Here is a 56,910-nt window from a genome sequence, read left to right on the forward strand (position 1 = left end):
TGGCCAGCCGTTGGGCCCTGGTGCGAGACGAACAGGGGCGACCGATCGCGACCCTCGAAACGGGCACCGACATCACCGAGCGCAAGCGGGTCGAAGAGGCGCTGCAACAGGTGTCTCGTTTGACGTCGATCGGCGAATTGGGCGCGTCGGTGGCCCACGAAATCGCCCAGCCTCTCGCAGCGGTCGCCACCCATGGTGCCGCGTGCCTGCGATGGATTGACCGGGACGTACCCGACCTTGAAAAAGTGCGAGCCTCCGTGCAACGCATACTTACTGATGTACAACGCGCGACCGAGATCGTCAGGCGCGTCCGCATGCTCGCAAAGCGGATTGCCCCTGAGATGACGCGACTGGAAATCAACGAGCTGATCAGTGACGTCATGGTACTGCTCCAGCGCGAGGTCTTGAAGTACAACATCACGTTGCGGACGATGCTTGTTCCGGGACTGCCGGCGGTGCTTGGCGATCGGATCCAACTGGCACAAGTCGTTACGAATCTGATTACAAACGGTATCCAGGCAATGAGCACGATCGAAGACCGGCCGCACGAACTGACGATCAAGTCGTGGCGCAGCGACGACGGCTATGTGATCGTCTCGGTGCAAGATTCCGGGACAGGAATTGACCTGCAGCACGCCGATCGGCTATTCGATCCGTTCTTCACTACGAAGCCCGAAGGTATGGGTGTGGGGCTTTCTATTTGCCGTTCGATTATCGATGCGCATGGTGGGCGGGTGTGGGCAGAGAACAATGCCGGATACGGCGCGACTTTTCAGTTCACTATTCCCGTGATCGGCGATAGCGGATCGGGGGAATAAAGCGACCTGCTGCCGCCGCACGCTGCCCGATCGGCAACCGACCGCTATGTCCGATGATGGGTCCAACAAAATGTTGGACGAAACGTCCCTTAACTGAGCGAAGCGGATCTTCGAATGTCCGCCCGGATCGCTGAGCGAACGACAGTTAAGGGGCCGAAAGCCGCCCCAAAAGAAATATCGGCAAGTCAACCCTTCTTTCGTCTTTCGATTTCTTGTTTCACACGTTCGATTTCAAGCCGTTTAGCTTCCTTTGTTCCCCATCGTGGCGCTCTGTTCTGGGTGGCTTCGGCGGCTGCACGAATGCGTGCTTTGGCAGCAAGTTGATTGGCTCTGCGTTCGTCCAGCTCCCTCATTTGGGCCGCTTGCCGTTCGGCGAAGCGTTCAGCCGCGATGGGTGTGCTTCGTTCAGGCAGTCCAGCAAGGACCACAAGCTTGTCGATATTGTCCCAGGTGCTGATCCAGCCGTCGTTGTAGGCAAACTCGCTGATCAACGGGAGGTTGAGTGCCGTGTAGATCGGGACCCAGTTTTCTTCTTCGCCCTGGCGGCGACGCACAGCGAGTTTGGGATTGAACTGGTACCGCCCGGTGGATACGCGCAGGAACAGGGATCTATTGTAGGCATAGTCTCTGTCGATTTCGTTCCTCGCCAGCACGCCAGAAAGATGCTGGCGCTTGTTGCGCTCTGGCCGCGCGATGTTAGCGGGTAAGTGTTGCCAGGCATCGAGGATGATTTGGGTCTGGAACGCGCTGTCTGTATTGCCTCGTATCTTGCTGAATCGTGCCTTGAACAATACCCACAGGGTCTGGAACAGAAAGTATTCAGACAGATGCCGGTCGATGCGGACCAAGCGATCGCCCGCTCTGACATCAATGCAGGGCGGAGCCAGGCATTCATAGATTGCCGCCAGCGGGCCAGCAGCGAACTTTGCATCGCCAAATGCCTGACGCAAAGCCCAGTGCAGGGCATTGTGACCATAGTGATCGACGGCATCGCGGTCGGCGCCGCGCTCCAGCAGGGCTTCCACCAGCGCCACATTTCCTGCAGCAGCTGCGGCCATCAGCGGCGTCTGGTTCATTGGCAGACGATGATCGACGCCATGCTGGTCACACTGCCTGAGGATGTCCTTGAAGCGGTTGGCGAAGAAAGGGACGTAGCTCTTGCGGGCGAACACCGCGCGCTGCTGATCAAAGGTTCGTGCCTGCTCGAATTTCGCCTCGACTGCCAGCCACTCGGCGAGCTGCGGTTCATCGAAGCAGGTGGCATAGTCAAAGAGTTGCTGCTTGCCCTTGTTGCCCGGAGACTGCTCGCGGAAGACCTTGATCAGCAGTTCCCTGACCTTGGCCTCATCGAACACCGGCCACGGCACCGGGACCTGCTTCAAGATGGTGCGGCGGATGGCCTCCGCCTGCTCCTGCTTGCCCTGCAGTTCAAGTTTGCGTGCTTCCTTCTGCCAGTCTTCGAGCGTGGATTGCCTGGCCTCGATCCTGGTCTGGCCGACGATCAGATCCAGCAACCCGAACAGATCATGCCCTGTGTCCGACTCGATCATGTAGATGTTCTTGATGGCGCGCGTCAGCGCTACATACAGGGCATTGACGAAGAATTTATAGACTTCGAGCGACTTGTCACTCTTGTCTTTAGCGCGTTTGTAATCCAGTGTCTCGACCGCCAGATCGGTCTTGGCGATGCCCTCGACAATGTCGTTGAACTCGCCCCGGTGATCCGAGATGAAACGGTAGAGCACGATGTTCTCGTATTCGAGACCCTTGGCTTCGTGGATCGAGAACAACAGCGGCGTGGCAAAGTGCTTGCGGGCGTCGGCCTTGTCCTCATCGCGCATTACCAGGACGGCGAACTGGGCGGATTGGCGAATCTTCTGGTCCAGTTCGCGCTTGGTGGCGTCCTTGTCGGGTATCAGCGTAACCTGGCCGGTCTCGCCGCCGACGGCCTGGACCAGGAAGTTGCTCTCCCGGTCGATGGAGCCGAAGCGCCGCTGCTTGATCTTGAGCAACTGATTGGCGACGCGAGTGGCCTCCAGGCCGTTGCGAAAGTTGGCCATTAGCACGCGTAATTCCTGCCGCTCGGCCAGTTTCGGGTCTTTCCAGAACAGGCTCTTGACTTGGCTCCAGGAAAAGAAATTGGGATGGACAATCTGGTTGGAATCCCCGCAGAGCATGAAATGGCCAGGCTTCTTGATGGTTTTCAGCACGAGCGCGAGTTGCACGGTGGTGATGTCCTGCACCTCGTCAATAACCACGAAGTCGTAGCGCGGCGCAGCCAGCGCTTGCCAGTCCTGGGCGACCAGATTCAGGTCGTAGAGCTTTGCCTCGGCCAGCCAGGCGCGATACTTCTCAAACAGATTGTAGAGTTGGTCGCGCCGTTCTACGGGAAAGATCGATTGACGCACCCCCAGTGCTTGATACTCGTCGCGCGACAGGACACCGCCCGACCCGGCGGCAATCACGCCGCGAATCTCCTCGAAAGCCTGGTGGGCATCGACATCCTTGAAGTTCTGCCGTATACGCGAGTACCAGCCCGCAAAGTCGCGCCAGCTAGCCTCGCGTCCTGCCGGAACACGGATCGACTCGACAAACTCCCGGTAGGACAGAAATACGGCATCCTGAGCGCCATGCTCGAAACCGTTGGCGTAATAAAGGTCGCGGGCGCTCTGCGCCAGGAAGGCGGAGTGAGTGACGTAGAGGACCTCACCTTCGGCATGCTTGAGCTTTTCAAGCGTCAGTGCGGTCTTGCCGCTGCCAGCGCTGCCGACGACAACCAAGGGAGGTGGCTGTCGGTAAATGGTCTCCTGCGTGTCATCAAACGAGATCGGTTTGTCGAGCAGGTGAATGCCGGTACGCTCGGGATGAAGGTAGCGTAGAGCTTGCGCCTCCCTGATGGCGTCATCAGCGCTGATGTCTGGAATTTTGCTCTCGTCAATCGCCGCGCCGCGCAGGAAACGTGACTTATCGTAGGCGTGATTGACGATCACTTCCAGCATCAGTGCGCAGACTTCATCCCCGTGGCGCACCAGCGAGAACAACAGCCGGTCGGCATCATCCAGCTTCGCCCGGTAGAACTTGCCGTGGCTCAGATTGGCGAGCTTCTTGACTTGGGCAGCCCGGAAGTCGTGGCGAGCGATGGCCGCGGACACCTTGTCGTAGCTGGCCTTGACGCGTGAGGTGTCGAGGCCTGTGTATTCGAGAATCTTCATGAGGCGATGAGGACAGGTGCAAGAACAAGAATTCTCTCATGGCCGCCGGGCCTGCCAACCTCTATAGCAAGTTTTCCGGTCATTCCTGAATGGCAGTTATCCGACCTGGACCGGACGCCCTACGGCAGGGTATTTCCTCATGCTGAATGACTGGTTCGGGCCGTCTACTGCCCGATACGCTTTGGCTCATGTCGACCCACAAGGGCCAGTCCCCTTTCTCCATAACGGTCGTCCAAGCTATGTGCGGAACTGTTTAGCAGGTACGCGACCAGCTTTCAGATATCGCGACGACCTGGCAACAAATTCGCATTCGGCCATGGGCTTGCCTGGCGCCAGCCGCAGTGGCGTCACAGGAAGGAGCAAGGCGGACGCATCTCGCAGAGCCATCCCCGGAATGCACCAAGCTTCCCGCCGCACGACCGCTCAGACAGGCGTGTAGATCGCCAACTTTAGTGCAGGGTCATCGTTCGCCTGAAACGTCGTGTATTCGTAGCGCTGCGTGCCTCGCTGCGGGTGCGCGAGCACTTTCTGGCCGGCCACGCTGCTGCGGATGTCATGCGCGTCCCACCACCGCGCGAACTCCCGGCTACGGGAACGCACGCGCTCGACCAGTTCAATAAACGCCGGATCGTCGGCATGGAGATCGTGGGTCGCGCGAAAGAGCGCAATCATTCGACGGGCTTCATCGGACCAGGTGGCCCCGAAGATCCGCCGCGATTCCGGCTCGATAAACATGAAGACCAGGATGTTGCGGTCCGCTTCGGCGAAACGGTCGAAACCCAGGAGGTCCGCAGCGGCGGTGTTCCACGTCAGGATGTCCCAGCGCCTGCCGGTTACGTACGCCGGCACATCAAGGCGCGCGATCAGACGTTCGATCGCCGGAGGGACGCTCTCGCGCGTGAACGCGACCCGATCGCCGTTGCCCGCGAGCGCCCGCAAATGTGCTGTTTCGACCTTGCCGAGGCGCAGGGCGCGAGCGAGCGCGTCGAGGGTGGTATCGGACGGCCTGACGGTTCGGCCCTGCTCGAGCCGCACATACCAGTCCACGCCGATGCCCGCCAGTTCCGCCACTTCCTCCCGTCGCAGGCCCGGTGTGCGGCGGCGCCGATCGTCGTTGAGTCCGACCGCGTCCGGACTCAGTTTTTCCCTGCGTGAGCGCAGGAAATCGCCAAATTCGTTTCGACTCGATGTCGTCATGATTGTCGTTTTCGCCTTGGGAGGCACGCTGAAGTCCTAGGATAGTGCCAGGCCTTGTTACGAATGCTACGCCTGCCAGAATGGTCTCGTCCAATCACCCTGACCGGAGACCGACAATGAAAGCTGCGATTCTGAAGACGCTCGGCATGCCACTCGAGATCGAACACATGCCGGCCCCCTTGATCGGCACAGGCGAGGTCATTGTCGATGTCGCCGCCGCCCCCGTGCTGCCCTACGCGAACGAAGTCTTCAGCGGCGAACGCCGATACCCAATTGACCTGCCGATGGTTCCCGGCTGCGGTGCGATTGGTCGCGTGCGTGCTATTGGCCCGGACGCCACGCACCTGAAGCCGGGTGACTGGGTGTTCTGCGATCCGACCGTGCGCTCGCGCGACGACGCCCTGATCCCCGACATCGCACTACAGGGCTGGAGCGCGCGCGGGGACGGCGGCAAACGTCTGCAACGGCATTTTCACGATGGCCCCTTCGCCGAACAGGTACGAGTGCCGACGGAAAACGCCGTTCGCATCGGGGAGATCGATCCGGCCGATGTCGCCCGGTGGTGTGCGCTCAATGTCATGCTGGTGCCCTACGGCGGACTGCTCGCAGCTGGTTTGCAGGCAGGTGAGACGTTGCTCGTGAGCGGCGCGACAGGCAACTTCGGCAGCGCGTGCGTCGCCGTCGCCCTCGCGATGGGCGCGCGCTGCGTGGTCGCGCCGGGACGCAACGAACAGGCCCTCGCGGATCTGGAACGCCGCTTCGGCGAGCGCATCCGGACCGTGAAGCTTTCGGGTCGTGAAGAAGAGGACCGCGAACGGATGCGGCTGGCGGCGCCCTGTCCGATCGATTGCGTGATTGATCTGATGCCGCCGTCGGTTAGCACGACCACGGTGCGCGCGGCGGTCACGACCGTCCGCGCTTATGGACGAGTCGTGCTGATGGGTGGCGTCGGCATGCTCGGCGGCGAAGGGCTTGACCTGCCTTATGCGTGGATCATGCGCAACGACATCACGATACGCGGAAAATGGATGTATCCGCCCGCAGCAGTGACGCGCATGACGGGCTTGATCCGTGCCGGGCTGCTGGATCTCGGCCACTTTGACGTCACAACCTTCTCCCTTGATGACGCTAACGACGCGGTGGCTCACGCAGCTGCGCACGGCGGCCCATACAGGATGACGGTGATCCGTCCTTAGACGGCGGACTCGCGCCTCACGCCTCACGCCGGACATACTTTGTCGACGATTCAGCCTCCAATGTCGAGTGACCGGTCATGGCCGGAGGACGTTGCTTCATCGGCGTAGGCCGACCGCATCGGGCGGTAGATGGCCCAAGAGCGGTCGGTCGACATCGACGTCCGGATCGTTGGCAATCAATGCGCACCCGTATTCGGGTGGAGCGTTCCCATTCGAATTCTCGTTGCTGTCCTGCTCTCGCTGGTCAGCGAGCTTTGCTGTTACTGCCTACGATGTACATATCGTTCTTAAAGCGTTTTGGGCCGAAGAGTCGCCGCCCCAATTCATCTTGGCAGAGCGACCTTGGCGGTGGCAACGAGGTCCACCTCGTCCAACGCGACGACGATTAGGGCAATCGTTTGGAGACAGCCATGCATTTCGACTACCAACAATTCCACATCGACGCGTCACCTCTTGATGAAGGCGGCCGCTATTACGCTCGCGCAAAGATCTACCGGCGCGCCTCGGCGAGTGGCGATGCCGTCGAGGTAAAGTATTCGGGCGACCTCGGCGATTATCCCTCCGACGCGGATGCTATTGAGGCGGCGCAGCGTTGGGCGATTCAGTGGTGCGACGAGAACTCCGCTTAGGCTTCACTATCCAGGTCCAGGCTGTTCCGGAGTATTCGCCGCACCCACCAGACATCCAGTTCAGGGGCACGCGTCAGGCGAGAGCGATACGTGCAGCAAGGGCTGACAACGGCCCTCACGACCGGTCCTGCTGATCCCCGGCAAAAGAAGCGGCGCATAATGCACACATCCCTTTGTCAGGACGATGGAGGTAGATGTGACAACTTTTGCTATCGACGCCGTTCGCATCAACCCGACGAACGACAGGTTTACCCATGTGCGTTGGGCTCCCGTCGATCCGTCGACGCGTGAATGGCTGTCCCCCCCTGCGATTGTGGAGGTGGCCGAAGTCGTCGCCGCGATCCGTCGGGGCGATGTTGTTTGGTCCCTTTTTACGCTTGGTGGCACACGGTATCTCGGGCCAAAAATTGTGTCTGTCTCTCACACCGACGGACACGCCGGGATCGACACGGATGTCCCTGGCGATCATGTCGAAAAATGCATTGACGATTTGCCGCACCTTTGACGGCATACCTTTGAGGCCGTCGGCGATCGGACTGTGAAAGGTCTGGATCGGGTCGGTAAGACTCGTTGATGGACAGAGAGAGCTGACATTCGCCGACGCCAGTTTGTAAAAGTCAGCAAAGCGATACGCAACAGCCGCACCAATTTGATCGGCGAACGTCGGCTCAGGCCGATGACCCACCAGTAGCCTTTCCGCGACGAAAGTCCGCTTCACTCTTCAAAGAGCCATTGATGCTTCGACATGCCGGAAGTCGGCTCTGGGTCGGCAAGACTCATCCATCCATGACTTAGCTGACATTCACCGGCACCGGGTTGCGAAGGTCAGCAAAGCGACCTGCCGCCGCCGCACGCTGCCCGATCGGCAACCGACCGCTATGGCCGAAGTGTACGCGACGGTTATCAGGCAGGTCTTCTGGAGAACCAGCCATACGGATGACGGCTTTGAGGATAAGGGGTCCGGATTCGCCCGATGAGAGGTGCGCCAAAAAGCGGGCGCACGAGCCGGGACGTAGCATTGTTTCGCACGGCTAGCGTCGGTCGCGCTCGATTTCAGTCTGTTCTGGGCTGCTTCGTACGGACCAACCCCGCGCCTGGTCGCGTCGCTCGGAAAATATCGAGGGTACAAGGCAGGGAGATACTCTCCGTACCATAACTTAGACGCCCCCATCCTGACGACACGCCTGAATATGAGCGGTGGCGACCGCGCGCTAAACTGGGTGTGTGCTATCGAAAAGTTCGGTGGGTCGAGCGCAAGACGATGAAATTCACCCGAATGATGGTCGGCCTCGCCGTCGCGTACATGATTGTGTTAGCCGGAGTCGCCATCTTGCAGGATCGTTTTCTCTACTTCCCTCAGAAAGCCGCAATCGAGGAGCTCACCTCCGGCGGACTGCGCGCCTGGCCGACACCTGAGGCGTTCAGGGGCCTCGTTGCGGAGCCGGCCGGGTCCGCGCGCGCCACGGTCATCGTCTTTCATGGCAACGCGGGGCATGCCGGACACCGCTCATTCTATGCCGCGGCGCTCACCCGGCTCGGGCTGCGCGTGATTCTCGCCGAATATCCAGGCTACGGGCCGCGCACCGGTGCATTAGGCGAAGCGAGCCTGGTCGACGATGCTCAACAAACCATCGCGCTCGCACATCGCCTCTATGGAGCGCCGCTGCTGCTCATCGGCGAATCGCTTGGGGCCGGCGTGGTCGCTGCGGCCGGCTCGCGTGAACGCGACAAGATCGCAGGCATGATGCTCATCACGCCATGGGATCGGCTCGAGCACGTCGCCGCTTACCACTATCCGTGGCTGCCCGTGAAGTGGCTGCTGCGCGACCAATACGACAGCGTGACCCATCTGGCGTCGTTCGACCGCCCGGTTCTCGTCGTGGTTGCGGAACGCGACAGCATCGTCCCTACGCGCTACGGCGAGGCGCTTTACAACTCGCTGTCCGCACCGAGAAAACTCGTGGTGGTGAAGGCGGCTGACCATAACGACTGGATTGGCCACGTCGACGAAACCTGGTGGCGGGAGGCGACCGACTTCCTTCTCACGCCTTTGCATTGAAATATGAAGACGCCACCGGTCCCGTCCAGCTCGGAGCGCATCTATGTTCTCGATGCGAAGAACAGGCCTGTCGAGGTGTTCGACCACGGCGCGTGGTCGCGCTGGATGACGGAAAACGAACTGATCTTCCGCCGCACACTGCTGGACGACTACGGTGTAACGGTCACGACCCGCTTCCGTGGTGTGTCCAAACCGAAAACCGGGGAGGCTTTGCTGTTCGTGACGCGCGTCGCCGGAATGCAGGCGCAAGACAACAGGAGCTACGGAGCAAGTACGCTCGATGAGGCGCTGGAGCAGCATGAGCGCATCGTGCAGAAAATCCTCCGGATAATGACAGGGCGGTGACCATCACAGCACGACGATTCTGCGGAGCCGTAACCCCAGGGAGTCGTCCATACGTGGTGCAAACGGCGCAAGCGAATCGGTTAGAGTGTCCTGCTGAACGAATAGAGAGCCGTCGTGGCGTGTCGATGAAACGTAGCTGAAGATCCGCGGCAGGTGGGTGTAGCTCTGCCGGGCGGTGAATCGGGCCGGCCAGACAGTTGACTTCATGCTACGTGCAAAGCGCGACGTGAAGGCGGCCAAAGCCTGTTTCAGGAAAGCTCTCAAACATCAGGGCAAGCCGCCGAAGACCATCTCACTGGATGGCTATGCCGCCTCACACGCGCGCGAATGGACGAACGGCCCAGCTGAGCCGCATACTGAGAACGAGAGCCGGTCGACAGCGCACCTCAATCCCACCGCTCGTCACGCACCTGGACGACGCCCGCCTCGATCCGCACCGGAAACGCCACCACATCCTCATATGCCGGCGGCGCCAGCACCTTTCCGGTCCTGATGCAAAATCGTGCACCGTGGCGCGGACAGACGACCACGTCGCCTTCCACCACACCGCCAGTCAGGATGCCGCCGTCGTGCGGGCAGACATCCTCGATTGCGTAACAGGTGCCGTCGACGTTGAACACAGCAACCTGAGCGCCATCGACCTCGACGCTGCGAACAGACCCGGCCGGAAAATCCCCGATCGCAGCGACATCGACCCAGTCGGACATGTCAAAGCATCCCCAATTGCAGGCGCGCCGCATCCGACATCCGGTCTCTCGACCACGGCGGATCCCACACCAGTTCAACGTGCACGTCGTTCACTCCGCTCGCCGAGAACACCGCATCCTCCACCGTCGCCGGGAAGGTCTGCGCGACCGGGCAGCCGGGCGCGGTCAGCGTCATGCGGATCCCAACGCGGCCTTCGGCTTCGTCCACGTCAAGACCATAAACAAGCCCCAAATCGTAGATGTTGACCGGAATCTCCGGATCGAACACGGTGCGCAGTGCATCGATCACGCGTTCTTCAAGACCTTCTGTTGTCGTGCCACTCCCGGGTTGTGCGGCCTCAGCGCGCTTCAGCCAGTCGAATGTGCTCATCGTCTGCCTCACTCTGTCGAAACGGGGCGATCCTCGTCGTGCAGCGCGGCGTTCAGCGTATGCCAGGCCAGCGTCGCGCACTTCACACGCTCGGGAAATTCACGTACACCGGACAGCACCGCCAGCTTGCCCATCTCCGGCGCGGCTGTCGCCTGCCCTGCAGCGGGTGTTGTCACCATGTCGTGAAAGCGCCCGAACAGCGCTTCGGCCTCTGCTTCCGTTTTGCCTTTCAGCGCCTCGGTCATCAGCGACGCTGATGCTGTCGCAATTGCACAGCCCGCGCCTTCGAAACTCGCTTCTTTGACGATGCCGTCCTCGATTCGCAGATAAAGCGTAATCCGGTCGCCGCACAGCGGGTTATAGCCCTCAGCCGTGTGATTGGCGCCGGACAGTCCATGACAGTTACGCGGCCGCCGGTAGTGGTCGAAGATGACTTCCTGATACAGGTCGCGCAGATCGCTCATTTTCCGAATATCTCCCTGACCTTTCCGAGACCTTCGATCAGCGCGTCGATATCCTGGTGGGTGTTGTAGAGGGCGAGCGACGCGCGCACGGTCGCCGGTACGCCGAAACGCTGCATCACCGGCATCGCGCAATGATGGCCCGCACGCACCGCGATGCCGTGATGATCGAGAATCGTGCCGACATCATGGGCATGCACGCCGTCGAGCACGAACGACAGAATGCCTGCCCTGTCGCGTGCGCTACCGATAAAACGCAAGCCCGGTATCACCCGCAGGGCGGCCGTCGCATAGGCGAGCAGTTCGTTCTCGTGCGCGGCGATGACTTCCATGCCGATGCTGTCGACATAGTCGAGCGCCGCGCCCAGCGCAATCGCGCCGGCAATGTTCGGCGTACCTGCTTCGAACTTCCACGGAATCGCGTTGTATTCCGTTTTCTCGAACGTTACCGATCGGATCATGTCGCCGCCGCCCTGCCATGGCGGCATCGCTTCAAGCAGTGCGGCCTTGGCGTATAGCACGCCAATGCCGGTCGGTCCGTACACCTTATGCCCGGACAACGCGTAGAAATCGCAATCTATCGCGCGGACGTCGACCGGCAGATGCGCGATTGCCTGTGCGCCATCCAGCAGCACCGGCACGCCCCGCGCGTGTGCCGCTGCAACGATGCGCTCCACCGGATTGATGCTGCCGAGCGCGTTGGCCAGATGAGTCATCGCGACCAACCGCGTACGTTCACTCAACAAACGCTCGTACGCGTCGGCATCGAGCGCGCCCATATCGTCGATCGGCACGACTTTCAGCGCCGCGCCCGTCTGCTCGCAGACGAGCTGCCACGGCACAATGTTCGAATGGTGCTCCATCGCGCTAATCAGGATTTCGTCGCCGGGCTTGATCTGCGGGCGAGCATAACTCTGGGCGACGAGATTGATCGCTTCGGTCGTGCCACGCACGAACACGATCTCCTCCGGACGCTGCGCATTGATGAAGCGTGCAATCTTCGCGCGTGCGGCCTCGAATGAATCGGTCGCGCGCTGCGACAGCAGATGCACGCCGCGGTGCACATTGGCGTTGCTATGCCGGTAGTAAGCGTTTTCCGCGTAGATGACCGAGGCAGGCTTTTGCGTCGTGGCGCCATTGTCGAGATAGACCAATGGCCGGCCATGCACGCGCTCGCCCAGAATCGGAAAATCGGCTCGCCAGTGCTCGACATTGCGCGGATCGGGCGTCTGCATCTGTTCGATCGGCTTCATAGCAGCTCCCTGATGCGCTCGCCTTCCGGGGTGCGCGCGAACAGCAGGTTTTCGAGCCGGCCACGCAGCGAATCGATGCGCACACCTTCGACTATGTCGCGCGCAAATGCGTATGTCAGTAGCGCCCGCGCCATGCGCTCTTCGACACCTCGTGCACGTAAATAGAACAGCTGGTTGTCGTCCAGTTGACCGACCGTCGCGCCGTGTGTGCATTTCACGTCGTCGGCGTAGATCTCGAGTTGCGGCTTCGTGTCGATTTCCGCATCGCGTGACAGCAGCAGGTTGTGATTCGCCTGATGCGTGTCCGTTTGCTGTGCATCGCGATGCACGATGACGCGCCCGTTGAACACGCCGCGCGCTGCGCCGTCGAGCACCCCGCGGTAATGTTCGCGACTCGTGCCATGCGGCTCTGTGTGATCGATGCGCGTGTGGTGATCGACGTGCTGCCGGCCCCCGACGAAATAGAGACCGTTCAACGTCGCTTGCGCGTTCGCGGCGTTCAGGCTTGTGCCGATACCAGTGCGCGACAATGCGGCGCCGAACGCGAACGCATGTGAGGTAAAACAGCTGCCCCGTTGCTGCGCAGCGGCGACCGACGCGATATGAAAAGCCTTCGGGCCCTCTTGCTGCAACCGGTAGTGCTGCACGTCCGCCTGCTCGTCTGCGACGATGCGGGTAACCGCATTGGTCCAGTACGCGTCGCCGCTCAGCCCTACAAAATGCTCGACGATCGTGCAGCCCGAGCGTGCTCCTGCAAGCACGACATTGAACGGCTGCACCGCAAGACCCGCTTCGTCGGTCAGGAACAGGATCTGCAGCGGTTGATCGATGACCTCGCCAGGGGGCAGCACGATGGCAAACCCATCCGTCATGAACGCCGTATTTAGCGCGGCAAAGCCATCTGAATACGCCTGCGAGGCGAATGCCGATTCCAGTTGTTGTGGCATTTCTCTCAACGCCCGGGTGAGCGAGCCCACAAATACCCCGTGTGGCAAACCATTCAGTTTCGACGGCCGCGGCACATGCCGACCGTTGACAAAGACCAGTCGATGCGCGGCAGGGTCCAGCTTGAGTTCATCGATGATGTGCCGCACGTCGCTATCGTCCGTGCGTTGTGCCTTGAAATGCCAGGGACGCTTGCCAATCGCCGACACGTTCGTGTATTTCCAGTCCTCGTGCCGCGTGGTCGGCAAACCCAGCGCGTCGAACTGGTCGAACGCGCTTCGGCGCGCGGCACGCAGCCATGGAAACTCAGCGCCGGGCAACGTCTTCGCGAGTTGCCCAAACTGATGGAAATAGTCGAGGGATTCGTTTTTCATGGATGCCCCGCACTTTCCTGGCTTGCTCTATTTTCTGGTTGCACCGCTTCATCGTCGATCCAACCATAGCCTTTACGCTCCAGCTCCAGCGCCAGTTCACGGGACCCCGACTTCACGATCCGGCCATTCGCCAGCACATGCACGCGATCCGGCACCACGTAGTCCAATAGCCGCTGATAGTGCGTCACGAGCACGATCGCCCGTTCTGGACTGCGCATGCTGTTGACGCCCTGCGCGACAATCTGCAATGCGTCGATGTCGAGTCCGGAATCCGTTTCGTCGAGAATGGCGAGCCGGGGCTCCAGCACGACCATCTGCAGAATCTCGTTGCGTTTCTTCTCTCCGCCGGAAAACCCTTCGTTCACGGCGCGATACAGCAGACTCTCGTCCATCCGCATCAGCGTCATCCTCTCCTTGACCCGTTGCAGAAACTCCATCGCATCGAACTCCGGCTCGCCACGATACCGCCGCTGCGCATTCAGCGCCGCCTTCAGCAGATAAACGTTGCTCACGCCGGGTATCTCGACGGGATACTGGAACGCGAGAAACAGTCCTTGGTGTGCGCGCTCCTCGGGTGCGAGTGCCAGCAGGTCGCGGCCGAGATACGAGACCTCGCCGCCCGTGACAGCAAAGTCCTCGCGCCCGGCCAGCACCTGGGCAAGCGTGCTCTTGCCCGAGCCGTTCGGACCCATGATCGCGTGCACCTCGCCGGCCCTTACACCCAGATCGATGCCACGCAGAATTTTCTTGCCGTCGACTTCGACCTGCAGATTGCTGATTTCAAGCATGGTCCGAATCCCTCGCGAATCGCTGTGGGTTATCCCACGGCGCCTTCCAGGCTGACGCCGAGCAGCTTTTGTGCCTCGACTGCAAACTCCATCGGCAGCTCCTTGAAGACCTCCTTGCAGAAGCCGTTCACGATCATCGACACCGCGTCTTCCGGCGACAACCCACGCTGCCGGCAATAGAACAACTGGTCTTCGCCGATGCGTGATGTCGATGCTTCGTGTTCGACCTTCGCGGTCGGGTTCTTGACCTCGATGTAGGGGAATGTGTGAGCGCTGCAACGGTTTCCGAGCAAAAGCGAATCGCACTGCGTGTAGTTGCGCGCGCCTTCCGCCGCACGGCCGACCTTCACGAGGCCGCGATACGCGTTCTTTCCGCGGCCCGCCGAAATGCCTTTCGACAGAATCGTGCTGCGCGTATTGCGGCCGACGTGAACCATCTTCGTCCCGGTATCGGCCTGTTGATAGTGGTTGGTCAGTGCCACCGAATAGAATTCACCGACCGAGTTATCGCCCTGCAGGATCACGCTCGGATACTTCCACGTAATCGCCGAACCGGTTTCCACCTGAGTCCATGAAATCTTCGAACTGGCCTCGCGGCAGTCGCCACGTTTGGTCACGAAGTTGTAGATGCCGCCCTTGCCCGACGCATCGCCCGGATACCAGTTCTGCACGGTCGAATAGCGGATCTGTGCACCTTCCAGCGCGACCAGTTCGACCACAGCGGCATGCAGCTGGTTTTCGTCGCGCATCGGCGCGGTGCAGCCTTCCAGATAGCTCACGTACGCGCCTTTGTCCGCGACGATCAGCGTGCGCTCGAACTGCCCGGTGTTCTGGGCGTTGATACGAAAGTAGGTCGACAGTTCCATCGGGCAGCGCACGCCCGGCGGGATGTAGCAGAACGAGCCATCGCTGAACACGGCGGAATTGAGCGCAGCAAAGAAATTGTCGGTGTGCGGCACGACCGAGCCGAGATACTTTCGCACCAGTTCGGGATGATGCTGTACGGCATCCGAGAACGAACAGAACACAATGCCGAGTTCCGCCAGCTTTTCGCGGAACGTAGTCGCTACCGACACGCTGTCGAATACCGCATCCACCGCTACGCCCGCCAGCAGTTCGCGCTCCCTCAGCGGCACACCCAGCTTTTCGTAGGTACGCAGCAGTTCCGGATCGACTTCATCGAGACTCTTCGGACGATTCTTCTGCGTCATCGGCGCGGAATAATAGATTATGTTCTGGTAATCGATCGCCGGGTGTTCGACCGTCGCCCAATGCGGCTCGGTCATCGTGAGCCAGTGGCGATAGGCCGCGAGTCGCCATTCGAGCATGAACGCCGGCTCGTCTTTCTTCACCGAAATGAGCCGGACCACATCCTCGCTCAGCCCGCGCGGAAGCGCATCGGCCTGCAGATCAGTCACGAAACCGTGCTGGTATTCGCGTCTGATCAGTTCATCGAAACTGGTTGCGGATGCGCTCATGTGTGGCCTCGGTCAATCGACTTGCGCGCAGGCGTCGCGCCCGCGCGATGGGTGGAGATACTTCGCGCGCGGATCGCGCTGATATCGACTGCGCGCAAGGTGGGGCCCGCCATGTCCGCCAGCGTGACCTGCTGCAACGCTTCGTAAATCAGGCGATTGACCTTTTGCCAGTTGGCGCGCACCGCGCACGCCGCCTCCTGGATACACAGGCCTGGCGTAGTGCTGCATTCGGTCATCCCGATCGGGCCGTCGACGATGGCGATCACCTCCGCCAGCGTGATCCGCGCTGGCGGCCGCGGCAGCAGGTAGCCGCCGTTTGTGCCGCGCAGCGACTCCACGACACCACCGCGCGTCAGGACTTTCAGCACCTTTGACACCGTAGGCCCTGCGACGCCGGTCGCCGCAGCAATGCTGCTTGCGCTGTGGACGGCATCGGGATCGCGCGCCATCGCGGTCATGATCACCGTGCCGTAATCGGCAAGTTTGCTCATGCGCAACATCGGAACATCTCCCGTTTTAATCAGGACCCTTTCGGTCCAGATTACATCGAAACAAAAACCGCACGTTTAACGCCGATTCCATTCTAGACCTGTATATATAACCTTGTCAGTGTATTGGTCTTCGTGACGGACCGCTCTGGCGAGCCACGCTCCATCGACTGCAAATACCCACTCCCCCGACGAGACATCAATTGTTTGATATCCAGAATATCGAAAACTGATTTAAAAGCCGGAATCCGCGTGAAGGATGCGCGATGTGCATCGCCTATCTCGGGAGAGGCCCGCCGCATAGTACTTTGGGCTGTTGTGGATCCGGACCCAGTGGGCTACTGCCCGATCTTTCTGGTGATTGTGGTCGTGTGGAGTGTTGAGCAGGTGCGCGGACTGAATGTCGAACGCGCCCATTGCCCTCGGCCTACGTGTTCAGCGCATACATGAAAGCCCGGAATCCACGGTCACCGTTGCCAGTTGTCGCTGTCGGATGAATGATCCCCCGTCAAGATTCGGACGTTTACGTGCGCTAACGATGACGGCTCCGTTCGTCCGTGCCTGCATAAGATTGCCCTTCAAGGCGTACAGGCAATTAACAATTTTGCGCCGATTAATTCTGATTATTTCATTTTCAGAAAAAGTATTTTACAAAGTAGGTGTTTACCCTAACTCACTACCTCATTACACTTTCATTACGGATTGAAAGCATGCGCAAACTTATAGCGCCCAACCGACAAACCAAGGAGGTAGTAACCATGAAACCCTTCGTTAAACTCGCCGCCTTTGTGGCTGCCATCGCCTTCGCTGCGCCGATTACGGTTTTTGCCGCCGCAAACGTCGCAGCAAACCATCCACTGACCCGCGCGGAAGTCCGTGAGCAGTTGGTCGAGATCGAAGCGGCGGGCTACAACCCGGCCCGTGCGAACCCGCGCGAATATCCGGCGGACATACAGGCTGCTGAAGCCAAGGTTGCTGCCCACCACGGGAGCCCGCCTGGAGTAAGCGGCAGTCACCCGGTGACCGTCGTGGCAGTCAGTGAAGAAGTGATTGAGATCGATAGCGCTGGCAACACTTCCGGAGTGGGTGGCGTCCTAAGCGGCTCGTCCGCAGCGGGCGGCCATGCCTACAAGAGCGAAGCAGCTCGCACCGGCCCGGGCTCGGTCTACTTCGGTCACTGACCGGCTGGCAGGCGACTGACCCACCGTTCGCCTGTCTTTCCATAGAAGTGTGCAGAAACACTGCGCAACCCACATCTACACCAACTGGCTCGGGAAACATAGTCGCCGTCAAACGCGACTGTTTCATTTCAATCACTTCTTCTGTCAAAGCAGCCATGAAATCAAAATTACTCGCGCACTTCATGATCGCCGCCCTCCTTGGTGCGTCGATCCCCGCTTTCGCCCAGCCTCACGACAATCAGCACCACAATGACTGGTCGGCGCACGGCCCGCAACAACACGACATGCGTCCGCCGCGCGGTCACGATCATGGTCCCATGCCGCACGAGGCCTATAGCGGCCGGCCGGGCGGCCCGATGCCGCATGCCGACTGGCGCCAGGGCGATCGGCTTCCGCCTGAATACCGCGATCACAACTACGTCGTCGACGACTGGCGCGGCCACGGACTGCAACCGCCGCCGCGAGGCTATCACTGGGTTGGGGTGAACGGAGATTACGTGCTCGCCGCTATCGCAACTGGCATCATTGCCGACGTCCTGTTCTCCGGCCACTAACACCGGCGGCAACAATATCAACGGGTTCGATTCATCCGCGCAGGCAGCGGCCGCGCACTATTTCGACGAGCAGCCGCGATTCACGCCGTTCAATCGGGTTCGCTCTGCTACGCGCCACGCTGTATGATTACCCCAATATGCGCTACGCGGCGGGTTCTGTCGCGATAACGATTACAGCTTGAACAAAGCGTGATATCAGTAGGACTACTTGCGCTGCCAACGGATAGAATTGCTCGGCTGGAGTTTTGATGTCGCGCTCGTCCTGCATCTGCCCTTTGCGAATCATGTGCATCAGCTCGATGACGGACAGAATAATGCGCGCGCGCACCGGAAAGCCTTGAAACCCATCAACGGCGTGACAATGCGTTTGACGTCTCGATGGTCCTGCTCGATGACGTTGTTCAGGTACTGGTTCTGCCGGATCTTGATTGGCGTTGGCCGGTCTGCGTTGAGCGCTTCGAGCGCGGCCAGACTGGCACCACTCTTGTCCACGGTGACAGTCTCGGGTTCACCATTCTGGGCAATCGCCTTCTCGAAATACCGGTGCGCATCGGCCTTGTCACGATGGGCGCACAACAGGAAATCGACCGTGTTGCACTCCCTGTCGACGGCCCGGTACAAGTATTTCCAGTGGCCATTGACCTTGATATACGAGTGAGCAGACCCAGGGAATTGCGCCCCGAGTCTCTCGCAGAACCGTGCGTAGACCTCTCGATTTACACAGCTCCCGTTATCCAACCTGTCCCCCCTGATACTGCCAGTGCGCGAACTCTCGCGGGTACGCCTTCTTCATCTTGCGCAACCACTCTTCACTGCACCGTTTGTGCCGTCGCAGTGTTTTGTACTTGCGCCGAACCCAGCGCACGAGCTTTCGGTCGAGATACCGACTCAACTCATGCATGGCTGTCCGATAGAAAGCCCCATAGTAGTTCCACCAGCCACATATCGTGGGATTACATCGCTGGGCGCGTTCGAACAGTGATTTCGACGTTTGGCGCTGCAACCGCCATCCCCGCGCCACCTGTCTCATCCGTTTCAGGGCGTCAGGACTGACGCCAGGTACAAAGCTGGTCGAGACCTGCCCGTGCCTGGTCAGCACCCTTCGCGGACGAAACTGAAAGCCCAGAAATGTGAAGGTCACATTCGGGTAGGTTTGGGTGCGACTTCTGTCCTTGCAATACACGATCTTTGACTTTTCAGGATGCAACGTCAGCCCACACTCCGTCAGCGAGAGCCGCTCGATCGTTAGCGGCTCCTGCAAATGCGCACGGATGTATTCCTCCACCCGTCGTACATAAAACGGCGCAAGCGGTCTGCGCTCGCGCGTCACGCCGCTTGCTAAGCTGTTCGGTTGACCGTAGATAAGCGCGTTCAGTAGTGTCGACTCGAACTGCTCAAATGCGAGTGGATTGCGCAGCGGATGCGCCTCCGTACTCATGATTTCCGCGAGCATCGGCAGCAACTGCATCAGGCACACCCCTGTGCCGACGTCAGTGCGAATCCTGGCTCGAATTCGATTGCCCCACCCGCCGCGTCGCCGAAATGACGCTGTGCATGACGCTCGAGCACATCGCGCTCGATACGCAGGATGGCCTGCGGGCAAGCTTCGCCCCACCGCATGCGCAGCGCCAGCGTGGGCGACACCAGCGAGCCGGCGAGCGTCCATATTGAAGTGGACCTGCGCGTAGGCGAGCTCGTACAGTTTGCGCTGCTCGTCGGAAGGGCGGCCGTCACCGATCAACGCTCGGCTCGCATCCATCCCGCTGCATAGGGTATCTACCGAACATTTCATGCTTGCGTTGTCAGGATACCTGATATCAAATACGGAACTATCGCGACGGACAGGCGCGTCTTCCAGGACGCGTTTTATTTTGTTCTTTATATCAGCCTGCCTGATATTTCATCAACGGTGATCGGCGCCAGCATCCCCGTCACGCTCATCGCTGCAATCGCCTGAAACCGAAGATCCTCAACCGCAGTTCAACAAAAAAACATACAACTGGTCTGGAGACATCACCATGCAATTGAAGTCGACTCACGTTCTCATGTTCGGTGCGCTATGCGCGCTGAGCACTGGAGCCTTTGCGCAATCAAGCATCACGTTGTATGGCATCGTGGACACGGGGATCGAGTACGTCTCGCACGCGAACGCGAAGGGCGACAGCGTCTTTCGCATGCCATCCGTTACCGGAGAGTTCCCATCACGCTGGGGGCTGCGCGGCAACGAAGATCTAGGCGGCGGCTACAGCGCTGTCTTCACGCTCGAAAGCGGCTTTAACGTGCGCGACGGCAGTTCTGGACAGGGCGGGAGGCTGTTTGGACGCCAGGCATTCGTCGGCATGAAAAGCCCGTATGGAACGCTCGCGTTCGGCCGTCAGTACACGATGACCTATCTTGCGGTTCAGGGCGCCGACATCATCGGTCCGGACATTTACGGCATGGGCTCCCTGGATGCCTATGTGCCCAACGCACGCGCCGACAACTCCATCACCTATCTTGGCTCGTACAAGGGCTTTACGCTGGGCGCGGGCTATTCATTCGGACGGGACGCGGCGGGTACCGGCAACTCGCCGGGACAAGGAACCTGTACCGGCTCGGTTCCAGGCCACGCCACGGAATGCCGCGACTGGTCCGCAATGCTCAAGTACGACTCTCAATATTTCGGCGCGGCTGCGTCGTACGAGGAGCAACGCGGCGGCGCGACCGCAGCCGCCAACTTCTTCGACGGAATTGCGCCGACACCCCTCATCAACGCCGCGGACAAGGACGCCCGTACCCAACTGAGCGCCTATGCGCAGTACGCAGGCGCGAAGATCGGCGCAGGTTGGATTGGACGCCGCGTAGTGACCCAGTCGCCGACAGTACCGAATATCCGTTCGGATCTGTTCTTCCTCGGCGCTTCGTACATGGTCACGCCTGCGTTCCTCCTCGATGGCGAAGTGTTTCGGATCATCAATAGCGACCACGATACCCGCGCCACGATGGGAACGTTACGCACCACCTATCTTCTGAGCAAGCGTTCGTCGGTCTATGCGCAGGCTGCGTATCTCGCGAACAGCGCGAAGGCGCGCTATTCGGTCAGCGGTGGCGGCGGTGGGACCACGCCAGGCGCGGGCATGGGTCAAACGGGCGTGATGGTCGGTATTAAACACATGTTCTGATTGGGGGAGAGAATGAAACGAACTTCAATTGCTATGTGCGTATCGGCAGTGTCCGCGATGCTGGCGGCCTGCGGCGGCGGTTCCGACTCGCTCTCCACCAGTGCGACACAATTGCCTCAGCTTTCCGCAGCACAACCCGCGACGCTGTCAGGAAACTGCAACGCGCTCGCCGCCAGGTTGACGTTTGCGGCCACGACGTTCACGTCCGTTACCGACGTGCCGGCCGGAACGCTCACGGTGGCAGGAAAGTCCGTGCCCGAACATTGCGTGATCGAAGGGAAAATGAATCAACGCACGAGCGCCGTTGACGGCCAAACTTATGCGATTGGTTTTGAAATGCGGCTACCTATCGCGTGGAATGGTCGCTTTTTCTATCAGGCCAACGGTGGTCTCGACGGTAACGTGACACCGGCGACGGGGGTGCTCAGTGGCGGGGGCCCACTGAACAACGCGCTAAACATGGGCTTCGCCGTGATCAGTTCGGATGCAGGTCATTCCGGGTCGCAAAACCCGCTGTTTGGTCTCGATCCCCAAGCGCGCCTCGATTATGGCTATAACGCCGTTGCTACGCTCACGCCAATGGCCAGGCAGGTGATCAAGTTGGCCTATGGCAAGGGCCCCGACCGCAGCTACTTCGAAGGTTGCTCGAACGGCGGCCGTCATGCGATGGTGGCGGCAGCCAGGTCTTTCGCGGATTACGACGGCATCATTGCCGGCGACCCCGGCTTTCATTTGCCAAAGGCGGCGATCGGGCAGATGTGGAGCGCACAACAGCTAGCTACCGTCGCGACCGCCAAAACGTCGGCCGGAATTGCCGATATCACCACCGGCTTGACGACTGCTGAAAGGCAGCTCATCGCGTCGAAGGTCATCGCGAAGTGCGATTCGCTGGATGGTGTAGCGGACGGGATGGTGCAAGACATCAAAGCGTGCCAGGCGAACTTCGACCTGGCCACGGACGTACCGACATGTTCGAGCAATGGGCGCGACGGCACCTGTCTAACGGCGGCTCAAAAGCAAGCCGTTGGAAATATTTTTTCTGGGGCGAAAAATAGCGCTGGCACTGCGCTCTATGCGAGCTTTCCGTATGACGTCGGTGTCAACGGATCAGGCTGGGCCGCGTGGAAGCAAGGCAATTCGATCAGCCTTGACCCGGCCGCGGCGGCCTTCGTATTTACGTCGCCGCCGCAGAGCGCTTCGCTGCTCAGTTCCATCGGCGCCTACGCTCTGAACTTCAACATGGACAGTGACGCGCCGAAGATCTTCGCAACGAGCGGTGTCTATTCCGAGACTTCGTGGTCATTCATGACCCCGCCGAACGAGACTGATTTGAGCGGTCTGAGGAGCCGGGGCGCGAAGTTGATCGTCTATCACGGGACGAGCGATCCAGTGTTCTCGTCGAACGATACGACCGACTGGTATCAGCGCTTGTCCACGGCTAGTGGCGGTGACGCGAGCAATTTCGCCCGGCTCTTCACGGTAGCGGGGATGAACCACTGCAGCGGCGGTCCGACGGCCGATCAGTTCGACATGCTGACGCCTATGGTGGCATGGGTCGAGCAAGGGCAAGCGCCGAACCGGGTCATCGCAACGGCTCGCGACACGACCAACGCGATACCGAATAGCGAGGTGCCGACTAGCTGGGGTGCCGGGCGCACGCGTCCGCTCTGCGCGTATCCGAAGGTGGCCCGCTATACCAGCGGAGACGTGAACTCGGCAAGCAGTTTCACTTGCAGCTAAGCCACTGACCGTGCGAGGGGGGCGAAGATGTGAACGCTCCCCCACTACGCCGAGGAAACGTTAGGCTCCCTCACCGCCCGCGATCGCTTTGAGCCGGCGATAAAGCGTGCGCTCGCTCAATCCCAGCTGCGCGGCGAGCTCACTGCGTTTTCCGCGGAATTGCGCCGCTGCGCGCGCGAGTTCCGCATCGGTCAGCTTGCGCGACAAGCCCACGCCCACCGCCAGCGAATCCTGACCACCGCCGGAAGCCCTACCGCGGACCGCCTGCGGCAAGTGTTCGGCGCGGATCACGCCACCGTCGGCGAGCAGGTTGGCGCGCTCGAGTGCGTTGCGCAATTCGCGGATGTTGCCGGGCCACGCATAGGCGCGCAACTGCGCCATCGCATCCGTGGAAATCGACGCTTTATGCGACGATCCGGCGCGCGCCGACGCAATGCGCCGCAGGATCGAATCCGCTAACAGCGCGATGTCGTCGACACGCTCGCGCACCGCGGGCAAATGAATCGGAAACGCACTGATCCGGAAATACAGATCGGCACGGAACTGGCCGTCCGCGACCATCCGCTCGAGCGGCTTGTGCGTGGCCGCGACGAGCCGGAAGTCGGCGCGCAGCATATCGGTACTGCCCACGCGCCTGAAGGTGCCCGTTTCGATCAGCCGCAGCAGCTTCACCTGAATGGACAGCGGCACGTCGCCAATTTCATCGAGAAACAGCGTGCCGCCCTGCGCGGTCTCGACGAGGCCCTGCTTACGGCTCGTCGCGCCGGTGAACGCGCCCTTCTCGAAGCCGAACAACTCGCTTTCGAACAGCGTCTCGGTGATGCCCGAGCAATCCACCACGACCAACGGCCCCTGGGCGCGGCTGCTCGCCTCGTGCAGCGCATGCGCGAACAGCTCCTTGCCGGTGCCCGATTCGCCGAGCAGCAGCACGGGCAGCATCGAAGGCGCGACGCGCTGCAAAGCGGAAATCGCCTGGTTGAATGCCGGCGCGCGCCCGACCAGACCTTCGGAGCTGGGCCGCGCGGACGCGCTCCTGACCGTGGCGAGACGCTCGACATAGGCGACGATTCGCGCGTGCCCGTCGAAGATCGGCCGCAATTCGACGTCGACGTGCTCCGGGCCTCTCGGTGTGTGATGGACATGCAGCACGCGATCCGCACCGCGAATTTCGGCCGCGCGCTTCATCGGGCAGTGCTCGCCCGCCTGATCGCAGGGCACGTCGTAGTGATGTGAAACCTGATAGCAGCGGCGGCCGATGTGCGCCTGACCTTCGACGCCGAACTGGCGCTGATATGCGCGGTTCGCGGCCAGAATCTGATAGTGCGGATCGAGCACGATCGCCGGTTGCGGATCGTGTTCCAGATACGACACCAGCGCGCTTACGTCGGGTACCACTGCGGGCACGTCGTCAGCCGCGCCTGGCGGGCGCGGCAGAAGCTCGGGTAAAGCGGCGGGCGGAAGGTTGGGCAGGATCATCGTCGTTACTCCGGGAGTGCCGCACTATACGCCGGAACTGCCATTTCTGCCACGACTGCCAAATGGCAGCGACTCTATGCCACGTGTCATGCCAATCGTCACGCGGGCGCATCTTCGATCCGCCATATCGCGCGTCACAAACCGCTAAAAATCAGTGCGTTACAGGCGAGCCTTGCGATGCTACGACTAGATGGCACGACTCCTGCGGTAGTGGGCGCCCGGACTGGCTTAGTCCGCTATCGTAAGGAACCCACCGAAATGGCAACCGGCAAGCTCGCCGTCGAGGGCTTCTTCGATCCTGCAACATCGACCGTCAGCTATCTGCTGATGGACGCAGGCACGAAGAATTGCGCATTGATCGACACCGTGCTCGACTACGACCCGAAGTCGGGACGCACCTGCACCGCCACCGCGGATCGCCTTGCCGCGCGCGTGCAGTCCCTCGGCGCGCGCGTGCAATGGATACTCGAAACCCACGTCCACGCCGACCACCTGTCCGCCGCGCCATATCTGAAAGCGAGGCTCGGCGGTCAGATCGCAATCGGCGCGCTGGTTACGCGCGTGCAAGCCGTGTTCGGCAAGCTGTTCAACGCGGGTCCCGAGTTTTGCACCGACGGCTCGCAGTTCGACCGCCTGTTCGCCAACGACGAGACGTTCACCGTCGGCGACCTGTCAGTGCGCGTGATGCATACGCCAGGCCACACGCCTGCCTGCGTGACCTATGTCGCGAGCGACGACAGCGAAAAAGCCGCGTTCGTCGGCGACACGCTTTTCACGCCCGACTACGGCACGGCGCGCTGCGATTTTCCGGGCGGCGATGCGGCGGCGCTGTACCGCTCGATCCAGCGCATCCTCGGTCTCGCGCCGCAAACCCGCTTGTATCTGTGCCACGACTACCAGCCTGGCGGCCGTCCGCTGCTCTTCGAAACGACGGTGGCCGAGCAGCGCGAACGGAACATCCACCTCCACGACGGCGTCGACGAAGCATCGTTCATCGCGATGCGCACGGCCCGCGACGCCACGCTCGCGATGCCCGTGCTGATCCTGCCTTCGGTGCAGGTCAACATGCGGGCGGGCCACCTGCCGCCGCCCGAAAGCGATGGCGTGTCGTACATCAAGGTACCGGTCGATGCGCTGTGAGCGCGGCGGCCTGGAGCAAACAGGAGGACCAGACATGCGGAACACGAAACTCACAGCCCCTTCGAAGCCGGGTGCCGATGCGCCTGCCGTTGCAGCGCAACCGATGCGGCTGGCGCACCAGCACGACGTGGTGATCGTCGGCGCGGGCGCGGCCGGCATCGCGACGGCATCGAGCCTGCTCGCGCGCAGCCCCGATCTCGACATCGCGGTCATCGATCCGGCCGACACGCACTATTACCAGCCGGGCTGGACGATGGTCGGCGCCGGCGTGTTCCAACCGGAAACGACCGCACGTCCGATGGCAAGCGTGCTGCCCACGAACGTGACGCGGATCAAGACCGCCGTCACGCGCTTCGAGCCGGCGGAAAACCTCGTGATTCTCGACGGATCGCGCCCCGTCAAATACCGCCAGCTGGTGGTGTGCCCCGGCCTCAAACTCGACTGGAACGCGATCGACGGCCTCGCCGACACGCTCGGTCGCAACGGCGTCACGTCCAATTACCGGTATGACCTCGCGCCGTACACGTGGAAGCTGACGCAGCAGCTCGAAAGGGGCCGGGCGCTTTTCACGCAGCCGCCGATGCCGGTCAAATGCGCCGGCGCGCCGCAGAAAGCGATGTATCTCGCGTGTGATCACTGGCGCCGCAGCGGGCGGCTACAACATATCGGCGTCGAGTTCCGCAATGCCGGCGCGGCGCTGTTCGGCGTCGCCGACTACGTGCCCGCGTTGATGCAATACGTGGAGCGTTACGGCATCGCGCTGAACTTCGGCTCCACGCTGAGTGCGGTCGATGGCGACGCGAAAATGGCGAGATTCACGCAGACGTTCGCCGACGGCAGCAAGGAAACGTTCGAGACCGGCTTCGACATGCTGCACGCCGTGCCGCCGCAGAAGGCGCCCGACTTCATCCGCGACAGCGCGCTCGCCGATGCGGCCGGCTGGCTCGACGTCGATCAGACCACGTTGAGGCACAAGCGCCACGAGAACATCTTCGGACTCGGCGACGCGACCAGCACCTCCAACGCGAAGACCGCCGCCGCGGCGCGCAAGCAGGCGCCGGTCGTCGCGCACAACGTGCTCGCCGCGCTGGGCGCGGCGAGCGGCCTTGCGACCTACGACGGCTACGGCTCATGCCCGCTCACCGTCGAGCGCGGGAAGATCGTGCTCGCCGAGTTTCTGTACGGCGGCAAGGTCGCGCCGACGTTTCCCGCGTGGCTCATCGACGGCAAAAAGCCATCGCGGCTCGCGTGGCTACTGAAAGAGCGAATCCTGCCGCCGCTCTACTGGCGCGGCATGCTGAGGGGACGCGAATGGCTCGCGAACCCGCAACTGGCGGACTGAGCGCTTGCACGCACTGCTCACGGGGTCATCGATGCTGCTGTCTCTTCTTCTCGGCGCGCTGGTCGGCGCGATTCTCGGGCTGACCGGCGCGGGCGGCGGCATTCTTGCCGTGCCTGCGCTCGTGTTCGGCATGGGCTGGCCGCTGCAGCAGGCCACGCCGGTCGCGCTCGTCGCGGTGGCCGGCAGCGCAGCGGTGGGCGCGCTCGAGGCGTTCCACAAGCGGCTCGTCCGTTATCGCGCCGCGCTGCTGATGGCCGCCGCGGGGGTGCCCGCGACCGCCGCCGGCGCGCGTCTCGCACACGCGTTGCCGCAACGCGTGCTGCTCGCGCTGTTTGCCGCGGTCATGCTGGTGGTCGCGCTCCGGCTGTTGCGTCAGACGCTCGCGCGCCGCGCGTCGCGCGAGGCACAATCGTCAATCTGCGTCGCGCATGTCGACCCGGCGACCGGCCGCTTTCGCTGGACCTGGCCGACCGCAGCCGCGCTCGCGGCCACCGGTTCGCTGACGGGATTGATGACGGGGATGCTCGGTGTCGGCGGCGGCTTCATCATCGTGCCCATGATGCGCAAGCTGACGGACGTGTCGATGCACGGTATCGTCGCGACTTCGCTGATGGTGATCGCACTCGTCGGCAGTGGCGGCGTTCTCGCGACGGCCACGCACGGCGCAACGCTTCCACTCGAAGTCGCGTTGTGGTTCACTGGCGCCACCGCCGCCGGTATGCTCAGCGGACGGCTTGCATCGCATCACATCGCCGCGCGTCAGGTGCAACTGGGCTTTGCGAGCATCCTCGTCTGCGTGGCGCTCGGCCTGCTGGTCAAAGCGGCGCTGATGTAAGCGCTGCCGCTTCCCTCCAACCCATACAACAGTCAACCTGAACGATGATCGATCTCGACCATTTCACCCCGATCGCCTCCCTGTGCGGAGGCCTGCTGATCGGCGCCGTGGCTGCGGCGATGGTGCTTTTGCTGGGCCGCATCGCCGGAATCAGCGGGATAGTCGGCGGCCTGCTGCGCTGGACCAGGCGAGACGGCGCATGGCGCGTCGCCTTCGTTGCCGGGCTGGTCGCTGCCGCGGTAATCGCGCGCGCGGTCGGTGCGCCCGTCGCGATCACCGTCGACGCGTCGTGGCCGGCCGTGATCGCGGCCGGCTTTCTGGTCGGCATCGGCACCCGCTATGGCAGCGGTTGCACGAGCGGACACGGCGTGTGCGGCATTTCACGCGGCGCCACGCGCTCGCTCGTCGCGACGGCGACGTTCATGGCGGCCGGCTTCGTCACCGTCTATATCATGCGACATCTTCTCGGAGCCTAGGATGGCAACAGTTGTTTCATTCGTATGCGGGCTGCTGTTCGGCTTCGGCCTGCTGTTGTCGGGCATGGCCAACCCCGCCAAAGTGCTGGGCTTCCTCGATTTCGCAGGACACTGGGACCCGTCGCTCGCGTTCGTGATGATCGGCGCGGTGGCTGTCGCAGCAATCGGCTTCGCGATCGCGAAGCGCCGCGGCAAGTCGCTGCTCGGATTGCCGATGCAGATTCCCGCGTCAACGCACGTCACGCGAAGGCTGATGGTGGGCAGCCTCGCGTTCGGCGTCGGTTGGGGAATTGCAGGGTTCTGTCCCGGCCCGGCGCTCGTTGCGCTCGGACTCGGGTCGGTGAAAGCGTGGGTGTTCGTGGCGGCGATGATCGCGGGAATGGCCGTCTTCGAGTGGTTGGAACGGCGCAGACAGGCGGCCTTGGCGACTGCCCCTTAACCTGGCCTTAAGGCGCGGTCGTGTACGATCTGTTCCGACTGAATCCAACTCACAGGCTCCCCTATGCAAGTCTCCCCTGAACACCGCTATGACATCGTCGCACGTTTGCTCCATTGGCTCGTCGTCGGGCTGGTTGCCGCGCAGTTCGTGATCGGCTGGACGATGCCGGACGTGCACCGCGATACGGTGCCGGACGGCGAAATCGCCTGGCACCTTGGCGTCGGCACCGCACTGCTCGCAGCGATGGTGTTGCGGGTGCTGTGGCGCGTGACTCATCGGTCGCCGCCGGACAACCTGCCGCCGCTGTTTCGCGCCGCTTCGAAGCTCACGCACCTCGCGCTGTATTTGCTTCTCGTGCTGGTGCCGCTGCTCGGCTGGATCAACGCTTCGTCGCGCACGTGGACGGTCCGCCTCGCCGGACTTGCTTCGTTGCCCTCACTGTCGGCACCGGGTTCGTCATTCGGACATGCGATGGGCGATGTTCACGGCGTCCTCGCTTGGGTTCTATTCGGCGTGATCTGCCTGCATATCGCAGCGGCGATGTTTCATCAGTTCGTCGCCGGCGACCGCGTTCTGCAGCGCATGAAGATCTAGCGGTAGTTCGAGCGCTGCCTATATTTGCCCGTCAAACAGGGCAAAGCTGCGTGGCATGTCACGCGGGCGGACAGTTTCCCGAACTGATGCCGTACGCTCGAATGTTCAAGCTGAACGGATATACCTTCGGCGAACGTACGATTCCAGTGGCCGTGATGGCGATGCTCGACGTGACCAGGACGAGGCTCAACCATGATGCCAGCGGCAATATCGTCTCTCCCAAAGACGGTCAGCCGATTTTCGATTCAGCCAGCATCGTCCTCGCCGGCAAGATCACCCACAGGATCGGTGGGTTTACGCAATTTAGCTACTCGAACTACGACCATCAGTACGTGCTCGTCCCGCCGGAAACCAGCGTGGAAGCATCGCGATCAGGACGTCGTCTCTAAGGAAGGCATGATGAAAAATAGCCGCGAATGCGTGCAACCCCGCAAGCCACATAATTGCGTCGCCGAGCCACGCGTGCAGCGATGCGAGGGCTGAGCCCGCTTCATGCGAACTACTGAGTAAAGGCGGAATATCGTAACCGCCGATCAGCGTCAGCGGATGCCCTTCGAGCCACGCGCCCGAGATGGCGGTAAGCGGTAGCGCGAGGAGAAGCAGATACAGCATCCATCGAACGGTTGTTGCCATCACAGCCATCCAGCGAGAAACTGGAGGTGTCTCGGGACGCGCGTCGTATGCTCGCCACAGCAGGCGGATGAGGGTGAGCGCGAACACGCACAAACCCAAAGTCTCGTGCAGTCGCCGGTCGAACTCGTGCACCGAAGAGTAGACGCGCTGTTCAGATCCGCCGGGCCCATACATGAACGTCACGAGCACGACAATTGCCGTGCACCAGTGGAGGAATTGGGCAATCGAACCGTAGCGTGTGGCAGAGCTTTTCACTATAGCGCTCCCGATGTGTGCCCATCGACGCACGGTAGGCACGACCGCGACACGGCAAGCCAGTGGATAACACACGCAATGCATCGTATCGTGACGTGGCATGCATGGCTGGCCGGACGCTGGCGTATTGGATTCGTGAATGGATTCTACGCGCAAACTCCTGGCGAAATCTCAAGCTGTTGGCGGCTCACGTTTCAAATCTTCTCCGTCCAGCCAGGCGGCGCGGTGTGCAGCCGGTCGCGTGGCGAGCGCCCGCAGATCGCAGATCATTCCGCGCGGCCGGAAACACCTGGATTGTGGAAACAGATCAGTACCGCTATTGCCGAGAAACGCGAGGCAACCACGCTGACGAAAAGCCGGCGCGCGAACGGAACAGAGTTCTGGTATCAGCTGTACGCGGCACCGGTGAGCGACGAGGCGGAAAAGGTTACGCATCACATCAGCGTGGTGAGCGACCTGACGGAACTCATTGAGTCGCGCGATCTACTGGTCAGGCAGGCACGTCGCGATGCGCTGACGGATTTGCCGAACCGCGTGACGCTGCGTGAGCTGATTGACACGACGATTCTCGATGGTCACGAATTCGCGCTGCTGTTCATCGACCTCGATCATTTCAAGGACATCAACGACAGCCTGGGCCACGGCGCAGGCGATCGCCTGTTGCAGGAAGTTGCGCGGCGGTTGTCGACATCGGTCGGAACGGATGGCGTGGTGACGCGATATGGCGGCGACGAGTTCGTGACGATGTTGAAGGGTTCAACCGACGATGACGAACTCTCCGCGCTGTTGACGCGCGTGACGCAAGCGCTGGACAAGCCAGTGCAAATCGACGACATGCAACTGCGGGTCCGGATGAGCATCGGGGTCAGCTGCTATCCGCAAGACGGCACGGACTGCGACACTCTGCTGAAACACGCAGACCTTGCGATGTATCGCGTCAAGGCAGGCGGGCGTAACGGCGTCGAGCGATTTGCCCCTTCGCTCGCGCATGCGGCGACTCAGCGCATCGCGCTATCGCACAAGCTACGCAACGCCGTCGAGCAGAACGGCTTTGAGCTGGCGTACCAGCCGCAAGTGGACATACGCAGCTACCGGCTGACTGGAGTCGAGGCGCTCATCCGATGGCACGACGCGGACTTCGGCACGGTCAGCCCAACGACGTTTATACCCCTGGCCGAAGACATCGGTTTGATTGCGTCAATCGGAGAATGGGTGCTGCAAACTGCCTGTGCACAGGCAAAGCGCTGGGAGGAAGTGCTGCCGGAGCTGCGCATGTCGGTCAACGTGTCGCCCAGCCAGCTTACTTCGAGTGATTTCGGCGCCGTCGTGCGTCGTGCTCTTGCCGCGTCACAATTGGCCGCGGACCGGCTCGAACTGGAGATTACCGAAGGAGGCCTGGTTGCACCGGGCGCCCTGCCCACCCTGCGCGCCCTGCACGACATTGGCGTGTCCATAGCGATCGACGACTTTGGCGCCGGTTACTCGAGCCTGGCTTACCTGCGCAGCTTTCACGCGGACCGTCTGAAGATCGACATGTCGTTCATCCGCGGCATTGGCAGCAGTCTTGCGGATGAGACGATAATCGGTGCGATCATCGCACTCGCCCGCAATCTGCGTTTCGAAGTCGTCGCGGAAGGCGTCGAACGAGCGGAACAATTGGCTTTCCTTGCCAAGGCCGGCTGCGAGATCGTTCAGGGATACTACTTCGCCGCGCCACAGCCAGCGGCGAATATTCCGGCCTACGCGGCGAGCCTGATGAGCGAGCTGCAAAGTGGCTCGTCTTGAGAGCCCCCGGCGCGACGACTTCACTTGAGCTGTGCGACGCCAAAGAGCGGCGCCTCGCCGCTCTTTGGTGCGTCGTATTTAACGCGGATCCGACAGCGTCTGATTGATCGTCTGCCCAGCGATGATCACGTTCTGCAACGAAATGTCGTGCACGTTGTAGAGGTAGATCGGACCCGGCGTGCTGGCGCTCGCGGGGCCTGCGGCCACAGGCGTGCCGAAGTCGCAGTTGGAAATCGTCACTCCCGTGATTGCCGGTACGGTCGGCGCAGGCGCCGGACCGTTGTAATCGAACGCAACTGGACCTTGTGCAACGATGGCCTGGAAACAGGAGCCGGTTGTACTGCCCAATGTCACGTTCGAAGCATTGACGTTCGTGATGTTGACGTTGTCAATGAGCGCGGGGCGTGTGCGAATCGCATCGGCGGCAGGCTGGTAATCGCAATCGAACGTGATCAGGCCGCCTTGAGACGCGGACGGGTTGGCGGCTGTTGCGGTGGCCACACCGATGGGCACGGTGCCGTTGATCGGACTGCCCGTCAGCATCTTGCTGCCGTAGCCTCCACCCGTCAGGCTCACGCCGTGCGGAAGCGTGACGCCATTCACGTAGAAGTTCTTGACGTAGCCTCCACGGTTCATGTTCGTCTTGATACGGATCGCGATGTTCAGCGAATTCGTTGCCCAGAACTGATTGAGCATGGTCAGATTGCGCGCGTAGATGTTCTGCACGCCGCCACCCATCTCGCTGCCGAGGGTAATGCCGCCGTGACCACTATTCATCATGCAGTTCTGGATCACATGGTTCTGCGCGGGTCCGTACTCCGTGTCGAGATCCTTGCCTGACTTGATCGCGATGCAGTCGTCGCCGGTGTTGAACGTTACGCTGTCGCACAGCACCGTGTTGCAGGCGTCGGGGTCGAAGCCGTCGTTGTTCGGTCCGATACTGTCGGCTGTCACGCCACGGATCACGACGTTCGTGCAGTCCGTCGGATGATGCTGCCAGAACGGCGTGTTGTTGGTTCGGTAGTTTTCCATCAGCACGTTCGTGCAACCGATGAACTCAACCATACACGGCCGCAGATAGTGGCCGAGACCAAAGATTCGCTGCGCGACCGGCACGCCCGCTTCGGAGAGCGCCGGCAGGTAGTTCTGGTCTTGCTGCCACGGCGTAGCCGGATTGGTCAATAGCGTGTAGAGCGAGGCCGAAATGGTAGGGGCGACCACCATCAGATCGACGTTGTTCGGATTCGTATAGGCCTGGGACGGCGTGGTCGACCCCGCGCAGCCGTATGCGCCGCTGGAACCCTTGTAGGTCCACCAGCAAGTGCTGGTGTTTCCGCTTCCGGCGAACGGCGTCATCGCCTGACCGTTCAGCACCGAGGTCGGGCCTTCGCCAGTCACCGCGATGTTGTTCGCATTTCGCGCGTACACGGGCGAGCCGAAGTTCAGGCAGTCGTTCGCCTGCCAGCGGCTGTAGTAAAGGTTGCCGTTGGCGCCGCAGTTGACCGGACCGTCCTTCGCATAGTCGGCGGGATTCGGGCTGAAATAGATCGTGCAGTTCGCGCTCAGATGGAAGTTGACGTTGCTCTGCAGCACGATGGGACCCGCGCAATACCACGTGCCCGCCGGCACCACGACCCGGCCGCCACCGGCTGCACTGCAGGCCGCGATTGCCGCGAGGAAAGCGGGACGTGAATCGAACGATCCCGGTGCGTTGGTCGCGCCGGCCCCCGTACTCAGGGGCGATGAACTGCCGGTGTAGGGGTTGGCCTGGGCAATGACCGCGCACGGTTGCGCACCGTACTGTTCGACCTGGAAATCGACGGCCGGGAACGCGCTCTGCGTGATTTTCTGCAGCGCATTAATGATGTTCGTCGCTGAGCCGTTGGGACCCCAGATCGGGTCGGCCGCAGCCGTTGACGGGGTGCTTCCCGTCGCTGGCGTGGAATTACTGCTTCCGCCTGCCGCGGCAGCGGAAACTCCGCTGCCGCCGCCGCAAGCCTGCAGGAGTGCGCTGCCGGCGAGCGCGCCTCCGAGGCCAATGAAGCCACGGCGCGAAATGCGCAAGGTGTCGCCCGTTGCGGGCGCATTTTTATCAAGATCGCACGGCAGCTTGGACATAGAGTCCCCTCCGGACAAATAGTTGTAGGCGCACGAGAGAATCGTCATCGCGCATGTTGTATGACAAGTCTAGAAGAGTAAAGACAAGACGCGGGTCAGTACACATGGAGGAAACCCTTACCAAATGTTTCCTCCATACCATTCGCGAGGCGTGAACTTGGTTCGAGTTGCTTTGGAAAACTCGCGCAGGCGCTTCGACTAGAATAATTTCGACGTGCGGCTCCGCATTTGATGCACCACACCCGTTAATAGGTATCGCCATGAACGACGGAAGGCTCGTATTGCATGCGCGACATCGGGTTGAGGGCGGCGGCCTGATGATCGCAACGTGCATTGCGGGCATCATGCAGACCTCACCAGTAGCGGCACAGGCATGGCGCGACCTCGCGCCGCAACCCGCACCGCAGGCGCCGCGAAGCGCGTCGTCACCCTCCTCCCCGGAAGCGCAGGCCGAGTCCGCACGGATCGCTGTCGAGCGGCTTGCCGGGCTCATCTTCGAACCGGCCGGCGCGTCCGCGGCGGCATCGCCGGGGCAGCAAGGTCGTATCGTCGCGCAAGGATTGCCCGTACTCGACGCCGCCTTCCTGCAGAGCTTCGCCACGGACCTCGACAAGCCGCTGACCTTCGGCCGCCTCGCCGAGATACGCCGCGCCGTGGTCGCGCGTTATCGGGCGGCGGGAAAGCCGCTCGTCGACGTCTACGTGCCGGAACAGGACGTGAGCTCGGGTGTCGTGCGTATCGCCATTGCCGAATTCAAACTGGGTCGAGTTCATGCCAGCGGCAACACCTACTTTTCGAGCAGGCTTCTCGAACGTGAAATGCCGCTCGAGCCCGGCGGACCGGTCCTGCAATCGGCGGTCTCGAAGGGACTTGCGGTGCTCAACGCGAATCCTTATCGACGGGTCGATGCTGTTTTTGCGCCCGGTGAGGCCGCCGACACGACCGACGTCGTGTTGCAAACCGAAGACCGGCTACCGCTTCGCGTAAGCGCGGGTTACGACAATGAAGGCGTGCCGGAGCTCGGCCGTGATCGGTTCTTTGCAGGCATAGGCTACGGCAACCTGCTTGGTCTCGATCAGCAGATCGCCTATCAATTCACGGCCAGCAACGATTTTTTCAGCGGCAATCCGAATATCGAAGGCCGCCCGAACCGCGCCCGCTTCACCGCGCACGCGCTGAACTACACGGCGCCGCTGCCTTGGCTCGACAGTATCGAGTTGTTCGGCGTCTACGCGCAGAGCACGCCACGGTTGCCCGACACCTATGGGCAAACGGGCATTTCTGCGCAGTTCAGCTTTCGCTACGACTTGCGTCTGCCGACCATCACGGACACGACACAGTTGATCCAGATCGGATACGACTTCAAGCGCAGCAACAACGATCTGGAATTTGGCGGCTCCCAGGTTTTCAACTCGAATACGCACATACATCAGTTCGTGTTGTCTTACGACATCAGCAAACCGACCGAGGCTGGCACGGCGCACGCCGCGGCGACACTCGTCGCCAGTCCGGGCGGACTGGATGGCAACAATCAGGATTCGGCATTTAACGCCGCGCGGCAGGGCGCGACGGCCCGCTACGTCTATATGCAGTTGACAGCGTCTCGTGCCACCGCGCTTGGGGCTGGCTTCACGCTGATCACGAACGGAACGTTCCAGTGGACGCCGAACACGTTATTACCGAGTGAGGAGATGGGGCTCGGCGGGGAGTCCAGTGTGCGAGGCTACGACCCATACGTCACGCTGGGCGATCGCGGCTGGAACATTCAGACCGAGGTGCGCACGCCTGCGATCTCGCTCGGCGCGAGCAACGCAGTCGTGCAACCCTTTGTGTTTTTCGATGCGGGCCGCGTATGGAGCACGATCGACCAGCCAGCCGAAACTAACCCCGGTCTGCTCGCGGGCGTCGGCGCGGGCGTGCGCGTCCAATGGTCGAGATTCGTGGATTTGCGCTGCACCTATGGCGCGCCATTACGCTCGGCGACACCAAATGGTTCGAAGGCGCCGATCGTGCTCTTGTACGTGTCGGTCGGAACGTGAGTCGTCGATAGATGCCCCATGTTCGACACGGCCCGCCGCCGTGTCTGCCTTCATTGCGCCGTCAGCCGGCCGAGTCCGAGCCCTGCTCGGGCTCCCAACCGCGCGCGGCGGCGAGACAGGCGCGGACTTCTTCATCGGTCGTCTGGTCGAAATTCACATAGAACCCACCGATCCCCATCAACCAGTCGGGCTGCAGCACGCTCACGAACGCGTGCGCGATTCCTTCGAATGCCGTGCACGCATCGGATTGCGACACCGGGACCGCCACCACGATCCGAGCGGGATGTCTGCTGCGGAGTGCGTCGAGTGCCGCATGCATCGACGCCCCCGTCGCGATGCCGTCGTCGACCACGATCACCGTCTTGCCCTGTACTGGCACCGGCGGGCATTCCCCACGGTACGCCAGTTCCCTGCGCGCGAGTTCGGCTGTTTCGCGCGCGATCACGTCGGCCAATTCGGCGTCACTGATTTGCAGTTCGCGAAGCACTGACCTTTCCAGATGAAGGGCGCCCCCCGTCGCGATGGCGCCCATCGCCAGTTCCTCGTCTTGCGGCGCCCCAAGCTTTCTGACGACGAGAACGTCGAGCTTCGCGTGCAATGCCCGTGCAACTTCGAACGCGACAGGAACGCCGCCGCGCGGCAGAGCCAGCACCACCAGATCGCCGCGACCCTGATAGTCGCGCAGTGCGTGGGCCAGTTGTCTGCCAGCGTCGGCGCGGTCGCGAAACAGGTTGCCCATCGCTTTTCCTCCCGCAATGTCGGTGCGCGTTGCCAGACCCACTATGCCATCAATGGGCCGCATCTAGCGTCCTCCTGAACGGAGAAGTTTTCACGGGTCTCGCCGGCGATGCCGATACCCCACCGCTTCCGAAGCCGAAGCACGTGCCCGAGAACCCCGAGCCATCCGACGAAAACCCCGGCACGAATGCGAACTCGTCGTTGACCGTGATCAGAAAATCACGGTTGTAGCGCGATGGCGCGAAGATCGTCATCGAGCGGAAGAACTGCGACGTCTGGAACGGACGGTCGAGGTCCAGGCACTGCGTCGGGACCATGGCGCGGCACGGCGTGCAGGGCATGCCGGAATGCCCGCGATTTGCCGCGCCCCTGTTCACATAGGCGTGAACGCGACCGGATATTCCAGATGATCCTTTACGCCTTTTACCCCTGGCACCCGCGCGGCGGCGGCGAGGATCGCCTGGCGTTCTTCCTCGGAGCGCACCGCTCCCCAGCAATGAGCGACGCCGTCCGTGACGATCAGGCCGTCGGCGGCCATCGCCCAACGATGTCCGTCGAGTTCCTTCGTGATCGCGCTGCGAATCTGATCGTCCGACGGTTGCGCATCGAGCTGCGCGGGTGCGCAACTCGCGAGCGCGCGCACCAGATTGGCCCGGCTGACGATGCCGACGAGCTTGCCCTTGCTCAAGACCGGTAACCGCTTGATGTGCTTGCGCCCTAGCAGTTCGGCGACCGCGCTAAGCGGCGTCGATTCGTCGACGGTGACGGCGGGGGCGCTCATCACGTCACGCACCCGAATCGAACGCTCCTTCAGATACTCGACCGCGAGTTGACGCGTAGGCGCGAGGAACTCGGCGAGCCACGAGCGCCGCTGCGTTTCGGTGCCGGTTTCGACGCGCCGGAGCAGATCGCCCTCGCTGACGATGCCAATCACGCTGCCTGCGTCGTCGACGACGGGCATGCCGCTGATCCGGCTGTCGGCAAGCAGCTTTGCCGCGTCATAGACCGAACTTTCCGCTGCGATTGAAACCACCCGGGTCGTCATGATGTCCGAGGCTTGCATAGTGATCTCCATATCGAGTGCCCTGCGCTGTCGCACATGGGGCGCCTATCGCAAAGATCCGGCCACTCGTGATGAGCCCCGGATTCGAGTACAGCCCAATGGTCGACGCGTAGCGGCGGACCATTGTTGATTTGCATCAAGCCCGCCCTCCGCTGTCCAAGCGACGGTGACGGCGTCCATGTCGATGCGCCAACTGGGGAATTCGCACTGCCGACTGCGATGCGGCGGTGAATTACCGGTCACCCGCTCCACGAACGTCGCGTCAAAACGCAACGCTGAACGCTGTCACGAATTCGTCGAGCCGCGCGCGATCGAGCCCGTCGATACCGGCGGCAGCGACCCTGCCGTTTCCTCCGAACTTCCTGCAAAGGACGTCGGCGCCTCGCGGACAATCGAGCGGAGCCCGTACGCTCGCCGTGTATCGGCCATCGGCGCCGGCCGTCAGCACCGCGTGCGCTTGCGCCGGGTCGCGTCGCGCGAGGAGATTGGCGAAATCGCCTCGCACGCGCCGCGCCCACGCCGCGTCGGGAAGAATGTGCAGCGTTCCATTGGCGACCCGCCGCGTTACCGCGAGTCCCAAGGCCAGTTCGAGGTCTTCCGTTCGTCGCGCCTGCAGTTCGGGCAGCACGCCGGTCGACGCAATGAACTCGAGCGGATCCGAATAGGGTTGAATGGCGCGATACATCTCGACAGGATCGACGGCAAGATCGACGACGCTGTCCCCGTAGGCGTTGTAGTTGATCGCTTCGCCGAGTTCGCGCAGTTTGCGCTCATCGGACGAGTTCACCGCGCACGCACTGGCGGCCCGATGCGCGGCCCGGTGCAGGTTGTCGCCATAGGCCGCGACCACCGCCCATCGCGTGTACCGGCCTTGAAGATGGCGGTCCACGATCAGCGCAGTGCACCTATCCGGTGACATATCGATATGCGTCGTCAGCAGCGCGTGTGCGGGGATGGGACCGGGGAAATGATGATCGAAATAGTCGATCTTTACACCAAGATCCAGCAACGCGATGAGTGGCTCGCGGTTCGAGTCGAGCGAAATATCCAGCACGGTCACGCTGTCGCCCGGCTGCGCGTTCGCGCGTTGCAGAAGCGTTATCTCGCGCTTGGCTCCCGTGATCAGGATGGTGTCGGCAGGCTCGGCGAGCCGCAACTGATGCAGCGCGCAGATGCCGTCGGCATCGCCATTGAAAATATCGAATCGCTTCATCCGCTGCTCCACCGGCGCGTTGCTGCCACGATCGCACGCGACTTGACTGCGGTCAATCGGTGACCCACGCTCCATTTCGTATGGAAGCGTACAGGCAGTTGCCGAGCGACTGGCGATGCCCGGCTATCGCCTCGTTGATACAGATCAAGCCGGTTACCATACCCGATGGCTTAAATGAGTAGACGATTCCGGCTCGCGCGCAAGGCGACCGCGGCCGTCCCACCACGCGGAGGTCAACCGTGCCGAATGAGACGCTCGTGCTTCACCATGACGCCCGGCAATGCCTGCTCGATGGCGTCAATGCGCTCGCCGAGGCCGTCAAGGTCATGCCTGGTTTCGGCGGCCGCGGCATGATCGTCGAACGCGCGCCCGGCGTGCCGCTCGTCGCGAATTCCGGCCTGGTTGTCGCGGGCTCGGTCGACTTGAGCGGTCGCCACGAAGAAATGGGCGCGCAGCTGCCCGCGAGGTGGAGTCCGGCATGAGTTCGCCACGGAGCCGCAAGCTTTCTTCACCACGCGCCAATGCAGGCATGCGCGGCATCCAGCATCTCGCCAACCGGGTCCGCGCCGCGCGCCGCAGCGTGCGCGGACTCGACGCGACGCTGCGCAGGCCGGGCACGTACCGTCATCCGGCGGGCAGGATCGTCCGGGTCGAAACGCACATATCCGTCGTGTATCTCGCCGGGCGCTTCGCGTACAAGATCATCAAACCCGTCGCCCCGGGTTTCGCGGACTTTACCGCCACCGCGACCCGCAAGCGCTGCTGCGAAGCCCAGCTCCGTCTGAACCGGCCACTCGCGCAAGGTATTTACGCCGGCGTGCTGCCGATTGCGCGCCACGCCGGCGTGCTGACACTCGGGGACGGCGGCGTGACAGTCGATCACGCGGTCAAGATGCACCGCTTCGACGAGGCGATGCTCTTTTCGAGTCTCGCGGCGAAGGGAGCACTGACGCCGCGCGACATCGACGGCGCGGCGAAGCGGCTCGCCGACTATCACCTGAGGGCGCCCCGCAACGCGCCGTCGTCGCGCTACGGGAGCGCCACGCTGGTGCGAACGCAGATCGAAACGATCAACGCGGCGCTGCTGGCCAATTGCAGCCATCCCGCGCTGCCCGGCATTGCCGCGTGGTGCGCGCGACAGCTCGACCAACTCGCGCCGCTGATCGAGCGGCGCCGCGCCGAGGGTTTCGTGCGGGGCTGCCATGGCGATCTGCATCTGGACAACGTGGTTCGCTGGCGCGGCGCAATCGCGATGTTCGACTGTATCGACTTCGACGATGCGCTACGCTGGATCGACGTCGCAGCGGACGTCGCGTTTCTCGTGATGGACCTGTGCGCGCGAGCGGAGCCCCGTCTGGCCAATCGACTGTTGAACCGTTGGCTGGAAACGTCGGGCGATTATGCGGCGCTGTCGCTGATGCCTTTGTACGTCGCCTATCGCGCGCTGGTGCGGGCGTGGGTCGCGTGCCTGAAAGCGGGATACGTAGCGGGCCGCAGCGTCGCCATCCCGGATCCGGCCCTGCGCTACCTCGAGGTGGCACGGGCGCAAACGCAGAAGCCGGGACCCGTTTTGCTGCTGTGTCATGGCTACTCCGGTTCGGGAAAATCGGTCGCGAGCCGGGCCCTTGCGGACCTGTGCGGCGCGGTGCGAGTGTCGAGCGATGCCGAACGCAAGCGTCTGCGGCCGGCGCCCGACGCGCAAACCTCGCTTGGCGCCGAACACTACACGCCAACTGCACGTCACGCGATCTACGACCATCTTCTTCGACTCGCGCACGGCGTGCTGCAAAGCGGCCACAGCGCGATCGTCGACGCGACCTTTCTCGAGTTCCGTCACCGCGACACGTTTTTCGCGCTCGCCCAACGGCTTGGCGTACCGGCCCGCATTCTCAACTTTCGTGCCGAACCAACGGTGCTCGCGCAACGCATCGAAACGCGCCGGCATGGTCCGCGCGATCTATCCGACGCCGACACCGCGACGCTCGCGCGTCAACTCGCGAGCGCCGACGCACTGACGCCGGCGGAACAGGCGTTGACCTTGTCATTCGACACCGCGGTACCGATGGCGGCGTTCGACTCCCCCGCGTTCTGGCGACCCGTGCTTGCACTGATGCAGTCAGCGCCGTTTGCGACCCGCTGATCGTGTTCCGACGCGAAGCGGGGTCATTGATCTGCGCGCGTGATCGAGGTAGCGTTCGCGTCGATCACGGCTGGCCGAAGTGACATCTCACACAAACGGCCCGACTGCCCGCCACGGATAGCGGATAATGGATCGTGAACGAGACGCCGACCGCGAGACGGTTGGAGCCAGCGGTCACGAAATGCCGTTCGGATTGATCGGCGTGCGCGAACACGCGCCGATGCTCGGCGACTCCATGCGGATCGATACAGTGCAAAGCGCCGATTTCGCGATTGCGGTCAGGTTTCCCTGGCAATGGATGCAACCGGGAGAGATCACCCCATGATCAAGGTGTTGCTGGCCGACGACCACACGCTCGTGCGCGACGGACTGCGCCATATCCTGCAGCAGGCGAGCGGCTTCGAAGTGGCCGGCGAAGCTTGCGACAGCGCGACGACGATCGCGCTGATTCGCGCGACGCAGGCCCACGTGCTCGTGCTCGACCTGTCGATGCCGGGGCGCAATGGCATTGAACTGATCAAGCAGATCAAGGAGGAAAAACCCGGCCTGCGAATTCTGGTGCTGACGATGCACGCCGAGCAGCAATACGCGGTGCGCGCGTTCAAGGCGGGCGCGTCCGGCTATCTGACCAAGGAAAGCGCGAGCGCGGAACTGGTCGGCGCGGTGACGAAAGTCGCGTCAGGGGGCGTTTATGTAAGCCTCGCGATGGCCGAACGCTTTGCCCAGAACCTGAACGAGCCTGCCGACGCGCTGCCGCACCAGCGGCTGTCCGATCGCGAATTCGACGTGTTCCGGCGCCTGGTCGAAGGCGAGAGCATCACCGAGATCGCCAACGAACTATCCGTCAGCGTGAAGACGATCAGCACGCACAAGACGCGCATCCTCGAAAAAATGCAGATGCCGAACGAGAACGGGCTGGTTCGCTATGCGATCCGCCATAAGCTGTTCGACGACGAAAACGACCTGTAGCGCTTCTGCGCTGCGAGACCCGCGCAAAGCGTACGCGAGACATCTGAAACGTCGACCTGCCACAAACCTGCCACGGTACCCGGCGACACGATGACGACACGAACCGCGTGCTCGCGGGAACGATCCGAAAGGAGACTTCGAGATGAAGGATGCCGCCCAACATGACGCGTGGGAAATCGGCGAACCGCACTTCCACGCCTCCACGCCACTGGAACAGCAGCTGCGCTTTGCGCTGCATTATGCGGTGCTCGCGCCGTCGAATCACAACACGCAACCGTGGCGGTTCATCGTCGACGGCGAGACCGTACAGATCTGCGCCGACCGCATGCGCGCGCTTCCCGTGGTCGATCCTTTCGATCGCGAACTTCTGATGAGCTGCGGCGCGGCGTTGCTCAATCTTCGCGTGGCGCTGTGCCGTCTCGGTCTCGCTTATGCGATCACGCTGTTTCCATCGGAAGCCGACCCCGACATCGTGGCGCTCGTGAGCGTGTCGCGCGACGGGCCTCGCGATCCCCACCTGCGCGAACTCTTCGACGCGCTGACGGCGCGCGTGACGACGCGTGCGCCGTTCGTCGACGAAGCCGTTCCGGCGGCACTGCAAGGCAAGCTCAGCGACGCCTGCGACGACGAGGGCGCGATTGCCTGTTGCGTGGAGCAAACGACCGCGCGCGAGGCGCTTGCGCAACTGATCGCCGACGCCGATCACGCGCAGTTCGCGGACCCACGCTTCCGGCGCGAGCTCGCCAGTTGGATCCACCCGCGCCGGCGCGACGATGGTATGCCGGCTTACGGTACCGCCGTCGGAGCATTGCTCGACTTCGCGGCGCCGCTCGTCAGCCTGGCCGTCCGCGTATTCGATGTGGGCGCGGGACAGCCCGCTACGCATCAGCACCTCGTGCAAGGCTCGCCGCTGATGGTCGGCATCGCCACGATGCGCGACGACCGCGAGGCATGGCTCGCGGCGGGACAGGCGCTCGAGCGGATGCTGCTGGTCGCGGCATCCGCGGGACTGACCGCTTCCTACCTGAACCAGCCGATCGAAGTGGACCCGCTGCGCGAGCGGCTCCGGACGCTGCTGGGAACGGAGGCGATTCCACAGCTTCTGCTGCGCGTCGGCCGCGGCCCGCGCGTCAGTCATGCGCCGAGGCGGCCGCTGGCCGATGTGGTGTTCTGACACGCGTGAGTCCGGGCACGCGTGGAAACGGTACCGATGGGCCCGTGATGAAGGTCGCGCGACAGCCAGACCAACGCCGGCATGCGCGATCCGACCGAAGAATCGCCATGTCATGCGCTACCCCAATGCCGCCACATGCTGCATGAACTGGACCTCAGCACTTCGCGATGGCCGCGCTTGAGCGAACGCGGCCAGCAACAATATCAAGCGGAAAAGCGGCGCGTTGCCTCACCTCAATGTCGGTTCGCGGGCTACACCGTTACCACGATCTTTCCGAACTGCCCGTTGGTTTCGAGGTAGCGGTGCGCGTCGACGATCTCGTCGAACCCAAAGGTGCGATCGATGACCGGCTTCAGCGAGCCGCTTTCGAGCCCCTTGAGCACGAACTCCACCGCAGCCTTTCGGCGCGTCGGGTCGCCACTCGTCAGCCAGATGTTGTGCGCCTTCACGGAAATCATTTTGGCGATCATCGGCAGCACGGGCAGCGTCGTGGCGCGTTCGTCTAGCGCGCCGTACAGATACGCGATCCCCTGGAAGGACAGCGCCGAGACCAGTTTCGCGAAGTTCGGGCCGCCGACCGGATCGAAAGCGACGCGAGCCCCCTTTCCATCCGTGATCCGCATGATCGCTTCGACAAGGTCCGACTCGTCCGTCACGACCACGTGTGCGGCACCCGCGTCGAGCAACTGCTGTCGCTTGCCAGCATGGCGCGTGACCGCGATCGACGTCGCCCCCGCGTAATTCGCTAGCTGGATCGCTGCCAGACCAACGCTGCTCGAAGCGGCCGGTATGACGACATAGTCGCCGGCGCCCACCTTCGCATCTTCGATCAGCGCGCCATATGCGGTGACGAACATCATCCACACCGACGCGGCCTCGGCGAAGGATAGAGATTTCGGGTGCCTGACGACTGCATGGTCCGGCACGATGACGACTTCGCCGTAGGTGAAGTACTGATTCATCGAGAACGACGGGATCACATTGACCTCGTCTCCGGGCGCGAAACCGCCGACGCCCTCGCCCACCGCGTCGACGATGCCGGCCGCCTCGTACCCGAGCCCGGCCGGAAAGCGGACGGGCTCGATGTACTGGTCGGTGCGCCACATCGATTCCGCGCGATTGAGACCGATCGCTTTCACGTTGATGCGAACTTCACCGCGGCCGGGGCCGCGGACCGATTCGTCGACGAATCGAAGCACTTCGGGCCCACCGGCCTCGGCAAACCTGACAGTCCGTGACATCACTACCTCCTGGATGGATTGATGGTAGAGCACTGCGAAAATTACCACGCCGTTCCCGCGAGGGAATTCGACTGATAAGCGGGGAAATCCGACAGTACTTTTCGTCGTCGCCCCAGAACGCTGCTTCGCACAAAGAGGGTCGATCGAAAACTACGCGGCGGACGGATTTTCGCTGGTCATTCGCCTGATGATCGCAAGGAGTTCTTCGATATCGACGGGTTTGACGAGATGACTATCACACCCCGCTCCCGCTGAGCGAGCCACGTCCTCGGGCTGTCCGTAGCCCGACACGGCGACGATTTCAAGGCGCTTGCCGGCCGCCTGATGATCCCTCAGCCGACGCGCAACCTCATAGCCGCTGATTCCCGGCAGACCAAGATCAAGGAAAACGATCTGCGGCTCGAAGGCAGCGGCGATCTGAAGCGCTTCTTCCCCGCTGTGTGCGGTGCGCACATCGTGCGCGTCGAGAATCATTGCGAGCGACAGCGCGGCATCGCTGTTATCGTCGACGATCAGAACACGCAATGGGTCGGACGGCGGTCGACCTGCTTCGGCACCGTCCTTCGCCCGCTGGTTGCTGCCCTGGCAAACGGGTAGACGTATTTCGAATTCACTGCCTCTGTTCTTGCCTTCGCTCCTGGCGACAATGGTCCCGCCGTGCATCTCGGTCAGCGTCTTGCACACCGACAGCCCGATCCCAAGACCGCCCCTGGACGGCTCGCCGTGGCAGGAACCCTGTACGAACAGATCGAACACGTGAGGCAGTGCGTCGCCCGAAATACCCGTGCCCGTGTCCGACACGGTAACGGATACCTCCTGACCGACGAGCGTCGCGCATACGACGATCCGGCCACCCTCGTCGCTGTATTTGATCGCGTTATCCAGCAGATTGGAAAATGTCTGAGTGATCCGCGCCGGGTCACCGTGGACGTACACTGGGTGCGCGAGCGGCAGACGCACGATGTCGTGATGCCGCTGCAACGCAGCCGGCATCGTGATCTCCAGAGCGTGGTCGAGTGCCAGCCTGATATCGAAGACCTCGCGCTTCAACTCGATCTTGCCGGTGGTGATCCTCGATACATCGAGCAGGTCGTCGATCAGATGCGACAGGTGGCCGGTCTGGCGTTCGATCACATTGCGCAGCCACTCACGTTTGGCGGGATCGGCTCCCGCGCTGTGGCCCAGCAGATGCGCGGCGTTGCGCACGGGCGCCAACGGGTTGCGCAGCTCGTGCGCGAGCGTGGCCAGAAAGATGTCCTTGCGGCGATCGGCGTCCTGCAATTTCGCCTCCGCGTCGGTCCGCTCCGTCACGTCGCACAAGCTGCCAATGAACGTGTAATCGTCCTGCTGAACGGGCGGACGCAGATACCCGAACATTTCGACGGTCCTGAGCGCGCGGTCGGTTACGCGGTGCAGCCGGAACGCGACATGCACCGGCTCGCCGGAGACCAGCCGGGACTGAAAATGGCATTTCAGCAGTTCGACATCGTCGGGATGAACGACCGACGTCATGAACTCGGTTTCCGTCAACGGCCCCCTCTCCTCGGGCTGCCCGGTGATGTCGTACATCTGGCGGTTTTCCCACACGCCTTGTCGCGAGGCGCCACACCACTCGAAGATGCCGATGCCGGCCGCGCTCGTCGCGACACGCAGCCGCTCCTCGGTGAGCTTCAGCGCAGTCAGCGCCGTGTGCAGGCTCTCCTGCGCCGCCGCCACCTCGGCGGCCTGACGTTGCATTTGCGCCTCGATGGCGTTTTCGATCATCGCGCGAAATGTGCGCTCGACGATGTCGTGTGCCCGTATGTGAACGTCGATGGAAGCCGCAACCGGACCGAAATACGCGCGGATCTCGTCTTTCAGAAAGCGCTGCATCAGATCGATGTTGCGAAACAGATCCGTGACCCGCCAGCCCTCTGGCCAGAACCTGCCGGGATGCGCGACAGACACACGCGCGGATAGTGACGCGTCGCTCTCGGCGACCAGCAGGGCAGCGCATACTTCGGCCAGCATATAGGCGAAACAGTCCATGAGTCCCTGCCCGCTGTCCGCATCGGTGTGCGCGCCCTGCTCCGAGGTCTCGGCGATCCAGCGATGCATCAGCTGCTTACGGGTACGCCCCAGCCTGCGCGCCAGCCCGTTTAGCGTGATCGCGCCTCGGGAATCCAGATCGAGATCCCGATTCATCCAGGTACCCCCGGACGCAAGCTGTGAGCCCGCGATGCCGTCCCGGCACACCGGTTTGTGTCAGTCAACCTCTTTGTCATGGACCGTTTTAGTAGGTTACGCAGCGCGCGACTATAAATAGTATCGCAGCATCCAGGGCGATCCGCCATGGCATGCGGGACAGGACGAACCATTGAAAGCTCGACGTTTCCGACGCAAGTATCCTCGCGTGCGCGTAAGATTGCCGGGAACGCGATGAAGACGCGAAGGAGCCATGGCGATGGAGGAACCCCGGAACCCGACGCGACAGAACGGCCCCAAGGTCGCGTTTGCCCTGCAAGGCGGCGGTTCGCACGGCGCCTTCACGTGGGGTGTGCTCGACCGGCTGCTGGAGGCTTCGTCGCAGGCAACCCCGCTCGATATCGCGGCGATCAGCGGCGCAAGCGCGGGCGGAATCAATGCGACGCTGTGCGCGGCGGGTCTCGCAACCAGCGGCGCACCGAAAGCACGCGACATGCTGCGCGCCTTCTGGGAAGCGGTATCGCGCGCCGGCGCGCTGGCGGGCAACGCGCTCCTCGGCTTTTCCGAACCCGGCCCATTCGGCGGCTGGAATATCGACTGGAATCCCGCCGCCATCATGCTGGAGGCCGTGGGACTCGTCGCTTCGCCTTACGGCAATCCGTTTTACCGCGATCCGCTCGGGCCGTTGATTCGTTCCGCCCTCCCCGAACAGGATCTCGCCGCGCTCAATACCACGCGCGATGGCCCGCAACTGTTCATTTGCGCAACCGACGTACGAACCAACCAACGCGCAATTTTCACCCGCCCCGAGATTTCCATTGACGTATTGCGCGCTTCCGCATGCCTGCCGAGCGAGTTTCGCACCATCAGCGTGGGCGGCATACCGTACTGGGATGGCGGCTATCTGGGCAACCCGCCTTTGGCGCCGTTGATCGCCCATGCCCAGGACCTGATTCTCGTTCTCGCGAATCCGTTCGTGCGCCACGACATGCCGCCTAAAGACGCGCGCGGCATTCTCGACCGGCTCAATGAAATCGGTTTCAACGCGTCCGTCGTACTGGAGATCAACGCGATCGAAGCGGTCAACCGTGTGCTCGACTCGGTCGGCGAGGAAGCAGCGCGCAAAAGCCGCTTCAAGCCCGTCAGGTTTCACCTGATTCGCGACGACGATTTTCTCGCGAAGTTCGGTTTTGTTTCCAAGAGCAGCACGTCCTGGTCATTGCTCAAAACGCTCTTCGAGCGTGGCCGCGAAGTGGCGAACGTCTGGCTCGAGAACGACTACGCGAAACTCGGGCAAGCGTCTTCGCTCGACGTCAAGGATTCGTTGCTCGATCCGACGCTCAAGCACAGCGGCAACGCGAGCGCGCGACGAATCTGAAAAGGACGTAGGCACAGCCGGACTGATCGCGTGTCCGGCCGCGGCTCCCAGCTTGCGTTGGTTTCAATCGCCTGCCCGCGAGATGACCCTCGCGATGGCCTCCGCAGCCGTCGCAACGTTGTTGTCATTGAGCGCGGCGACGCACATGCGCCCGGACCGGATCAAGTAGACGCCGTGCCGCTCGCGCAGCGTGTCGACCTGGTCTGCCGACAACCCGGTGTACGTGAACATACCGCGCTGCTCGAGGTAGCGTGCGAGCATCGTGTCCGGCACCTTGCCGCGCAGGCGTTCATGGATCTCCGCACGCATACGCATGATGCGCCGGCACATCGATGCAAGCTCTTGTTGCCATGATTGCCGCATTGCCGGTGCTGTCAGCACGCGCGCTACGATCTTTGCGCCGTGCGTCGGCGGATTGCTGTAGTTCGCGCGCACAGCGCTCGTCAATTGACCCAATACGCGCCCGGCAACATCCGGCGACTCGCAAATCACCGACAGTCCGCCGCACCGCTCGCCATACAGCGAGAAGTTCTTCGAGAATGAATTGGCCACCAACGCCGGCACGTTCTGGCGCACGAGTTCACGAATCGCAAATGCGTCCGCGTCGATGCCCGCGCCGAAGCCCTGATACGCCATGTCGATGAATGGCAGCAGGGTCCGCTTCCTGATGACCTCGATCAGTTGCACCCATTGCGCGTCGTTCAGATCGACGCCCGTCGGGTTGTGACAGCACGCATGCAACAGCACGACGCTGCGCGCCGGCAGCGCGTCGATGGCCGATAGCATCTCTTCGAACTTGAGCCCGCCGCTCGATTCGTCGTAGTACGGGTACGTGTCGACTTCGAATCCCGCGCGCTCGAAGATGAAACGGTGGTTTTCCCACGTCGGATCGCTGACCCATACCCGTGAGCCCGCAAAATAGCGCTTGATGAAATCCGCACCGACCTTGAGCGCGCCCGAGCCGCCCAAGGTCTGCACAGTCGCGATGCGCCCCTCGGTACGTGCGGGCGAGTCGTCGCCGAACAGCAACGATTGCACGGCATCGCGGTAGTGGGCGAAGCCCGCCATCGGCAGGTACGGCTTTGGACCGAGCTCGGCGAGCAGTTGTCCTTCGGCCTCGCGTACGGCTTGCATCACCGGTAAGCGGCCTTGATCGTCGTAATAGATGCCGATGCTCAGATTGACCTTATGGTCGCGCGAATCCTTCGCGAAGTTCTCGTTCAAGGTGAGGATCGGGTCGCCCGCATAGGCATCGATGTGTTCAAACATGCTGGTTCCCTGGATTAGGCCAAATGGTTGCAGAAACGCGGCGCCTAGCGCATCGGCACGCCAACCGGTACCGAGGCGCCCGTGCGGCGATTGCGCAAGCGATAGCCGACGCCCAGCGCAACGAGCCAAACGGGGATCAGGTAGACCGACATGCGCAGATCCGGTATCAGCCACATCACCACCAGGATGCCGCCAAGGAACACCAGACACAGATAGTTGGTAAGCGGATAGCCCAGGCTGCGGAATACGGTCGTCTCACCGGCTCGCGCTTTCGCGCTGCGAAAGCGCAAATGAATGATGCTGATCATTGCCCAGTTGATGATGAGCGCCGAGACGACGAGCCCCATCAGCAGTTCAAATGCCTTGCCGGGCATCAGGTAGTTGATCACCACGCAGGTGGCCGTCGCCACGGCGGAAACACCCAGCGCGACGAGCGGAATCCCGCGGGCGTTCACCTTCAGCAGAGCGCGCGGCGCATTGCCCTGGCCTGCGAGGCCGTAAAGCATGCGGCTGTTGCAGTAGACGCCGCTGTTGTACACCGACAGCGCGGCGGTGAGCACTACCGCATTGAGCACGTTGGCGACGAAGTTACTATTCATCGCGTGAAAGATCAGCACGAACGGACTACCGCCCGTAACAACTTTTTCCCACGGATACAGCGACAGCAGCACGCCGAGTGCGCCGACGTAGAAAATCAGGATCCGGTAGATCACCTGGTTGGTCGCGCGCGGGATGGTGTGCGAAGGATCTTCCGCCTCGGCGGCCGTAATGCCGACGAGTTCCAGTCCACCGAACGAGAACATGATGACAGCCATCGCCATCACGAGGCCCGACACGCCGTTCGGAAAGAAGCCGCCGTGGCGCCAGAGATTGGCCACGCCCGCGTCAGGGCCTGCGTGGCCCGAAATCAACAGGTAGCCGCCGAAGCCGATCATGCCGACGATCGCCGCGACCTTGACGATCGAGAACCAGAACTCGAGCTCGCCGTACGACTTCACGCTGGTGAGGTTGATCGCGTTGATGACGCAAAAGCAGGCGAGCGCGGAGACCCACGTGGGCAGACCGGGCCACCAGTACTGCATGTAGATGCCAACGGCCGACAGTTCTGCCATTGACACGAGAACGTACAGCACCCAGTAGTTCCAGCCGGACACGAAGCCCGAGAATTGGCCGCAGTATTTGCCTGCGAAGTAGCTGAAGGATCCCGCCACCGGCTCGTCGACGACCATTTCGCCGAGTTGCCGCATGATGAAGAAGGCGACGACGCCCGCGATCGCGTACCCGAACAACACGGACGGTCCTGCCGTCTTGATGGTCTGCGCGATGCCGAGAAAGAGGCCGGTGCCGATTGCGCCTCCTAGCGCGATCAACTGAATGTGACGATTCTTCAGGCCGCGCTGTAGCGTGCCCTGTTGCTGGTGTGCCACGATGTTGTCTCCTGTGTCCTGCGGTTGGTTCTGGACGCCACGCCTCGCTTTTCGCCTGCTCTGGTCGAGAGCTATCAACGGGGTTGTACGCGCGTCAAACCTTCAGCGTGCCCCGCTCGATCTGATCGCGTTCGAGCGACTCGAACAGCGCCTTGAAATTGCCTTCGCCGAAACCTTCATCACCCTTGCGCTGGATGAATTCGAAAAAGACAGGGCCAAGCAGCGGCTTGGAAAAAATCTGCAGCAGCAGGCGCGGCGACCCGTCTGCCGTCGTTCCGTCGAGGAGGATGCCGCGCGATTGCAATTCGCCCACCGCTTGACCGTGGCCCGGCAAGCGCGTCTCGAGCGCATCGTAGTAGTAGCTGTTCGGCCCCGTCATCAGCGGCACGCCTGCCATCTGCAGATTGTCGATAACCGCTATCAGATCGTCCGTCAGGAACGCGATGTGTTGAATGCCCTCGCCATTGAAGGCCATCAGGAATTCCTCGATCTGCCCGCTCCCCTTGCCAGATTCCTCGTTCAATGGAATGCGGATCTTGCCGTCCGGCGCCGTCATCGCCTTCGACGTGAGACCCGTGTATTCGCCCTTGATGTCGAAGTAGCGTAGCTCACGGAAGTTGAACAGAGTCTCGTAGAAGTTGGCCCAATACGTCATGCGGCCGCGATAGACGTTGTGCGTGAGGTGGTCGACGAGGCGCAAGCCATGACCGGCCGGCCGCCGCTCGACACCTTCGATGAACTCGAAATCGATGTCGTAGATCGACTTGCCGTCTTCGAAGCGGTCGATCAGATAAAGCGGTGCGCCGCCAATGCCTTTGATTGCCGGCAATCGCAACTCCATTGGACCGGTTGCGATTTCGATCGGCTGAGCCCCTAGCGACAACGCGCGGGCGTAGGCCTTGTGCGAATCCTTCACGCGAAATGCCATGCCGCACGCACTCGGGCCATGCTCGGCGGCAAAGTAAGCGGCCGCACTGTTGCGCTCGCGATTGACGATGAAGTTGATTTCGCCCTGGCGGTAAAGCAGCACGTCCTTCGAACGGTGGCGAGCCACCAGTGTGAAGCCCATCTGCTCGAATAGCGGTTCAAGGACATTGGGTACGGGCGAGGCAAATTCAACGAATTCGAAGCCCATCAGTTGCATTGGATTGTCAAACAGGTCGGCCATGATCTCTCAGGTTCAGCAGAGGGTGAATGATTTGTGGCGAGCAACCGGCACCGAGTGGTGCTGGGTGTCGGAACAATGAAAGAAAATTTCTCCAATCGCCATGCAGGCAGCGTCCTCGGACCACTCTCTCAACGCATTAGCCGGCCGCATCGCAGCGACATCTGGATTCAGTGTAAGTTTTTATCGACGCAATTGGATTTCCTTGCAGACGCAGACAAACCCTGATTTGTGCATTAATATTTCATTTCACTGGTGAATGAGGAAATAAAAGTGCAGGCAATCGACATCGACCGTATCGACGTGCGTCTACTGGAGATTCTTCAGTCCCAGGGACGCATCTCCAATCTCGAACTTGCGGAGGCGATCAAACTGTCGCCCGCGCAAACGCTGAGGCGGCATCGCCGGCTCGAGGAAATGGGTGTGATCAAATGCTACGAGACGCGGCTCGACGCGCAGCTGCTGGGCTTTGGCGTAGTGGCCTTCATCCAGGTGACGATGGAGCGAGGCCATGTCCGCGACCTGTCGAAGTTCAAGCGAATGATCTCGGAACTCACCCAGGTTCAGGAATGCTTCGTCGTAACGGGTGATATCGATTACATGCTCAAGGTCGTGGCGCAAGACCTGAAAGCGCTGTCGGAGTTTCTGCTGGATACGCTGATGCGCATTCCGGGCGTGAGCGGAGTCAAGTCCAGCGTTTGCCTCGATGAAATCAAATGTACGGGCGCTGTCCCGTTGGCGGCCTAGCCCGCTGAGCGCCAGCGTCGCCCGTCACATTCCGGTGCTGCCCACTCTTATTGAATCGACTCGGAAACGGTACTGACGATCAACGAAAACAAACGGTCTATTTCACCTTCGATCTCGCTGCCGCTGAACGGATCGCGATTGGCGCCGAACGCCTCGTGTCGATGTTCGCGAACAATGGTCTGCACCGCCCTCCGCGCGACTGGGTATTGCATGTGACTGCTCCTGAAGGTCACAGCTCCCAGGCGATGCAGAGCGAGGCACTAGTTCACCCTCCCGACCCACCGCAATACCGAGCGTCCTTGCGCGGTCAGACGCCCTCGCGCGTATCCAGACGCGAGCTTTTCCAGAAATACAAGTTGGCGCTCGCACAACGCGTCGAGATCGCCGGGATCGAAATTTTCTGGACGGGGGTTTGTCTCGAGAAGCATGAGCGTTGCGATCTCATGTGGGCTAAGCATCGTCGTCTCCCTGGCTCTGATGTTCCATGCATCATGGTCCTTCCTCGAAGGATAGATGCTCATCAAAACGTGTCGACGCGCATTTTGTCGCATACCTCGATGCCCGAATCCGGCTTCCCGGGCACAAGTCGAAGCCTCAGCATGCCGCCACGCTTCGTGTAGGACATTCCGCCCCGAGAGAGCCCAACCGCCCCGCAACACGGTCGATAGCCACGAGATGACTGAGTGCCTGACAGAACGTCTCGTCGAGACTCCGCTCCGCATCCAGCGCGACCACGCCGTTGACCTCGAACACGGCGCGGTAGGCCGCCACCTGACGCGTCAGAAAGCTCATCGGCGGCGGCTGGTCGTTCTCGTCGCTCCTTGCCCGCACGCGACGGTGTGAAGTCGCGCCGGAAACGTTCAGACCAAAGGCGACATCGGGACGCAGCAAATGACCAGCGATGCTGCGGAGCACAGGCGCAGTCTCAGCGGGATCGGAACGCGTGCCGATTTCAGCCTGAGAGGTGAACACGTAGCGGTCGCAGAAAACGACGTCGCCGCGTTCCAGTGCCGGTATGACCGTGTCGGTCAGATGCTGGACGAGGTCTCCCATGATGGACAGCAGAATGCCCAGCATGTCGACGCGCCGTCGGTTTACGTCGAGTCCGGAACCGGCGCTCGATGTATGCCAGTGGCTGTCCACCATATCCCGGAACAGCGCATCTTTGCGGATCCTACGGGTCGGCGTAAACGTCGTCACGCAGTTGAGCCCCGCACGCGTGCACGCGCTTTCGAGCCGTTCCATCAGTGACGACTTCCCCGCCCCATCCACACCGCACAACGTGACCAGAACCCCCGGATAAGCATGCGGTTTGAGCTCGAGCGTTTCGAAGACAGCATTCGACATGAAATCACCTCAGACCATAACTTCCCGAGACTCCGCGAGCATCTCGTCGCGGTCCTCGATCGGCGCGAGGACCGCGGTGAAGTGCTTGAGCATCGACGGTGCCGAGACGATGCGCATTCCCCGGATCGTATCGCGTCGTTGGTAGACCCGGATCAACGCGGCGGCAGCCGCCGCGAGGTGGCTATCGGTGTAGACGCGGCGAGGAATGGCCAGCCTCAGCAGTTCCAGCCTCGGGGCGCTGACAGTGCCCGTCGACGGATCTTCTTTCAGGAACGCCAACGAGCCCAGACCGACGGCGCGCACGCCGCCCTCCAGATAAAGCTCGGCAGCCAGCGCCTCGGCCGGGAACTGCGAGCGCGGCAGGTGCGGCAGGAAGGCGGCCGCATCGACGTACACCGCGTGTCCACCGGTCGGTCTCAGTATCGGAACGCCGCCGGCAAGCAGCGTGTCCCCTAGCCGTTCGACCTGACCTACGCGGTGTTGCAGGTATCGGTCGTCGACCATCTCGCGCAGACCGATCGCGAGTGCCTCGAGATCGCGGCCCGCCATCCCTCCGTAGGTGACGAAACCTTCGTGCAGCACGAGCAGCGGCACGACCTGCTCATAGAGCGTGCGCGACCGTGTCGCGAGCAAGCCGCCGATGTTGACCAGCGCATCCTTTTTGCAGCTGAACGTGCAGCCCTCGGCATAGGAAAACTGCTCCTTCAGAATTTCCGCCACGGACCGGTTCGCATAGCCGCTCTCGCGCTGCTGGATGAAGTAAGCATTCTCCGCGCAGCGCGCCGCATCGAAGTAGACCGGAATCGCAAACTCATCGGCCAACGCCCTCACCGCGCGCAGGTTCGCCATCGATACCGGCTGGCCGCCGCCCGCGTTGTTCGTCAGCGAGACCATGATCAGCGGGACATTGTCGCGCCCTTCGCTCTCGATCACGTTGCGCAGCTTCTGCACATCCACGTCGCCCTTGAACGGGTGCTCGACAGCGGGTTGGTAGCCGATTTCGGCGACGCACGGTATCGCGGTCCCGCCGGCAATCGATACGTGTGCCTCGGTCGAATCGAACGGCGCGTTGAATGGCACCACCTGGCCTGGGCGCACGAGGGTCCGGAACAGGAAGTGTTCGGCCGGCCGGCCCTGATGGGTCGGCAATACGTAGTCGAAGCCGAGCATGTCCCGCACGGCCTGCGTCAACTTCGTGAAACTGCGGGAACCGGCATATGATTCGTCGCCGATCATGATGCCGGCCCACTGGTTCGCGCTCATCGCGGAGGTGCCGCTGTCCGTCATCAGATCGATGTAGACGTCGTCTGCTTCGAGGCGAAAGACGTTGTACCCGGCGGCGACAAGCCGCGCCTGCCGTTGCTCGCGGTCGATAAGCCTGATCGGCTCGACCATCTTGATCCTGTACGGCTCAGGCTGGCTGTTTTCTAAAAGCATGCACTCCTCCTGGGTTGAAAGTACGCAGGCCACTGGACGACTGGCCGCTTCGGGCATCGCACACCGCATCAGGCACTTTGCTCGATCGGCACAACCTCGATCGGTGCCCAATCCGCATCGCCGCCGGCCGCGGACGTGCGGTGACAACCGCGAGCGTCGTGGGCCGCTTCGAAGCGTTTCTCGATCCGGTTCAGGATCGACCAATACGCGCCCCGTTCGCCTTGCGCGATCGCTTCGACCAGCGCGTCGTTCGCGTTGTAGTTGAACAGACTCGCGTTGGTCCCGAAGAACCGCCGATCATTGCCGATCAGATCGGCAATGAATTGCTGCGGGTCCGGGCCCAATGCGGTCGGCAGATAGAACACCGGATGCAGCAGATCGTCGTTGCCTTCGATATGGCCGTGAAGATTCGGATTTCCGACGCGCAGGCCTTCGCGGCGAATCATCTGCTCGAGCTCGGTGCCGGGGAAAATCCTCAGCCCGACCGTCACCGAAACGCGCTCCGGATCGACCCGCTTGATGAACTCGATCGTCTCGCGCGCGGTTTCCTGCGTCTCGCCGGGGGCGCCGAACAGCAGCTCGATGATGTGCTCGAGGCCGTGGCGCTTCGCCGTATTGACCGCATGCTCGATGTCGTGGGCGCTAAAGGTGCGGCGCAGTATCTTCAGCATCGTTTCGCTGGCGGTGTCGACGCCGAAGTTCATGCCGACGCAACCGGCTGCTTTCATCGCGGCCGCGAGTTCATCGGGAAACGGCCGCGGCATACCGTACGCATACCACTGGATCTTGCCGGCGAGCCCGTGCCGGATGATGGCCGCGCACAGCGCAAGAGGATGCGCGACGCTCAGATTGAATTCCGAGTCGTTGATGTGAAAGACGTTGACCCCGCGTTCTTCGAGCGATGCCATCTCGGCGACGACATCATCGGGTTCGCGCATGCGCACCGTGCGGCCTTTGATCAGCGGCTCGACGCAATAGATGCAGGAGCGATTGCAACCGCGCTTCGTTTCGATGCCGATCTGGCCGCCTTTGGCGAAGTAGTGGGGGTTGTCGACCAGCTCGCGTTTATGAGGCCCGATGCTGGCCAGCGGTCCGCATGCGTTCGGGGCGAGCGGCGTAGCGCGCACCCCGGCCGTATCGCGGTACACCACGCCGGGTATGTGCGTGAAACTCCTGCCTTCTTCGAGGCAGGTCAGCAGCTCGGGAAAGCTGAATTCGCCTTCCCTGACGATGCCGAAGTCGGCGTCGAGGTAAGCAAGCAGTTTTTCCGGCATCACCGAGTAGCCCGCGCCGCCCATCACGACCGGAACCGCGCGCGCGCGCCGAAGCA

55 protein-coding genes and 2 pseudogenes (2 of these 57 running past the window's edge) are annotated in these 56,910 nt (G+C 62.0%); 27 read left to right on the forward strand and 30 right to left on the reverse strand.

The genetic code is table 11. From position 1 onward, the window contains the following. Positions 1–818, forward strand: the 3' portion of a protein-coding gene (locus HDG33_RS21785; protein ID WP_184033192.1) for a PAS domain-containing sensor histidine kinase. The gene continues 658 nt to the left of window position 1, outside the view; the window shows 818 of its 1,476 coding nt (coding positions 659–1,476); its start codon lies beyond the left edge, outside the window; its stop codon occupies positions 816–818. A 185-nt stretch (positions 819–1,003) separates the two neighbouring features. Here HDG33_RS21785 and HDG33_RS21790 read toward each other — a convergent pair whose 3' ends face one another. Beyond that, entirely contained in the window at positions 1,004–4,030 is a 3,027-nt protein-coding gene (locus tag HDG33_RS21790) for an ankyrin repeat domain-containing protein (RefSeq protein ID WP_184033194.1), read from the reverse strand. Between the two features lie 423 nt (positions 4,031–4,453). Next, positions 4,454–5,227: a helix-turn-helix transcriptional regulator gene (locus HDG33_RS21795; RefSeq protein WP_184033196.1), complete on the reverse strand. Its 774-nt coding sequence runs from the start codon at positions 5,225–5,227 to the stop codon at positions 4,454–4,456. Between the two features lie 116 nt (positions 5,228–5,343). Between HDG33_RS21795 and HDG33_RS21800 the strand changes: the two genes are divergently transcribed. From HDG33_RS21800 to HDG33_RS38380, 6 genes are all read left to right on the forward strand, one after another. Continuing rightward, positions 5,344–6,423, forward strand: coding sequence for a zinc-binding alcohol dehydrogenase family protein (locus HDG33_RS21800; RefSeq protein ID WP_184033198.1), 1,080 nt, complete (start codon positions 5,344–5,346; stop codon positions 6,421–6,423). A gap of 410 nt (positions 6,424–6,833) precedes the next feature. Next, a complete protein-coding gene (locus HDG33_RS21805) occupies positions 6,834–7,052 on the forward strand; it encodes a hypothetical protein (protein WP_090811471.1) in 219 nt (72 codons plus the stop codon). 196 nt (positions 7,053–7,248) lie between these two features. Continuing rightward, positions 7,249–7,557 carry a hypothetical protein gene (locus HDG33_RS38080; protein WP_311548368.1) on the forward strand — a complete coding sequence of 103 codons (309 nt, stop codon included), beginning with the start codon at positions 7,249–7,251 and terminating at the stop codon, positions 7,555–7,557. Between the two features lie 756 nt (positions 7,558–8,313). After that, positions 8,314–9,111, forward strand: coding sequence for an alpha/beta hydrolase (locus tag HDG33_RS21815; RefSeq protein ID WP_184033209.1), 798 nt, complete (start codon positions 8,314–8,316; stop codon positions 9,109–9,111). Positions 9,112–9,114: 3 nt separating this feature from the next. Continuing rightward, positions 9,115–9,456 carry a hypothetical protein gene (locus HDG33_RS21820; protein WP_018422605.1) on the forward strand — a complete coding sequence of 114 codons (342 nt, stop codon included), beginning with the start codon at positions 9,115–9,117 and terminating at the stop codon, positions 9,454–9,456. Positions 9,457–9,631: 175 nt separating this feature from the next. Then, positions 9,632–9,949, forward strand: a complete 318-nt coding sequence (locus HDG33_RS38380) for a DDE-type integrase/transposase/recombinase (protein ID WP_409259053.1) — start codon at positions 9,632–9,634, stop codon at positions 9,947–9,949. Here the strand turns inward: HDG33_RS38380 and nirD are convergent. From nirD to HDG33_RS21865, 8 genes are read right to left on the reverse strand one after another with little or no spacing between them, the layout of a single operon-like run. Next, entirely contained in the window at positions 9,843–10,163 is a 321-nt protein-coding gene (nirD, locus tag HDG33_RS21830; RefSeq protein WP_090811477.1) for a nitrite reductase small subunit NirD, read from the reverse strand. The genes HDG33_RS38380 and nirD overlap by 107 nt on opposite strands. Before the next feature lies 1 nt (position 10,164). Then, a complete protein-coding gene (locus HDG33_RS21835) occupies positions 10,165–10,533 on the reverse strand; it encodes an SUF system Fe-S cluster assembly protein (protein ID WP_090811480.1) in 369 nt (122 codons plus the stop codon). Between the two features lie 8 nt (positions 10,534–10,541). After that, complete coding sequence (gene sufU, locus HDG33_RS21840) at positions 10,542–10,997, reverse strand: Fe-S cluster assembly sulfur transfer protein SufU (RefSeq protein WP_184033211.1); 456 nt, start codon at positions 10,995–10,997, stop codon at positions 10,542–10,544. Next, a complete protein-coding gene (locus HDG33_RS21845) occupies positions 10,994–12,247 on the reverse strand; it encodes a cysteine desulfurase (protein ID WP_311548369.1) in 1,254 nt (417 codons plus the stop codon). Before HDG33_RS21845 ends, sufU begins: the two co-directional genes overlap by 4 nt. Continuing rightward, positions 12,244–13,566, reverse strand: coding sequence for a Fe-S cluster assembly protein SufD (sufD, locus tag HDG33_RS21850; RefSeq protein ID WP_184033213.1), 1,323 nt, complete (start codon positions 13,564–13,566; stop codon positions 12,244–12,246). Before sufD ends, HDG33_RS21845 begins: the two co-directional genes overlap by 4 nt. Then, positions 13,563–14,354 (reverse strand): Fe-S cluster assembly ATPase SufC, encoded by a 792-nt coding sequence (gene sufC, locus HDG33_RS21855; protein ID WP_184033215.1) that lies wholly within the window; start codon positions 14,352–14,354, stop codon positions 13,563–13,565. The genes sufD and sufC overlap by 4 nt, the downstream gene beginning before the upstream one ends. 29 nt (positions 14,355–14,383) lie before the next feature. Further along, the gene (gene sufB / locus HDG33_RS21860) at positions 14,384–15,832 is read right to left on the reverse strand and encodes a Fe-S cluster assembly protein SufB (protein WP_184033217.1); all 1,449 of its coding nucleotides are present in this window, start codon (positions 15,830–15,832) and stop codon (positions 14,384–14,386) included. Next, on the reverse strand, positions 15,829–16,332 hold the full coding sequence (locus HDG33_RS21865) for an SUF system Fe-S cluster assembly regulator (protein ID WP_184033219.1): 504 nt from the start codon (positions 16,330–16,332) through the stop codon (positions 15,829–15,831). The genes sufB and HDG33_RS21865 overlap by 4 nt, the downstream gene beginning before the upstream one ends. A gap of 746 nt (positions 16,333–17,078) precedes the next feature. On the opposite strand from HDG33_RS21865, the gene HDG33_RS21870 reads away from it, so the two are divergent. Further along, positions 17,079–17,501 carry a DUF4148 domain-containing protein gene (locus HDG33_RS21870; protein WP_184033221.1) on the forward strand — a complete coding sequence of 141 codons (423 nt, stop codon included), beginning with the start codon at positions 17,079–17,081 and terminating at the stop codon, positions 17,499–17,501. Between the two features lie 155 nt (positions 17,502–17,656). Continuing rightward, the gene (locus tag HDG33_RS21875; protein WP_184033229.1) at positions 17,657–18,055 is read left to right on the forward strand and encodes an RcnB family protein; all 399 of its coding nucleotides are present in this window, start codon (positions 17,657–17,659) and stop codon (positions 18,053–18,055) included. Positions 18,056–18,266: 211 nt separating this feature from the next. Here the strand turns inward: HDG33_RS21875 and HDG33_RS21880 are convergent. The 3 genes and pseudogenes from HDG33_RS21880 to HDG33_RS36990 all read right to left on the reverse strand — a co-directional run. Next, positions 18,267–18,709 (reverse strand): annotated as a pseudogene (locus tag HDG33_RS21880) (IS6 family transposase); the annotation flags it as partial. Between the two features lie 76 nt (positions 18,710–18,785). Further along, positions 18,786–19,085, reverse strand: a complete 300-nt coding sequence (locus tag HDG33_RS36985; protein WP_221311499.1) for a group II intron maturase-specific domain-containing protein — start codon at positions 19,083–19,085, stop codon at positions 18,786–18,788. Between the two features lie 198 nt (positions 19,086–19,283). After that, positions 19,284–19,705: pseudogene (locus HDG33_RS36990) on the reverse strand (AraC family transcriptional regulator); the annotation flags it as partial. 368 nt (positions 19,706–20,073) lie between these two features. Between HDG33_RS36990 and HDG33_RS21895 the strand changes: the two are divergent. Both HDG33_RS21895 and HDG33_RS21900 read left to right on the forward strand, forming a co-directional pair. Further along, complete coding sequence (locus tag HDG33_RS21895; RefSeq protein ID WP_184033231.1) at positions 20,074–21,216, forward strand: porin; 1,143 nt, start codon at positions 20,074–20,076, stop codon at positions 21,214–21,216. 12 nt (positions 21,217–21,228) lie between these two features. After that, positions 21,229–22,956 (forward strand): tannase/feruloyl esterase family alpha/beta hydrolase, encoded by a 1,728-nt coding sequence (locus tag HDG33_RS21900; protein WP_184033241.1) that lies wholly within the window; start codon positions 21,229–21,231, stop codon positions 22,954–22,956. Positions 22,957–23,016: 60 nt separating this feature from the next. Here the strand turns inward: HDG33_RS21900 and HDG33_RS21905 are convergent, their stop codons facing one another. Continuing rightward, the gene (locus tag HDG33_RS21905) at positions 23,017–24,432 is read right to left on the reverse strand and encodes a sigma-54-dependent Fis family transcriptional regulator (protein WP_184033249.1); all 1,416 of its coding nucleotides are present in this window, start codon (positions 24,430–24,432) and stop codon (positions 23,017–23,019) included. Positions 24,433–24,690: 258 nt separating this feature from the next. On the opposite strand from HDG33_RS21905, the gene HDG33_RS21910 reads away from it, so the two are divergent. From HDG33_RS21910 to HDG33_RS21940, 7 genes are all read left to right on the forward strand, one after another. Next, positions 24,691–25,572, forward strand: a complete 882-nt coding sequence (locus tag HDG33_RS21910) for an MBL fold metallo-hydrolase (RefSeq protein WP_184033251.1) — start codon at positions 24,691–24,693, stop codon at positions 25,570–25,572. Positions 25,573–25,606: 34 nt separating this feature from the next. Then, on the forward strand, positions 25,607–26,914 hold the full coding sequence (locus HDG33_RS21915; protein ID WP_184033253.1) for an FAD/NAD(P)-binding oxidoreductase: 1,308 nt from the start codon (positions 25,607–25,609) through the stop codon (positions 26,912–26,914). Positions 26,915–26,945: 31 nt separating this feature from the next. After that, positions 26,946–27,749: a sulfite exporter TauE/SafE family protein gene (locus tag HDG33_RS21920; protein ID WP_184033255.1), complete on the forward strand. Its 804-nt coding sequence runs from the start codon at positions 26,946–26,948 to the stop codon at positions 27,747–27,749. Positions 27,750–27,793: 44 nt separating this feature from the next. Further along, the gene (locus HDG33_RS21925; RefSeq protein WP_184033257.1) at positions 27,794–28,225 is read left to right on the forward strand and encodes a YeeE/YedE family protein; all 432 of its coding nucleotides are present in this window, start codon (positions 27,794–27,796) and stop codon (positions 28,223–28,225) included. A 1-nt stretch (position 28,226) separates the two neighbouring features. After that, positions 28,227–28,664, forward strand: coding sequence for a YeeE/YedE family protein (locus tag HDG33_RS21930; protein ID WP_184033259.1), 438 nt, complete (start codon positions 28,227–28,229; stop codon positions 28,662–28,664). 63 nt (positions 28,665–28,727) lie between these two features. Further along, complete coding sequence (locus HDG33_RS21935; protein ID WP_184033261.1) at positions 28,728–29,258, forward strand: cytochrome b; 531 nt, start codon at positions 28,728–28,730, stop codon at positions 29,256–29,258. 101 nt (positions 29,259–29,359) lie between these two features. Continuing rightward, positions 29,360–29,647 (forward strand): hypothetical protein, encoded by a 288-nt coding sequence (locus HDG33_RS21940; RefSeq protein WP_260330562.1) that lies wholly within the window; start codon positions 29,360–29,362, stop codon positions 29,645–29,647. On the opposite strand, the gene HDG33_RS21945 is transcribed toward HDG33_RS21940, so the two are convergent. Beyond that, entirely contained in the window at positions 29,562–30,248 is a 687-nt protein-coding gene (locus tag HDG33_RS21945; protein ID WP_311548370.1) for a cytochrome b/b6 domain-containing protein, read from the reverse strand. The genes HDG33_RS21940 and HDG33_RS21945 overlap by 86 nt on opposite strands. Here HDG33_RS21945 and HDG33_RS21950 point away from each other — a divergent pair. Beyond that, a complete protein-coding gene (locus HDG33_RS21950; RefSeq protein ID WP_260330552.1) occupies positions 30,225–31,931 on the forward strand; it encodes a bifunctional diguanylate cyclase/phosphodiesterase in 1,707 nt (568 codons plus the stop codon). The two genes, HDG33_RS21945 and HDG33_RS21950, sit on opposite strands and share 24 nt — an antisense overlap. A 78-nt stretch (positions 31,932–32,009) precedes the next feature. Here the strand turns inward: HDG33_RS21950 and HDG33_RS21955 are convergent, their stop codons facing one another. Next, positions 32,010–34,049, reverse strand: coding sequence for a glycoside hydrolase family 28 protein (locus tag HDG33_RS21955; protein ID WP_184033263.1), 2,040 nt, complete (start codon positions 34,047–34,049; stop codon positions 32,010–32,012). Positions 34,050–34,366: 317 nt separating this feature from the next. On the opposite strand from HDG33_RS21955, the gene HDG33_RS21960 reads away from it, so the two are divergent. Then, positions 34,367–36,088 carry a ShlB/FhaC/HecB family hemolysin secretion/activation protein gene (locus HDG33_RS21960; RefSeq protein ID WP_184033355.1) on the forward strand — a complete coding sequence of 574 codons (1,722 nt, stop codon included), beginning with the start codon at positions 34,367–34,369 and terminating at the stop codon, positions 36,086–36,088. A 61-nt stretch (positions 36,089–36,149) separates the two neighbouring features. Here the strand turns inward: HDG33_RS21960 and HDG33_RS21965 are convergent, their stop codons facing one another. The 4 genes from HDG33_RS21965 to HDG33_RS21980 all read right to left on the reverse strand — a co-directional run bounded on the left by HDG33_RS21965 (position 36,150) and on the right by HDG33_RS21980 (position 39,102). Beyond that, on the reverse strand, positions 36,150–36,827 hold the full coding sequence (locus HDG33_RS21965) for a phosphoribosyltransferase (RefSeq protein WP_184033357.1): 678 nt from the start codon (positions 36,825–36,827) through the stop codon (positions 36,150–36,152). A 49-nt stretch (positions 36,828–36,876) separates the two neighbouring features. Further along, positions 36,877–37,143 carry a hypothetical protein gene (locus tag HDG33_RS21970; RefSeq protein WP_184033265.1) on the reverse strand — a complete coding sequence of 89 codons (267 nt, stop codon included), beginning with the start codon at positions 37,141–37,143 and terminating at the stop codon, positions 36,877–36,879. A 56-nt stretch (positions 37,144–37,199) separates the two neighbouring features. Next, positions 37,200–37,889, reverse strand: coding sequence for a CBS domain-containing protein (locus HDG33_RS21975; protein ID WP_184033266.1), 690 nt, complete (start codon positions 37,887–37,889; stop codon positions 37,200–37,202). Positions 37,890–38,151: 262 nt separating this feature from the next. Further along, positions 38,152–39,102: an acetyltransferase gene (locus HDG33_RS21980; RefSeq protein ID WP_184033268.1), complete on the reverse strand. Its 951-nt coding sequence runs from the start codon at positions 39,100–39,102 to the stop codon at positions 38,152–38,154. 257 nt (positions 39,103–39,359) lie between these two features. Between HDG33_RS21980 and HDG33_RS21985 the strand changes: the two genes are divergently transcribed. From HDG33_RS21985 to HDG33_RS22005, 5 genes are all read left to right on the forward strand, one after another. Then, positions 39,360–39,584, forward strand: coding sequence for a hypothetical protein (locus HDG33_RS21985; RefSeq protein WP_184033270.1), 225 nt, complete (start codon positions 39,360–39,362; stop codon positions 39,582–39,584). Continuing rightward, positions 39,581–41,242 carry a bifunctional aminoglycoside phosphotransferase/ATP-binding protein gene (locus HDG33_RS21990; RefSeq protein ID WP_184033272.1) on the forward strand — a complete coding sequence of 554 codons (1,662 nt, stop codon included), beginning with the start codon at positions 39,581–39,583 and terminating at the stop codon, positions 41,240–41,242. The genes HDG33_RS21985 and HDG33_RS21990 overlap by 4 nt, the downstream gene beginning before the upstream one ends. Positions 41,243–41,369: 127 nt before the next feature. Beyond that, positions 41,370–41,567, forward strand: coding sequence for a hypothetical protein (locus HDG33_RS21995; RefSeq protein ID WP_184033274.1), 198 nt, complete (start codon positions 41,370–41,372; stop codon positions 41,565–41,567). Then, positions 41,564–42,211, forward strand: a complete 648-nt coding sequence (locus tag HDG33_RS22000; RefSeq protein WP_184033276.1) for a response regulator transcription factor — start codon at positions 41,564–41,566, stop codon at positions 42,209–42,211. Before HDG33_RS21995 ends, HDG33_RS22000 begins: the two co-directional genes overlap by 4 nt. 142 nt (positions 42,212–42,353) lie before the next feature. After that, the gene (locus HDG33_RS22005; protein WP_184033278.1) at positions 42,354–43,385 is read left to right on the forward strand and encodes an Acg family FMN-binding oxidoreductase; all 1,032 of its coding nucleotides are present in this window, start codon (positions 42,354–42,356) and stop codon (positions 43,383–43,385) included. Positions 43,386–43,636: 251 nt separating this feature from the next. Here HDG33_RS22005 and HDG33_RS22010 read toward each other — a convergent pair whose 3' ends face one another. Continuing rightward, the gene (locus HDG33_RS22010) at positions 43,637–44,626 is read right to left on the reverse strand and encodes a zinc-dependent alcohol dehydrogenase family protein (RefSeq protein WP_184033280.1); all 990 of its coding nucleotides are present in this window, start codon (positions 44,624–44,626) and stop codon (positions 43,637–43,639) included. Between the two features lie 150 nt (positions 44,627–44,776). Continuing rightward, on the reverse strand, positions 44,777–46,810 hold the full coding sequence (locus tag HDG33_RS22015) for an ATP-binding protein (protein WP_184033283.1): 2,034 nt from the start codon (positions 46,808–46,810) through the stop codon (positions 44,777–44,779). A gap of 259 nt (positions 46,811–47,069) precedes the next feature. Here HDG33_RS22015 and HDG33_RS22020 point away from each other — a divergent pair, with 259 nt between their 5' ends. Continuing rightward, positions 47,070–48,188, forward strand: coding sequence for a patatin-like phospholipase family protein (locus tag HDG33_RS22020; protein WP_184033285.1), 1,119 nt, complete (start codon positions 47,070–47,072; stop codon positions 48,186–48,188). 63 nt (positions 48,189–48,251) lie between these two features. On the opposite strand, the gene HDG33_RS22025 is transcribed toward HDG33_RS22020, so the two are convergent. The 3 genes from HDG33_RS22025 to hppD all read right to left on the reverse strand — a co-directional run bounded on the left by HDG33_RS22025 (position 48,252) and on the right by hppD (position 52,052). Continuing rightward, a complete protein-coding gene (locus HDG33_RS22025; protein WP_184033286.1) occupies positions 48,252–49,457 on the reverse strand; it encodes an amino acid aminotransferase in 1,206 nt (401 codons plus the stop codon). A gap of 44 nt (positions 49,458–49,501) precedes the next feature. Continuing rightward, positions 49,502–50,884, reverse strand: coding sequence for an amino acid permease (locus HDG33_RS22030; RefSeq protein ID WP_409259056.1), 1,383 nt, complete (start codon positions 50,882–50,884; stop codon positions 49,502–49,504). Between the two features lie 94 nt (positions 50,885–50,978). Next, positions 50,979–52,052, reverse strand: a complete 1,074-nt coding sequence (gene hppD / locus HDG33_RS22035; protein WP_184033289.1) for a 4-hydroxyphenylpyruvate dioxygenase — start codon at positions 52,050–52,052, stop codon at positions 50,979–50,981. A gap of 270 nt (positions 52,053–52,322) precedes the next feature. On the opposite strand from hppD, the gene HDG33_RS22040 reads away from it, so the two are divergent. Next, complete coding sequence (locus HDG33_RS22040; RefSeq protein WP_184033291.1) at positions 52,323–52,796, forward strand: Lrp/AsnC family transcriptional regulator; 474 nt, start codon at positions 52,323–52,325, stop codon at positions 52,794–52,796. 47 nt (positions 52,797–52,843) lie between these two features. On the opposite strand, the gene HDG33_RS22045 is transcribed toward HDG33_RS22040, so the two are convergent. The 5 genes from HDG33_RS22045 to HDG33_RS22060 form a co-directional block, all read right to left on the reverse strand. Continuing rightward, the gene (locus tag HDG33_RS22045; RefSeq protein WP_184033293.1) at positions 52,844–53,008 is read right to left on the reverse strand and encodes a hypothetical protein; all 165 of its coding nucleotides are present in this window, start codon (positions 53,006–53,008) and stop codon (positions 52,844–52,846) included. Positions 53,009–53,056: 48 nt separating this feature from the next. After that, positions 53,057–53,254: a hypothetical protein gene (locus HDG33_RS37540; RefSeq protein WP_260330560.1), complete on the reverse strand. Its 198-nt coding sequence runs from the start codon at positions 53,252–53,254 to the stop codon at positions 53,057–53,059. Between the two features lie 136 nt (positions 53,255–53,390). Further along, positions 53,391–54,143, reverse strand: coding sequence for an AAA family ATPase (locus tag HDG33_RS22050; protein ID WP_184033294.1), 753 nt, complete (start codon positions 54,141–54,143; stop codon positions 53,391–53,393). A gap of 9 nt (positions 54,144–54,152) precedes the next feature. Next, entirely contained in the window at positions 54,153–55,649 is a 1,497-nt protein-coding gene (locus HDG33_RS22055; protein WP_260330561.1) for a tryptophanase, read from the reverse strand. Further along, positions 55,649–56,910, reverse strand: the 3' portion of a protein-coding gene (locus HDG33_RS22060) for a B12-binding domain-containing radical SAM protein (RefSeq protein WP_184033301.1). Its footprint extends 271 nt past the window's final position; the window shows 1,262 of its 1,533 coding nt (coding positions 272–1,533); the start codon falls outside the window, past its right edge; it ends in the stop codon at positions 55,649–55,651. Before HDG33_RS22060 ends, HDG33_RS22055 begins: the two co-directional genes overlap by 1 nt.

This window comes from Paraburkholderia sp. Cpub6 (genome assembly GCF_014201065.1).
Lineage (GTDB): Bacteria > Pseudomonadota > Gammaproteobacteria > Burkholderiales > Burkholderiaceae > Paraburkholderia > Paraburkholderia tuberum.

Coding starts and splice junctions, on each gene's coding strand:
- HDG33_RS21790 (WP_184033194.1), bottom strand. CDS start 4,030: ATGAAGATTCTCGAATACACAGGCCTCGACACCTCACGCGTCAAGGCC.
- HDG33_RS21795 (WP_184033196.1), bottom strand. CDS start 5,227: ATGACGACATCGAGTCGAAACGAATTTGGCGATTTCCTGCGCTCACGC.
- HDG33_RS21800 (WP_184033198.1), top strand. CDS start 5,344: ATGAAAGCTGCGATTCTGAAGACGCTCGGCATGCCACTCGAGATCGAA.
- HDG33_RS21805 (WP_090811471.1), top strand. CDS start 6,834: ATGCATTTCGACTACCAACAATTCCACATCGACGCGTCACCTCTTGAT.
- HDG33_RS21815 (WP_184033209.1), top strand. CDS start 8,314: ATGAAATTCACCCGAATGATGGTCGGCCTCGCCGTCGCGTACATGATT.
- HDG33_RS21820 (WP_018422605.1), top strand. CDS start 9,115: ATGAAGACGCCACCGGTCCCGTCCAGCTCGGAGCGCATCTATGTTCTC.
- nirD (WP_090811477.1), bottom strand. CDS start 10,163: ATGTCCGACTGGGTCGATGTCGCTGCGATCGGGGATTTTCCGGCCGGG.
- HDG33_RS21835 (WP_090811480.1), bottom strand. CDS start 10,533: ATGAGCACATTCGACTGGCTGAAGCGCGCTGAGGCCGCACAACCCGGG.
- sufU (WP_184033211.1), bottom strand. CDS start 10,997: ATGAGCGATCTGCGCGACCTGTATCAGGAAGTCATCTTCGACCACTAC.
- HDG33_RS21845 (WP_311548369.1), bottom strand. CDS start 12,247: ATGAAGCCGATCGAACAGATGCAGACGCCCGATCCGCGCAATGTCGAG.
- sufD (WP_184033213.1), bottom strand. CDS start 13,566: ATGAAAAACGAATCCCTCGACTATTTCCATCAGTTTGGGCAACTCGCG.
- sufC (WP_184033215.1), bottom strand. CDS start 14,354: ATGCTTGAAATCAGCAATCTGCAGGTCGAAGTCGACGGCAAGAAAATT.
- sufB (WP_184033217.1), bottom strand. CDS start 15,832: ATGAGCGCATCCGCAACCAGTTTCGATGAACTGATCAGACGCGAATAC.
- HDG33_RS21865 (WP_184033219.1), bottom strand. CDS start 16,332: ATGTTGCGCATGAGCAAACTTGCCGATTACGGCACGGTGATCATGACC.
- HDG33_RS21870 (WP_184033221.1), top strand. CDS start 17,079: ATGAAACCCTTCGTTAAACTCGCCGCCTTTGTGGCTGCCATCGCCTTC.
- HDG33_RS21875 (WP_184033229.1), top strand. CDS start 17,657: ATGAAATCAAAATTACTCGCGCACTTCATGATCGCCGCCCTCCTTGGT.
- HDG33_RS36985 (WP_221311499.1), bottom strand. CDS start 19,085: ATGAGACAGGTGGCGCGGGGATGGCGGTTGCAGCGCCAAACGTCGAAA.
- HDG33_RS21895 (WP_184033231.1), top strand. CDS start 20,074: ATGCAATTGAAGTCGACTCACGTTCTCATGTTCGGTGCGCTATGCGCG.
- HDG33_RS21900 (WP_184033241.1), top strand. CDS start 21,229: ATGAAACGAACTTCAATTGCTATGTGCGTATCGGCAGTGTCCGCGATG.
- HDG33_RS21905 (WP_184033249.1), bottom strand. CDS start 24,432: ATGATCCTGCCCAACCTTCCGCCCGCCGCTTTACCCGAGCTTCTGCCG.
- HDG33_RS21910 (WP_184033251.1), top strand. CDS start 24,691: ATGGCAACCGGCAAGCTCGCCGTCGAGGGCTTCTTCGATCCTGCAACA.
- HDG33_RS21915 (WP_184033253.1), top strand. CDS start 25,607: ATGCGGAACACGAAACTCACAGCCCCTTCGAAGCCGGGTGCCGATGCG.
- HDG33_RS21920 (WP_184033255.1), top strand. CDS start 26,946: ATGCTGCTGTCTCTTCTTCTCGGCGCGCTGGTCGGCGCGATTCTCGGG.
- HDG33_RS21925 (WP_184033257.1), top strand. CDS start 27,794: ATGATCGATCTCGACCATTTCACCCCGATCGCCTCCCTGTGCGGAGGC.
- HDG33_RS21930 (WP_184033259.1), top strand. CDS start 28,227: ATGGCAACAGTTGTTTCATTCGTATGCGGGCTGCTGTTCGGCTTCGGC.
- HDG33_RS21935 (WP_184033261.1), top strand. CDS start 28,728: ATGCAAGTCTCCCCTGAACACCGCTATGACATCGTCGCACGTTTGCTC.
- HDG33_RS21940 (WP_260330562.1), top strand. CDS start 29,360: ATGTTCAAGCTGAACGGATATACCTTCGGCGAACGTACGATTCCAGTG.
- HDG33_RS21950 (WP_260330552.1), top strand. CDS start 30,225: ATGCATCGTATCGTGACGTGGCATGCATGGCTGGCCGGACGCTGGCGT.
- HDG33_RS21945 (WP_311548370.1), bottom strand. CDS start 30,248: ATGCCACGTCACGATACGATGCATTGCGTGTGTTATCCACTGGCTTGC.
- HDG33_RS21955 (WP_184033263.1), bottom strand. CDS start 34,049: ATGTCCAAGCTGCCGTGCGATCTTGATAAAAATGCGCCCGCAACGGGC.
- HDG33_RS21960 (WP_184033355.1), top strand. CDS start 34,367: ATGATCGCAACGTGCATTGCGGGCATCATGCAGACCTCACCAGTAGCG.
- HDG33_RS21965 (WP_184033357.1), bottom strand. CDS start 36,827: ATGGGCAACCTGTTTCGCGACCGCGCCGACGCTGGCAGACAACTGGCC.
- HDG33_RS21970 (WP_184033265.1), bottom strand. CDS start 37,143: ATGGTCCCGACGCAGTGCCTGGACCTCGACCGTCCGTTCCAGACGTCG.
- HDG33_RS21975 (WP_184033266.1), bottom strand. CDS start 37,889: ATGCAAGCCTCGGACATCATGACGACCCGGGTGGTTTCAATCGCAGCG.
- HDG33_RS21980 (WP_184033268.1), bottom strand. CDS start 39,102: ATGAAGCGATTCGATATTTTCAATGGCGATGCCGACGGCATCTGCGCG.
- HDG33_RS21990 (WP_184033272.1), top strand. CDS start 39,581: ATGAGTTCGCCACGGAGCCGCAAGCTTTCTTCACCACGCGCCAATGCA.
- HDG33_RS21995 (WP_184033274.1), top strand. CDS start 41,370: ATGGATCGTGAACGAGACGCCGACCGCGAGACGGTTGGAGCCAGCGGT.
- HDG33_RS22000 (WP_184033276.1), top strand. CDS start 41,564: ATGATCAAGGTGTTGCTGGCCGACGACCACACGCTCGTGCGCGACGGA.
- HDG33_RS22005 (WP_184033278.1), top strand. CDS start 42,354: ATGAAGGATGCCGCCCAACATGACGCGTGGGAAATCGGCGAACCGCAC.
- HDG33_RS22010 (WP_184033280.1), bottom strand. CDS start 44,626: ATGTCACGGACTGTCAGGTTTGCCGAGGCCGGTGGGCCCGAAGTGCTT.
- HDG33_RS22015 (WP_184033283.1), bottom strand. CDS start 46,810: ATGAATCGGGATCTCGATCTGGATTCCCGAGGCGCGATCACGCTAAAC.
- HDG33_RS22020 (WP_184033285.1), top strand. CDS start 47,070: ATGGAGGAACCCCGGAACCCGACGCGACAGAACGGCCCCAAGGTCGCG.
- HDG33_RS22025 (WP_184033286.1), bottom strand. CDS start 49,457: ATGTTTGAACACATCGATGCCTATGCGGGCGACCCGATCCTCACCTTG.
- hppD (WP_184033289.1), bottom strand. CDS start 52,052: ATGGCCGACCTGTTTGACAATCCAATGCAACTGATGGGCTTCGAATTC.
- HDG33_RS22045 (WP_184033293.1), bottom strand. CDS start 53,008: ATGCAATACCCAGTCGCGCGGAGGGCGGTGCAGACCATTGTTCGCGAA.
- HDG33_RS37540 (WP_260330560.1), bottom strand. CDS start 53,254: ATGCTTAGCCCACATGAGATCGCAACGCTCATGCTTCTCGAGACAAAC.
- HDG33_RS22050 (WP_184033294.1), bottom strand. CDS start 54,143: ATGTCGAATGCTGTCTTCGAAACGCTCGAGCTCAAACCGCATGCTTAT.
- HDG33_RS22055 (WP_260330561.1), bottom strand. CDS start 55,649: ATGCGGTGTGCGATGCCCGAAGCGGCCAGTCGTCCAGTGGCCTGCGTA.